Source organism: Prevotella sp. oral taxon 317 str. F0108, from assembly GCF_000162415.1.
Taxonomy (GTDB): Bacteria; Bacteroidota; Bacteroidia; order Bacteroidales; family Bacteroidaceae; genus Prevotella; species Prevotella conceptionensis.
The window spans coordinates 20,742-61,199 of sequence record NZ_GG740076.1 but is presented as its reverse complement, the minus strand read 5'-3'; the positions used below and the strand labels follow the sequence as shown (position 1 = coordinate 61,199).

At 47.0% G+C, this 40,458-nt stretch carries 23 protein-coding genes, 1 tRNA gene and 1 pseudogene; 8 read left to right on the top strand and 17 right to left on the bottom strand.

Going from position 1 to position 40,458, the window contains the following annotated elements:
- The first annotated feature begins 20 nt into the window (after window positions 1-20).
- Both HMPREF0670_RS12815 and HMPREF0670_RS12810 read left to right on the top strand, forming a co-directional pair.
- Window positions 21-2,066, top strand: coding sequence for an AAA family ATPase (locus HMPREF0670_RS12815; protein WP_009231578.1), 2,046 nt, complete (start codon window positions 21-23; stop codon window positions 2,064-2,066).
- Window positions 2,051-3,727: an ATP-dependent helicase gene (locus HMPREF0670_RS12810; protein ID WP_009231577.1), complete on the top strand. Its 1,677-nt coding sequence runs from the start codon at window positions 2,051-2,053 to the stop codon at window positions 3,725-3,727. Before HMPREF0670_RS12815 ends, HMPREF0670_RS12810 begins: the two co-directional genes overlap by 16 nt.
- A 199-nt stretch (window positions 3,728-3,926) precedes the next feature.
- Here HMPREF0670_RS12810 and cas9 read toward each other — a convergent pair whose 3' ends face one another.
- From cas9 to HMPREF0670_RS12770, 7 genes are all read right to left on the bottom strand, one after another.
- A complete protein-coding gene (cas9, locus tag HMPREF0670_RS12805) occupies window positions 3,927-5,708 on the bottom strand; it encodes a type II CRISPR RNA-guided endonuclease Cas9 (RefSeq protein WP_009231576.1) in 1,782 nt (593 codons plus the stop codon).
- Between the two features lie 1,534 nt (window positions 5,709-7,242).
- Entirely contained in the window at window positions 7,243-10,083 is a 2,841-nt protein-coding gene (locus HMPREF0670_RS12800; RefSeq protein WP_044078308.1) for a M16 family metallopeptidase, read from the bottom strand.
- Window positions 10,084-10,600: 517 nt separating this feature from the next.
- Window positions 10,601-11,698 carry a hypothetical protein gene (locus HMPREF0670_RS12790; protein WP_232213930.1) on the bottom strand — a complete coding sequence of 366 codons (1,098 nt, stop codon included), beginning with the start codon at window positions 11,696-11,698 and terminating at the stop codon, window positions 10,601-10,603.
- Between the two features lie 73 nt (window positions 11,699-11,771).
- Window positions 11,772-13,457 (bottom strand): PKD-like family lipoprotein, encoded by a 1,686-nt coding sequence (locus HMPREF0670_RS12785; protein WP_009231573.1) that lies wholly within the window; start codon window positions 13,455-13,457, stop codon window positions 11,772-11,774.
- 24 nt (window positions 13,458-13,481) lie between these two features.
- Window positions 13,482-14,240, bottom strand: a complete 759-nt coding sequence (locus tag HMPREF0670_RS12780) for a DUF4843 domain-containing protein (RefSeq protein ID WP_009231572.1) — start codon at window positions 14,238-14,240, stop codon at window positions 13,482-13,484.
- A gap of 17 nt (window positions 14,241-14,257) precedes the next feature.
- A complete protein-coding gene (locus HMPREF0670_RS12775; protein ID WP_044078305.1) occupies window positions 14,258-15,880 on the bottom strand; it encodes a RagB/SusD family nutrient uptake outer membrane protein in 1,623 nt (540 codons plus the stop codon).
- Between the two features lie 29 nt (window positions 15,881-15,909).
- Window positions 15,910-19,002, bottom strand: a complete 3,093-nt coding sequence (locus tag HMPREF0670_RS12770; RefSeq protein ID WP_009231570.1) for a SusC/RagA family TonB-linked outer membrane protein — start codon at window positions 19,000-19,002, stop codon at window positions 15,910-15,912.
- A 945-nt stretch (window positions 19,003-19,947) separates the two neighbouring features.
- On the opposite strand from HMPREF0670_RS12770, the gene HMPREF0670_RS12765 reads away from it, so the two are divergent.
- The 3 genes from HMPREF0670_RS12765 to HMPREF0670_RS12745 all read left to right on the top strand — a co-directional run bounded on the left by HMPREF0670_RS12765 (window position 19,948) and on the right by HMPREF0670_RS12745 (window position 25,313).
- Complete coding sequence (locus tag HMPREF0670_RS12765; RefSeq protein ID WP_044078304.1) at window positions 19,948-21,531, top strand: tetratricopeptide repeat protein; 1,584 nt, start codon at window positions 19,948-19,950, stop codon at window positions 21,529-21,531.
- 254 nt (window positions 21,532-21,785) lie between these two features.
- Window positions 21,786-22,304: a HEAT repeat domain-containing protein gene (locus HMPREF0670_RS12760; protein ID WP_198009311.1), complete on the top strand. Its 519-nt coding sequence runs from the start codon at window positions 21,786-21,788 to the stop codon at window positions 22,302-22,304.
- A 1,773-nt stretch (window positions 22,305-24,077) separates the two neighbouring features.
- A complete protein-coding gene (locus HMPREF0670_RS12745; protein WP_083786877.1) occupies window positions 24,078-25,313 on the top strand; it encodes a TlpA disulfide reductase family protein in 1,236 nt (411 codons plus the stop codon).
- 127 nt (window positions 25,314-25,440) lie between these two features.
- On the opposite strand, the gene HMPREF0670_RS12740 is transcribed toward HMPREF0670_RS12745, so the two are convergent.
- From HMPREF0670_RS12740 to HMPREF0670_RS12725, 4 genes are all read right to left on the bottom strand, one after another.
- A complete protein-coding gene (locus HMPREF0670_RS12740; RefSeq protein ID WP_009231565.1) occupies window positions 25,441-25,998 on the bottom strand; it encodes a four helix bundle suffix domain-containing protein in 558 nt (185 codons plus the stop codon).
- A 110-nt stretch (window positions 25,999-26,108) separates the two neighbouring features.
- On the bottom strand, window positions 26,109-27,161 hold the full coding sequence (locus tag HMPREF0670_RS12735; RefSeq protein WP_044078300.1) for an endonuclease/exonuclease/phosphatase family protein: 1,053 nt from the start codon (window positions 27,159-27,161) through the stop codon (window positions 26,109-26,111).
- A gap of 299 nt (window positions 27,162-27,460) precedes the next feature.
- Window positions 27,461-29,560 carry an FAD-dependent oxidoreductase gene (locus HMPREF0670_RS12730; RefSeq protein WP_009231563.1) on the bottom strand — a complete coding sequence of 700 codons (2,100 nt, stop codon included), beginning with the start codon at window positions 29,558-29,560 and terminating at the stop codon, window positions 27,461-27,463.
- A gap of 487 nt (window positions 29,561-30,047) precedes the next feature.
- Window positions 30,048-30,365 (bottom strand): heavy metal-binding domain-containing protein, encoded by a 318-nt coding sequence (locus tag HMPREF0670_RS12725; protein ID WP_009231561.1) that lies wholly within the window; start codon window positions 30,363-30,365, stop codon window positions 30,048-30,050.
- A 619-nt stretch (window positions 30,366-30,984) separates the two neighbouring features.
- On the opposite strand from HMPREF0670_RS12725, the gene HMPREF0670_RS12720 reads away from it, so the two are divergent.
- Window positions 30,985-31,398 carry an Hsp20/alpha crystallin family protein gene (locus HMPREF0670_RS12720; protein ID WP_044078336.1) on the top strand — a complete coding sequence of 138 codons (414 nt, stop codon included), beginning with the start codon at window positions 30,985-30,987 and terminating at the stop codon, window positions 31,396-31,398.
- A gap of 935 nt (window positions 31,399-32,333) precedes the next feature.
- Here the strand turns inward: HMPREF0670_RS12720 and HMPREF0670_RS12715 are convergent.
- From HMPREF0670_RS12715 to HMPREF0670_RS12695, 5 genes are all read right to left on the bottom strand, one after another.
- Window positions 32,334-32,630, bottom strand: a complete 297-nt coding sequence (locus HMPREF0670_RS12715; protein WP_019187652.1) for a hypothetical protein — start codon at window positions 32,628-32,630, stop codon at window positions 32,334-32,336.
- 972 nt (window positions 32,631-33,602) lie between these two features.
- A complete protein-coding gene (locus HMPREF0670_RS12710) occupies window positions 33,603-34,862 on the bottom strand; it encodes a serpin family protein (RefSeq protein WP_009231559.1) in 1,260 nt (419 codons plus the stop codon).
- A 250-nt stretch (window positions 34,863-35,112) separates the two neighbouring features.
- Window positions 35,113-35,910, bottom strand: coding sequence for a CPBP family intramembrane glutamic endopeptidase (locus HMPREF0670_RS12705; RefSeq protein WP_009231558.1), 798 nt, complete (start codon window positions 35,908-35,910; stop codon window positions 35,113-35,115).
- 109 nt (window positions 35,911-36,019) lie between these two features.
- Complete coding sequence (locus HMPREF0670_RS12700) at window positions 36,020-36,934, bottom strand: bifunctional riboflavin kinase/FAD synthetase (protein WP_009231557.1); 915 nt, start codon at window positions 36,932-36,934, stop codon at window positions 36,020-36,022.
- A gap of 4 nt (window positions 36,935-36,938) precedes the next feature.
- Window positions 36,939-39,560: a calcium-translocating P-type ATPase, PMCA-type gene (locus HMPREF0670_RS12695; RefSeq protein WP_009231556.1), complete on the bottom strand. Its 2,622-nt coding sequence runs from the start codon at window positions 39,558-39,560 to the stop codon at window positions 36,939-36,941.
- Between the two features lie 177 nt (window positions 39,561-39,737).
- Between HMPREF0670_RS12695 and HMPREF0670_RS12690 the strand changes: the two genes are divergently transcribed.
- Both HMPREF0670_RS12690 and HMPREF0670_RS15880 read left to right on the top strand, forming a co-directional pair.
- Window positions 39,738-39,811: transfer RNA gene (locus tag HMPREF0670_RS12690), tRNA-Ile, on the top strand.
- On the top strand, window positions 39,804-40,022 hold the full coding sequence (locus HMPREF0670_RS15880; protein WP_083786875.1) for a hypothetical protein: 219 nt from the start codon (window positions 39,804-39,806) through the stop codon (window positions 40,020-40,022). The genes HMPREF0670_RS12690 and HMPREF0670_RS15880 overlap by 8 nt, the downstream gene beginning before the upstream one ends.
- A 294-nt stretch (window positions 40,023-40,316) precedes the next feature.
- Here the strand turns inward: HMPREF0670_RS15880 and HMPREF0670_RS17200 are convergent.
- Window positions 40,317-40,458: pseudogene (locus tag HMPREF0670_RS17200) on the bottom strand (IS5/IS1182 family transposase); the annotation flags it as partial.

Sequence of the window (40,458 nt, the reverse complement as noted above, 5' to 3'; positions counted from 1 at the left end):
TAGTATAGACGAAATATAGTATGTATATCAAGGAGATTAATATATTAAACTTCCGAAGCTTTAAGGAAGCTTTAATACCCTTTCATGAAGGAGTGAATGTTATAATAGGTCATAATAACACCGGTAAAAGTAACCTGCTCCGTGCGATGGGGTTAGTGCTTAGCTATAGTAATGGTCATAGATTAGGTACCAGTGACTTATTTTATGAGACAGATGTGGCAGAGCTTCAACGGCAGTCACCACGGATCCAAATAACTCTTGTCTTACGTAGAAGTGCAGATGAAAACTTAGATTCAGCAGATATGGCGCTGTTTGCCAATATGATGACAGACCCAGCATTAAGCGAAGAGGCTGAATTAAGATACGAGTTTAAACTGGATGATAGCCAAGAGAAAAACTATAAGGCAGATGTTGCTAACGCAATTACAGCCAAAGAAATATGGAAGATTATAGAGCAAGACTACATCAGACTCTATAAAAGTAGTCGCTCGGGAGGTAATCAGGCTGCTGGTATCAACATCAATGAGACGTTGGGGCAGATTGACTTCCAGTTCCTTGATGCTATTCGCGATGTCAGTCATGACCTATATGCAGGTTATAATCCGCTCCTTAGGGATGTGCTGAATTTCTTTATTGATTACTCAGTTAAGAATGATGTCACAAAGACAGAGAATGAGATAAAGGAACAATTAAAAGCCTTAAGAGATGATTTCGTCCAACAGTCTAGGCCATTGATGCAAACTTTACAAGATAGGTTACAGGATGGGAAAAACGTATTTCTGAAGTACGCACTTGATACAGGCGCAACATTTAATGGAGCCGAACCAGATTTTGATGGAACGGTGACAGAGAATGAGATGTTCTCTGTATTGAGAATGTTTATCAAATACGCTGTTGGTATAGAAGTGCCAGCTACATATAATGGGCTAGGGTATAACAATCTTATATATATGTCGCTTTTGCTTGCAAAGATGCAGGCAGACGGAAGCATTGCCTACATGAAACGCAATGCCAAAGTACTCTCATTCCTTGCTGTAGAGGAATGTGAAGCACATTTGCATCCTGCCATGCAGTACAAGTTCCTAAAGTTTCTGCAGGACAATAATTTGAATGGGCATGTACGTCAGATATTCATGACCTCACATTCTACCCAAATTGCCTCGGCGGTAAAGCTGGATGACTTAATTTGCTTAACCTCACCTGCGTTGGGACAGATCAATGTTGGCTATCCACGTGCCATATATAAAGAAGAGAGCTCTAATGATATGGTATCCAAGCAATATGTTCAAAGATTTTTGGATGCAACTAAAGCGGATATGTTCTTTGCCAACAGATTGATTTTTGTCGAGGGCATTGCAGAGGAGTTGCTGCTCCCAGTCTTTGCCAGGTATTTGAATAAGAACCTTACAGATGAGCATGTGCTAGTGGTGAATATGGGAGGTCGCTATTTCAACCACTTTCTAAAGTTATTTGATACGAAAAATCCATATACCATCAACAAGAAAATTGTCTGCTTGACTGATATTGACCCCTGTCGAAAAAAGAAAGGAGATGACAAAAATTATGAAGTTTGTTACCCATATGAGTACAATATAGATACAGACAACTACGACTATAAGCATCATGCTGATACAGAAGTAGATCAATATGTAGTCCATCCTAACATTAGGTTCTACAGGCAAGATGTAACGTATGGAAAAACGCTGGAGTATGACCTAATGCGTGAGAATCCCAATTGTGAACTGTTATTGACTGACTCTGTGTCCAATCGGGACGAGATAAAAGCAATGATGGCAGAACTGGATGTGAACAAGATGATGGGTAAAATGCGAAACAGTGAGGCTAATACACGTATAAAGTCATCAATAGACCAATCGGGGTGGGAGGATGAAGAAAAGAGAAAAGCCTTACTTGCATCGCGTTATTTGAACTCCGTTTCAAAAGGCAGTAATGCGCTGGAACTAAACGTGACGCTTATGGATAACCTAGAGAAACCAGAAGCAGAAAGAAAAGAGTTTCATGTTCCCCAATATATTATTGATGCATTAAAATGGCTACTATCATAAAATCAGAACAAACTATACCTATAGACGAACCATTTAAGGTGACTGCTGGGCCTGGTGCAGGAAAGACACATTGGCTGATAAACCATATCAAGAAAGTGGTGTCAAATAGTCACAAACTTGATGTGGTGAGAAAGGTAGCTTGTATCACTTATACCAACGTGGGTATCGATACGATCACTTCACGTTTGAATATGGGGAATGACGTGGTTGAGGTATATACCATCCATAGTTTCTTGTATGCAAATGTGATAAAACCCTATATTCATCTAATTGCTGAGGACTTCGGGCTGAAGTTAGATAAACTTGTGGTTATAGATGACTCTAATTTTAAGTCAGAAGGAATAGCTGCACTAGTTCTAAAAAAAGTTGGCAAATCATGGTTAGATACCAAAATCTACCTGAAAGGATTGGAGAGGGCAATGTGGCGTTATGAAAACCATGAGTACAAACATTACAAACCTGATCACCCACAGGTTTATAAGATAAAAAGTGGTAAACGATATGTGGGCAATGACTGGTATATGGGGTTCAAAAGATGGCTATGGAGTGGAGGGTATATGTCTTTTGATGACATTTTGTATTTTTCTCATATTCTGCTTTCGAGATACCCCAACATATACACATTGATAAAGGCTAGATACCCATATATTTTCGTGGATGAATTTCAAGATACAATACCTTTTGTGATTGACTTACTAGCCAAGTTAGGCAATGAGGGGGTAATTGTGGGAGTGGTTGGCGATAAAGCACAATCAATCTATGATTTTCTAGGTGCTACAGTGCAGCAATTTGACAGCTTTACTGTTCCAGAAATGCAGGAGTATGAAATACGAGGGAATAGGCGTAGCACGAAGCAGATAATAGACTTGCTGAATATTGTCAGGACTGATTTTTCGCAAGACTGGCTGAATGGATCAGAAGGAATGATGCCAGAATTGCTTGTCGGTGATATGCTTAACTGTTACCAACAGTGTATAGAAAAGAGTGGAACTGACGAAATACAATCGCTTGCCTTTCAAAACATACTTGCCAATTCCATGCGTAAAAAGAACGGGGTGCGGGAGGTAGAGAATATATTAGGGATGGATTTTGATAGCAATGCAGAGCGTCAGAAGGTGATAAAGGCGTTGATAAAGGCCGTGGAATATACAAGAATGAATGACTTGCGAAATGCTTGGCATCAGTTAGATATCATCGATCGCGATAGGACTCAAACCATCGTGGTTCTAAGATACTTGCTGGATGGCTATAAAGACTACAAAGACGGAAGTCTGATGGATTTCTACAATTTTCTGGTAAATGATTTACATGTCAAAATGACCAAGATAAAAGGCACGGCAATCAGGGATTTCTATCAGAACCACACGTACGCAGATGCTGCCCTTGGAGTGAAGTATGGTGATTCAAATAACAAGCATAAAACCATCCATAAGTCAAAAGGAGAGGAGTATGATAACGTGTTTGTTGTTCTGAAAGAGGAAAAAGACTTAGAGTTCCTGTTGTCACCAAACCTAAATGACAACAACTCACATCGGGTATATTATGTGGCTGCCAGTCGTGCAATAAATCGCTTGTTTATCTGTGTACCGACATTGAGTGCAGAAAAACGTATCCAACTGGAAGGCATGCCAATAAACATACTTCTCCCCAATAATAGCTAATTGGGGTCGGTGCAGATTTGATTTGAAGGCTTAAAGTTGCACCACACTCTAGTTATTTCCACTATAGGCAGTTACGACAATGCCGTCCTGCTTAGCTAGCAGGACTTCGGGTAGGATCTGATGAGTCCATACATATATAGAAGCGAATGAACTCTCTTATACCAAAGGCTACACCCAAGATTCATAACCTTGGGTGTAGTTAGGATAACATGCCATCGCGCAGAAGCAGGTTAACCACGCTGCGCAATATGTGCAACGAGCGCATGGCCATAGGGTTGCGGATGGCGTTGGTGCGGGGACTGCCCAACTGAAACACGCCCATCTTGTTAAGCTTTGCATCGGGATAGGCCTCTATCATCGAGGGATGGTAAAGTGCATCGGCTGCACCAGGGCGCAGGTCGACCACATCTTGGAGGTGACTTTTAATGCAGAAGTCTATCGTACCCTCAATGCCACGGTCATCGGGGTTATAGTTCTCGATTACCTCCAGCAGCCCCGAAAGAATCTGCTCGCGTTTGTCGGCATCATCCCAAACAGCCGCTGTAACGATGTCGGGTATCTTGGCCAAGAGTACGGCGTGGGCGTAGATGAAGCCTTGGCGCAAGAAAGGCAGGATGTTGCGAATGGCCTTAAGACTTAACGCGGCAAAGCCATGCGGAAGTTTGGCATTGGCAAACTTCGTGGCACGAGCCTCATCGAGTTGTAACTTGTCGGTGGCGAAAGCCTTTAACTTGTCTTTCGACGAGAATGAATAAAGCACATTCCATACATCATCCGCCATTTCGTCGATGGTCTTTGTGCCGTTCTTCTTTCCAACAGCCGTGTATGTCTCGGCAATGCCTGCCTTCCAATCGCTGCCGAAGATGTCTATCAGCTGCGCTGTTACAGGACATCCCGACACACCTTGGTGCATGCGGTAGTTAAACCTGAATGGTTTTTCGCCTGCATCCTTATACCAGGCGTAGTTGTTTTTGCCTGCCAATGCCTTTGCAATGTCCTCGAAATCGAAGTTGGGCTTAGACTTTCTGAAAAACAGCGGCCACACCTTTTCACGTTCTTCCGCGTTTAGCGGTCGTAATGAAACGTCTTTAGGGGTTTTTATCTTAATGTTGTTGAGAATGCAGAGCATCCTGAACGCTTCGTAATCGGGGTGCGATTCGGCACAGCGGGGTTTCTTAGGTTCGAATGTACATTTGCCTACACCCTTGCGTTGCGACTTTAACGGGCGTTGGAAATACAAGGCTCTTTGCAGCTTTTCAACCCATTGGGCATCCAGTTCTTGCTTTTCGCAGATGGCCAAGAACTCCTTTATATAATGTTCTTCCCTGTCGGTATATCGGCTCCTTAGCCTGACGGTGTTGCCATGTTGCTTGTAGAGTTGATAGAAATACTCGCCTAGAAAGGTGCAACCAGCCTTTTCCATCTCTACAGAAAGCTGGGCTATACCCGATTTTACCTTGCCCGACTCGGCGGAATCGGACGTGGTGTCGAGCCTGTTGCTAAGAAATCCACGGCGTTGCGCCAAATGATAAAATGCCCGACCCAGAAGAAAACGCTGACTTTGATCGGTAAGATCGAGTTTTTGCGTTAGGCAACGATAGCGGCAATAGTAAGGGTTGTTCTCTTCGGCACTGCCCGAACGCTGCCAAAGCATAAAGTCATCGGTGAGCGGATATGTTTTCTTGGCTTTCCATTGGCTAAGCTGTTGGTCGGAAAGATAAGGGCATAGGTCGAGACTTACCAACACTTTCAGGGTATCTATCTTACGCAGACGCCGCCTGGCATACTGCACGCGCAATGACTTGTATTTGGATTTTACGGCCGCTTTTGAGGGTACTGGTTGCCCATCTACATTTACGCCTTCGGTGAAGATAACATCGCCACGTCTTACCAACGTGTAATTTCCCTTAGCATCTCTATCTACCACAGCCCAAGCAAGGCTGTTTGTACCCGTATCAAGGCCCAATATTCGTGTATTCATAATCGTTAGTTATGGTGTTGTTTGTTTCTTGTTATTTACTATCCCATTAGGATCTAGGTGTAAAATTACATTAATTATTTGGTAGGGCAAAATGTTTTTGTTAATTTTGCAGCAATAAGATATATTCTACATCTTATCACAATAAGGCTATATGCCGAAGGGCTCAGTCCCTATTGCCCCTCTTCGGAGGGGCTTATTTGTTTTAAGAGGTGACGGAAAGGTGGGAAAGGTGAAAGGGTGAAAAGGTGAAAGGGTGAAAAGGTGAAAGGGTGAAAAAATGGCTTCGCCCTTTAAAGGTGAAAGGGTGAAAAGGTGAAAAAATGACTTCGCCCTTTAAGGGTGAAAAGATGGAAAGGTGGAAAGATGGAAGGGTGGAAAGAAGGGAAAGGTGAAAAGGTGAAAAGGTGAAAAAATGGCTTCGCCCTTTAAAGGTGAAAAGATGGGAAAGGTGAAAAGGTGAAAAGATGGAAGATTGAAAGGGTGCTGGACAATGAACAGTTTGGGCTTAACACAAATGGGGCATTAGCATATTCGCCCTCATTTTCCCCAAAAAGGGAACACTGAATATACGCAAATTGTTAGCTCGCCGCTTACATTCGCGGCACCAAAGGAAGATTATCGTAACACCTTGCTTTTCAACCTTTATGGCCAAACAGAGTTGCTTTTGGAAAATTGTTGTTAGTAACTAGCAGGATGCGCATAGCATGGCATCAGCATACCCTTAGCGGGGGCAAAGGAACACTTTGGTCTGCTTACGGTGTATCTATGGCTTTCCTAATCCTATTCTGTTTGACGACAATGGCCGATTGGGGTTTAACTAAAACAAACCCAAATAAAAAGTCCCTATGCCAGGAAGACCATTGAACGGGCAATTGCCAACCCTTAACTTAGACAATCGTTGCATTCAACGCCCTTTACCCACCATAGGGATAAATTAGCAAACGCCCATTTGTGCTTTGCGTATGGTCGAGATATTGGCTGCTCTCCCGTGTTTGTTGCATGGCAGACACCGCAAGGAAAGACCGAAAAAGAATTAATGGAGCAAAGAAGTGTAAGAGAATTCTGCCCAAAAAGGGACATGAAGACCAACTATTTCTCCGCAACTTCTCTGATAAACCTATTCGTCTACGAACCAGTTTGTTTCTCCATTAATTCATCAAACCATTAAAATCACAAACATTTTATCATCACTCTATGATTTCTTGGCGTTTATCCGCGCTTAAAGATGAATGGGGTTACGAGGTGAAGAGTTGACAAGTTAACCAGTTGACAAGTTAACGGGTTGCCAAGCATTTGGTTTAGCTTGCTAGTGGGGCTAGTCTATCTAGCTGTACTAGGAGTTCTAGTTATTCTAGGCATGCTAGTTATACTGGGTTTTCTAGTTGTACTAGGCATGCTAGCATTTTAGGCCTGCCAGCTTTCTAGTTAAACTAGCCCCAACTATACTCGTCCATCGGTGGGCGAAGCCATTTTTTCACCCTTTCACCCTTTCAACTTTTCACCCTTAAACACCTTTTCACCTTTAAACGTCTTTCTACTCTTGCGGCAGCATTTCCACGGTGATGCGGTTGCCGCTTTGCAAGATTTGTTTCATCAGCGTACACAGCTTTTCGGGTGTTTGTTGCTTAATCATGTCGCGATAACGGGTGTGCATATTGATGCCGTGGCGGCGATACATGTTGATAACGCCACTCCAATAAGCGTTGGTTTTCTCGGCACTAGCCACATTTTTAAGCATATACTCTTTCACCTTGTCGAGCATGGCAGCATCGCAAGTGCGCGTCATGTTCTCGGCCTCGCGATAGATGATGGCCATAGCCGTGTCGCGTTTCTCTGGTTTCACAGGACAAGTAACCAATACGGAGTAGTCGTGGTAGTCGCCTTCGATGGTTGCTCCGCCTTCTGCCGACACCGAATAGGCTGCCGATGCGTCTTCGCGGATTGTCTTGATGTAAACCATAGAGAGAATTTGACCAATCATGTTCATACGTACGGCATTCTCCACCGAATAAGGTACGTCGGTGGTGTGCCACATAACGCAAGCCATTGCTTTGGGTGTTTCCATCTTACGACGGAACACATTCTCTATCTTACCTTTGGCAAACGAACTGGTGAGATGACCTTTAACCACCTTTCCCTTAGTGGGCAGCGAACCGAGATAACGACAGATAAGCTTGCGGAGCTGCGGTTCGTCGAAGTCGCCAATGAAACTAAACGTCCATGCAGCGGCATTGTTTGTGCGTTCGCGTGCTATTTGCAGTATGCGGTCGTAGTTGATGTCGGGCAGGTCGGTTTCCAACACGGGGCGAAGACGTGGGTTATGGCCGTAGACCGTGGCCACGAGCGAGTCGTTGAAAGCAATGTCGTGGTTGAGGGCGCGGTTTTTAAGTGCCGTGCGCCACGAGTCCATCAGGGTGGCAAACGCTTGTTCGTCTTTGGTGATGCCACCCGACAGATACAGGTGGGCCAGCTGCAACATCGTTTCGACATCGCGCTTAGACGAACCACCCGACATGCCCATATACTTATCGCCAATGGAAAGGCCGGCACTTGCAATCTTGCCAGCAAGAATTTTGGGTAACTCCATACTGCGGAATCCACTTAAGCCACTAATGGACACAATGTCGTTGAATACGGCCAAGTTGGTGTAGTCTTTCGGACCATAAAGCGACTTGCCGCCATGTGCGCTTGCGGCAAAGTTCACTTGGTCTTTCTTAAAGTCGGTTTTCTTCAAGATAACGGTTACGCCATTGGCCAGTTTCAACTCGGTATAACCCAGTTCGGCATTCTTTTTCTCCTTGACAATCTTGCCGGGACGGGGTAACTTGGTCATCAATGGAACCTCCTTCACCGTATCAACGTAGGGTTCTACCTTGGTTTGGCGTGCGGCGTGCACTGCTTGCAACAAGGATTCGGGCGTAGGATACACGTTGCCTTCCTTTTCGTTGTTGAAGTTGATGATAACCATATTGCGGTCGGTCTCGGGCAACAGCTGCGGCAGAATGGCGTTGATGTCGGTTAACGGGATGTTGGGCACCAACTGTTTCATTATCTCGTAATAGTCTTCGAAGGCGGGAATGGGTTCTTGCGAGAGGAAATGACCTTTGTAATCGTCGGCAAACGAGGCGTTGCCACGCTTGTCGCGACCATTGTACGCCTTTTCCAATGCACTGAGCAAGTTGGCCTTGGCGCGATCGTACTCGCTTTGGGTGAAACCAAACTTGGCGGCGCGAAGGGCCTCAACCAGTGCGGCTTGCAATGCGGCGGCAGTACCAGCCATGTCGCGCGGCGTTGCACTAATGGTGAAGGCTCCCTTTGTTTTGGCGAAGATGAAGTTGCCATCGGCAGCCGATGCACCCAAATAAGGACAGTTGGTAGAGTTTTGTGCGGCCTCGGCATAGCGGTCGTTGAGCATGCCTAGGGCCATGTTCTTGGCATAGTTGGCCAAGAGATAGTCTACGTTGCGTTTGAGCGAGTCGGGCCAGGCCTCGTGTTTGAACGATACTTCTACCGAGCTGTTGGCCTGTTCCTTATCCTTATCCACAACGATGATGGGTTCTTCGTTGTCGGGTACGGGCACATCCACCACTTTCGCTTGGTTGTCGGGGTTCTTCAATGGGCCGAAAAGCTTTTTAATCATGGCCTCGGTGTGGGCTACGTCGATGTCGCCCACCACAATAATGCCCTGATTTGATGGATGATACCACTTTTCGTAGTAGTCGCGTAGCTCTTTGGGCTTGAAGTTGTCCACCACACTCATCAGTCCGATGGGGAAACGCGCGCCGTACTTCGTTCCAGAATAGAGTTTAGGCAGGTTGCGTTCGAGCATACGCGATGTGGCTCCGGTGCGTTCGCGCCACTCTTCGTGTATCACTCCGCGCTCTTTGTCAATCTCAGTTGGGTCGAGTGTGAGCGCATTTGCCCAGTCGCTGAGTATCAGCAAGCACGAGTCGAGTGCCGTCTGGCGCGTGGTAGGCACGTTGGATATGTTGTAAACGGTTTGGTCGATGGAGGTGTAGGCATTGAGGTCGCCGCCAAACTTCACGCCAAGCGTTTCCAAGTAACGGATAAGTTCGTTGCCTGGGAAATGCTTTGTTCCGTTAAAACACATGTGTTCAAGGAAGTGGGCCAGTCCGCGTTGGCTCTCTTCTTCTTGTATCGAGCCCACCTTCTGTGCGATATAGAAGTCGGCGCGATGTTCTGGCCAGTTGTTATGGCGTATGTAATAGGTCAGCCCGTTGGGCAGTTTGCCTATCCTTACGGCGGTGTCCACGGGGATGGGTGGGGCCTGGTTAACGCCTTGTCCACGCAAGTTAGTGGGGACAAGCAGGGCTAAGAGTGCCCAGCCCCGCAGGATTGTTTTTAGGTTACTCATTCTTGTTTCAATAAATCGGTTACTTGTTAGCGATGTTAAGTCATCGGTTTACCCTCGACAAACGTAGCACGGCAGGCCCGCCCCAGCTGCATCTCGTTCGGCATCCGCAAGGTTATGGGGGCGAAAGTGTTAGGAAATGCCCCTAGGTTATGTATAGTTTGGATAGCGCGAGATGCCGAGATGGAGGAGAAATGCGCCGAGGGCGGTTCGTCCTACCTGCTATTTAGTTTGGGGTTTAAGGCATGTTCTGGATATGCTCTTTTATCGAATAGGGCTGCCGTTATTTACAAAGGCTGGCTCCTGAAATAAACTTTATTGGCATTTTAGAACCGGCTTTAAGCTACCCCGAAATGCCATCTTGCGATTGTTCGTTGCCGCCCATTTATTCCATACCTTGCCTAGGCGGGCACCATTTGCTCACGGCTAGGGGTACACGATTGCCATGAACCACCTAGCAATGAGCAAAGTATGCCAGCTAAAATCAAGGTTCCATCAAGAGCGGTTTATAGATTTCGCGTTATTCTTTTGCGGCAGGCGTAGTGAACTTCACCTTTTTAAGTTCGCCCCACTTGCCGTCTACGTTCTTAGCCATCGAGCAAGCGTAGTAGGTGGTGAGCGGTGTAGCGTTCCATCTTGCCCTGTCCACGCGGTATTGGTTCCAGTAAATGTCTTTGGGATGGTCGGTTTGCAGCATCTTGATAACACCGATGTTGCCCATGTCGGGTTTGTTAAAGGCCTCTTCGGTGATGATGATGTCGCGGTGCAACGATGCTTGGTCGTTGGGCGAGTACACTACATCTTGATAGTAGCCGCCTTTCTTACTACCGCCAAATTCGCCAATCTTTATGTCGACTGTGGCTTCGCCGGGTCCGCCAAGCTTTTTCGTGGTAACGGGAACCTTGGTTATCTCTTGGAAAACGCCATTCTTATCCCATGGCAACACGCAGATTTCGTAATTGGCATCGGGCACCATCTCGCGCCAAGTGTGTTGCTTTTCGGTGGTGTAGTCTTTGCCGCTGAACTGCTTAATCATGTCGTAAGCGTTAGAGAAACCCATCATGGGGCCGTGTTCTTTCACGGTTTGTTCGATGGTTCCACCCTCAAACTGGCATAAGGCGTAGCCAGCCACGTCGGTGTTGGGCGTAAACTTCACCGTAACGCTGTCGGGTCCGATGTTCATTACCTGTGCCAGCACCTGCGCCGAGGCGAAACCTTGTCTGCGAGGAGCGGTAAACTGCGTGCGAGACACCTTGCCGGGCTTGCCGTCCTTGCCATAGCCAAGGGCGATGAGGGTGTATTCTTTCTCCGGAACAACCACCAATCCGTAGTCTACCAGTTTCTTATCTTTGACGTTGTCGGTGTATCGGGGTTTCTTCTGACCCGTGAAATATCCGTCAACAACCTCGTCTTTGATGATGCCGGCAATGTCTGATGTGAACAGCGCAAGACAATACGCTTGGCATTCGGCCGACTTTTTGAGCGTAACAGTTGGCGCGCCACCCTTGTTGGCCACGCTAACGTTAAGGCTTACCTTATCTACACTTTGCGCTTGCACGGCAAACGCGCCAGCCAACAGCATCATCAGTGCGCCGGCACTTCTCTTTAAAACCATCATGTTCTGCATTTTATCTGTTTTTGTTTTGCGGCCACCCCACCACCTTGGGTAAGGGGATGGCCGTGTTGTGTTTTTAATACATGTCTACTGTGGCGCGGATAAGTCCAAGCTGCTTAATGGCAACCACCTTACCACCCACATTTAATTTCTTTCTGAATGAAGGGTTCAACAATTCTTCAGCCTCGTAAACCAAGATGTCGCCATTCTCACAACCAATCACTAAGTCGTGATAATTAGAACCACTTAATAGGTCATCGCGGTTGTAAGTCATACTCGTTATCTTCGATGTTATACCCTTAAGCGGAAGTTTTATTATCTCGTAATCAAATTGGCCAGGCCAGCCCAAACCGCTGCGCTTAATTCCATACACCTCTTTTCCTTCGGAGAAAAGGTCGATATAAGCCTTTGAACTTGAATTCGTAAGGCGTGTTCCTGCTGCGACGAGGAAAACTGTTTCCTTATTAAACAAATGGCCAGTCACCTCGTATGGTCTTGTGTACGAGTTAGGTTCATTTAGTCGTCGTCCACGATTGTCCACGGCGAATGTACCAACCATCGACTTACCACCCGTATTATAGTATATCTGGAACCAGCTATTTGCATTGTTGTCCCAATATTGGTCGCCGTTCATTAACGTTAGATAGTACACTTTTGTGTCGTCGGGCATCTTCATTACGGGTACACCCTTCCATCCGTCCTTGTAGAGCGTGGTCATATAGCTTCGGTAAGAGCCGTATGCACCGTTCTGTAAGCTTGTTGCAATAAGCACACGCTTGTTTTTCTCGTCGTAACAAGGAATGTTCGTTATACCCCAACAGGTATGTCCAAACTGCGTAATCTTATATCCCAGCGAGTCTAGGTAGTAAGGCTCTGTGATGAATTTACCCCCTAGATAGTTCCTGCCAAACTGTCTAGTAAAGACACGTCCGTCTTTTGTTGCCACCCATGAAAAGGCGTACGAGTCTGTTCCACCACCGTCTTGGTCCTTACGCGAACTAACCTTAAAGTCTGCGGGGGTTCCTTCATCGAATTGCGAACTCATATCCCAGACCTTTTGCAAGTTGGCCGAATTGAGCACATACGCATCGCCTTCTTCGGTAATGGCCGTTGCCGACCCAACAAGGCTCACGTTCTTTGCTGCAGAAAGGTCTAATTGTTTGGGCGTACCAGGCAAATCTTGTGAGAAATGGCGGTCGCTCAATACAAAATCGGAAACATATCCGCCCGTCTTAGGGTCACGCGAATAGTCTAGGCGCATTACGTTAACCTTTCCTACATGTGGCTCGTTGGGTGACTTTGCCGAATAGATAAGGAAGTCAGCCTCGTCTATCTGCGCATGGAAATAAAAAGTTGTCTTCACCTTAAAGCTAACGCCTGTGGATTTCTCGATAATGGCAAAGTCGCCGCGCTCATAATCAGAGATGGGCATTTCTTCCAACCCACACCGTTTCATAAACTCTTCGTAAGGAATTTCGGCTTTCAAGTCTGTACAGAAAACTTTCCCATAGTAGCGCCATTCGTAGCGCACTTCCCCACTGCGTTGCAACGAGTCGAGTTTACCCCAATTAAAGCACTTCGTTCCGTCTATCCTTATGGGTCTTCCTTCCCTAACAGAAATCTGTATTGGGCTACTCATGAAATCACGTGTCCACGTTGGAGGTTTGAGAGACTCGTATTCATAGTTTCCCTCGTCGCTGAAACAAGCTCCCAATAAAAGGGGAACGCTCAGCCATATCATGAAATGTTTAATCCTTTTCATAACTCTGTTTTTTTAAGTGCAACACTATACATTTACTGTTATCGGCGTTACGCCATCTTCCTCTACGGCTTCCTTTGGATGTTCGGCCAGCCACCTTTTAAAGTTTCTCACTAGCAGGATTGCCTTTGCAGGATTTCTCTTCACCAATTCGCCATCGAAGATTAGCTTGGTGTCTATATGTGTCACAAAGAGTTTGTACTTTTTGCTCGAATAGGTGCCCAAAAGGTTTGTCTCTACTTCATCTTTCCACCATTTTGGTTTAATGGCATCGCGCGTGAGCACCACCAAAGCCCTAATCCTTTCACTTTGTCCCAATTGAAGTGCGCCTTGTGGAACCAATTCCACCATCAGCCTTAACCCATGTGGGAAATCTTTCAAACGGGTTGAGCGATGCATCTTAATGGCAATGGTGTCGTTTCTGTTGGTTGCATTAGGTGCGGCCTCACGTGCACGGAAGGTATAAATGTCCTTTATTTCATACTCCTCTGGCTTGGCAGTGGTTTCTTCTGGCACCACACGCAGCTTGAAGGTTTCATCGTGTGTGAGGTTTCGCCCAGCTATATGCACTTCCAATAGGGCGTCAATGCTGTTAACATCGTCGTTGTAGAAAAAGAACGACGCCATAGTAGAGTCGGCTTTCTCTGTACCAGGAGCTACTGCATCTCGATAGAACTTCTCGAAATAGACGTATCTGTCGTCCCCGAATGTTAGTAGCGCATCTTCCTTACAGCCCACCAACAAGGCCAATATGGTCAAGGGGATAAAATAAAATAATCTTTTCATAAACAAAACGTTAAGGGTTATCTTAATTCCTCAATGGGCAATGGCACCACGCACTCTTCTTTCTTAAAGGGAGCTTTTGTGCCGTCGTCCCGTTTCACTTCAAAGTTCAGCCTTTTGTATAGGTAGAACAATTGGCCTTCGCTAATCCATTCGCGTTGTCCCTCGCGCACCAGGTCTTTCAAGAAACCGTCCAACGATGCCTGCGTAGGCAAGTCGCCATTACGTAAGCCTCTGTTTCTACGCATCTCATTAAGGATTTCGTATGCTTTGTCATACTCTTTGTTCCTTGCCAAAGCCTCGGCTATGATGAATCGCATCTCAGATGTGCGCAATATCGGGAAGATGTTCAACGTGCGTTTGCGTTCGTCAGTATCTCTTGTCTTGACATACCATTTGGTGGAAAGCAAGATGTTGTAAGAGTTTATGGGTTTGTAGAGCAACCTTAAACAGCGTATGTCGTCTTTCGATTCATCCACTCCACCTGCTGTCTTAAAGATGTCTTGCCCATCTACATCTACAGCACAGAAACTATATTGTGCCGGCGACTTCTTCTCACGAGGGAAACTAGCCTCTATTCCCGAAAGTTTCGCCTCGGCTTCGTTGTCCCTGTAAATTCCAAGTAAGAGGTTGCCAACCATGCGGACATCTCTCATTTGTTCAGGGTCTTGTGCATAGGCAAACCCATTAAAGTCCTCATTTTTGAAAGGGCTATAACTGGTTCCGCCTTTAGCATCAGTGCACTTGGCATCAAGTACTTCTTGTGCAAGTATCTTTGCCTTCTCGTAGAACGAGGCGTCGTAGGCTGCTTTATACTGGTAAGCCCTTGCCAAGAGTCCTGTTATGGCCCAATAGGAGAAGCGGTAGCCACGACCTAAGAAAAACTCGTCAAGGTCTTCAGTCTTTCCATAGCCTTCCATTCCATACTCAAGATTATTATAAAAGCGAGCTTTCCCCGAAGCATTAGCACTCATGCCCAAGGGTGAAAAGTCGTAAAGTTTCACTAGTTCGCGTGCGTCTTCCAAATCTTTGATCACCATGTCCAAAGACACCTTTACGGGAACATGCGCACCTAGAACCTCAGGGAAGGTGGTGATGTAGGGTATGTAAGCCTGTCCATCGTCGTTAACAGGTGCGGGAGCAAAGAGCCTGAGCATGTCAAAATGCAGCAATGCCCTTATGGCCAAAGCCTCACCATATATCACTTTGCGTTCCATCTCCCCTTGCCTAAACTTCGAATCACTTGCTTTCGACACGTTGTCGATAAGGTCATTGGCGGCGGCTATTCTGTTATAGGCCGTCATCCACATACTATTAAGCACTGGTTGCAAGGCCACATTCTTAAACTCGCGTTTACCAGCAGCAATGAAGATGGTGCTGCTCTGCTCGTCTTCTCGGAGGTCGTTGCGGTATTGGTTAGAGAAAAAGTCGATAACGCCGTATTGCAGTTGTAATCCATACAGCTCATCCACTGCCAATCCTTTATAAATGCCATTGAGCGACGACCTATATCCATCCGACCCTGTGTAGAGTTCGGTCGATGTAGACTTACCGTCTACAGGCACAGTGAGCCAATCGTTGCAACTGCCAAACACAAGGCTTAGCATTGCCGATGTAATCAGAAAATATATCGAACGTTTCATACGCTTTGTCTTTTAATATTGATACGTTGTTAGTAACTGGCGCGCAAGCCGATACTATAGGTGTGCGCGTATGGGTAAGAGAGTCCGCGTTCTACCCTCACCGTGCTCCATCTGGCCAAATCCGAGGCGTTGAATGTTAACGATAAGGCATTCAGCTTTAACTTCGAGGTGATAGCCTTGGGAAAATCATAACCCAACGTTAAGCTATTAAAATAAACGTAGTTGTCGTTTTGGATAAAACGCGATGTGGCATTAGTCACAGCATTCTGTCTGATTCCGTAGAAAGCTGATACATCACCCACCTTACGCCATCGCTCGGTAAGGATGCGGCGGTCTACATTCTCATCCTTTATCTTGGCATTTTCCACTTTCGAAACAAGCGTATGGTTATATGCCTGCCCACCATAGGCGTACTTAAACGAGGTGTTTAGGTAAAACCCCTTGTAGGCCACATTCACACCGAACGATCCTTGCACATCGGGATTAAGGTCGCCACAAACCTGCATATCGTCTTGATTCCACTCCTTGGTTATTGTCCCATCCTTCTTGCGGAACAGTTCCACACCTGTTGCGGGATCTATTCCCAACGAAGGAACGGCATAGATGGCCGTGGTGGAAGCGCCTACATAATAGAGTATGGGTGGAAGCGATCCGCCCCTACCGCCATTTTCGGTCTTGTTATTCTCGCGTATGCGCTTGTTATAGTCTTCTATCGAAGAGTTAAGCTTGGTTATGCGGTTCTTGTTCGAAGCTAGGTTTGCGTTAAACACCACAGAGAGATCGCGGTCGCGGTAAACCGTAACGTTGGTTTTCAATTCCACACCTTCGTTCAACACGCCGCCAGCATTGCCGCTATAACTGCTAAATCCAGACGAAGGACGAATCTTTATCTGGTCGATTGTCCTGTCAGTGGCCTTATGATAGTAGGTGGCCTCGAAGAAAAGTCGCCTCTTAAATAGTTCGAAAGAGAAACCCAAGTCTAGTGTCTTGTTCAATTCCCATGTCAAATCCGGGTTACCCATAGTGGCTAAGGTAACTGCGGGCCCTGTGTAATACCACGATTTCGTATCCACATTATAGCTGCTTATCACGTCGAAACGCGAGAATGTTACCTTACCTGTACTTCCATAAGTACCCCTGAAGCGAAGAGAGTTAACCCATGGGAACTTTTTCATGAAGGGATAATTGTGCACATTGACACCCAAACCAATGGAAGCGAATGGTGCAAAACGTTTCTTCGAACTAAATTGCGAGGAACCGTCGAAACGGAAAGAGGCATCTAAAAGGTATATCTCATTATAAGTATAGTTCAAGGCGCCCAGCCAACCCACAGTTCTAATCGTCGTTTTTGAGTCGCCTGCCTTACCATCTTGCTGCGCTGCATAAATGGGCGTGTCTAGTTGTCCTAGGCTAAAACCCTCATAACGACGACCTTTAGTTCTGGCTATCTGCTCTTGCAAGTCTACCGCTCCTGTTAAATTGATGAAATGCTTATCTAATCGTTGGTTAAAATGCACTTCCCCTTTGCTACTCCAACTCAAATCTTCCTGTTCAGAGATGGTCAGCGTACCTTTCCTGTTGGCACTGGATGCCTTAAACCTAGAATCTTTAGGATCTACAAAAGCATTGTTATCCGTGGTTCTCTGGGTTACACTGAACGACCCGCGGAAGTAAAGCGAGGGAGTAAAATACACATTCAGTGCAAAATTGTCGGTAAAGTCGGTAATACCACCTCTACCCGAATAGTTCGCTAGGTTTTGCTGCTGCCAAAGCGGATTAGCCTTCTTCGACATCGGTAAGTTCTTCAACAGTTCTCCGTCTTCTCCATAAATTGCCTCATAGGGCATGTAAGTTGAATAGGTTCCGAAACTTCCGTATGGAGAATCTTCGTATGTAGTACGGTTTATCGTTGCTTGATTTTGTATCTGAAGCCATTCGTGCAAGCGATAATCGAGCGTCATGCCTGCACCCCAACGATTACGATACGAGCCTTTCATTACACCGCCGTTCTTATCATAGTTCAAGTCTATGCCATAACGAATGGAGTTTACACCACCCGAAACATTCAATGAATTACGCCAGTTGGCGGTGTTGCGCAATGGACGCGACAACCAATCGGTGTTAACACCACGGCGCACCTCGTTCAGCTTGTTGTTAAACTCGATGTCTTTCTCCACCTGATCCACCTTGTTGGATGCCGTATAAATACCTGCGTCTTGCTCCACTTGTAGTTTTTCAGCTGCATTAGTCAGGTTATAGTCCGACAGGTCGGGGAAGGTTAGTTCCAGGGTAGTGTTGTAATCGATGCGTATCTCGCCTACTTTCGGGGGAACGGACGTTACCACCACCACGCCGTTTGCCGCGCGCGAGCCGTAGAGTGCCGTGGCTGCCGCGTCTTTGAGGATAGTCATACTTTGGATGCGGTTGATGTCCATGTCGTAGATTTTCTGTACAGGCACCTCGAATCCGTCGAGCATGAAGATGGGCATGTTGGGGTTTCCCAAAAGGTTGGTGCGCCGTTCCAGCGCTTGGCCGTTGGCATCGAACTCCTGGCGTTGGATGTTTGATGCACCGCGGATGTTGATTTCGTTGATGTGGTTGGGGTCCGAACCAAATCCGCCGCGGTCGATAATACGGAAAGAAGGGTCGAAAGCCTCCAAGGCCTTCACGGCATCCTTTACGTTTACCTTTCGCAACTCGTCGCCGGTCACCACCGTGGCCGTACCCGTAAAACTGTTTTTCTTCAGTTTCTGAAACCCCGTAACCACCACCTGGTCCAGCTGGTTGGCATCGTCTTCCAGATAAACTGTTACAAATCGTTTCTTGCCCACGGTAAACTGGCGTGGCTTGAAACCGATAAAACTAACGTGAACCACATTGCCAACCGACAAGCCTGTCATCACGAACTTCCCGTCGGCCGACGTAACCGTGCCCTTGGTTCCGTCTTTAAGTTTCACCGTGGCGCCCACAACGGGTTCGTTCGTGTTGTTGTCGATTACTATGCCTTCAATCGTAATGTTGCCCGTTGAGCCCGGGCCTTGTGCATGCGCCTGGCTCCAACACAGCAACAATGCCATGAGCCAGAACATCACGTTCGCTGGTCTTGATAAGTTTCTACGCATAGGTATTACAATTTTCGAGTTTGTAAATTTGTTATTTAACCCTTTTGTTTCTTGTTTAGTGTTAGTTATTCGATGGTTGATTAAGACGTTCGGGTTTCATCGTTAAGGTTTCTGTTCCGCCGCCGCCTTTTTAGGTCCATATTTAGCCGCCTTTTATGCCTATATATTATATAGGAGTGTTGCGGCGGCCGATAGGTAACGCTGGATTGGTTGCAGCTATCTGAAAAGTGGCGCAAAACAATTTTTCGCAAATATACACCTTTTATTTATACCAACAAAATGGAAAATTCGATGATGTCACTAAGTGTTGCACTGCAACATCCCGATGAACAAAGGGGTTTCGAGGGTTTACAACAAGCTGAAAATGGCTTAATTTGCAACGGAAAAGTCTGATGATATTCCAAATTTCAGAAACGAATTGGCCAATATGCCAGTGCCCGACAACAACAAACATGCGGTTTTAAGAATATAAATCCGCACGCGCCTCATCACAACATGCCGCCGAAATAAGTAGCAACACAATGGGCTTTTGCAACGCCAAGTTGGCAAAGCGGCCCATCCCCTAGCCACCCTTCTCCCCCACAGCCTCATCGCCCCAGCCTGTGTGTGCAGGCGTTACCGGTCTTTGCAGCACATCTATCACACCCATCTGCTACACCCTACTACCATTGTTTTATGCCGCTAAAAAACGTGCAACGCAGCACCTAAGCAACAAAATACGGCCAATTATCTGCATTTAGGAAGAAAAAATGCTGCAATACGAACTATTTTTCATAATTTTGCCAATGAGCCGCCATACATGCCGCACAAGCGAAACCCTCCCTCTGATGGACAAAGATTTCCCATTCAGCTCAGACCGACAAGCTACAACGGAGATTTAACAGAACTGTCAAACAACCTTGCATGCGCCATGAAAGCGGACTGCTATCAACGAAATCACAAACAATGATGTGCGCCCAGAAACAACACTCCATTTTCGCGCTGCTTGCCCTAACCTTGCTGACGTGCGCCTGCCATAACCGCACACTTTCAAGATTGGAGCAGATAGACTCGTTGTTAAGCCAAGACAACGTGGAGAAGGCCTACACGCTTGTGCAGGCCATACCCATACACGAGATGGAAAACAGCGATGAAATGGCCTATTTTACGCTGCTTAAAACCGAAGCTACCTACCGAAACATGATTTCAATCGACAACGACTCGATAGACATCTCCGTGTTTTATTACGAACAACACGGACCCAAAGAACAGCTGGCGCGCGCATACTACTACAAGGCCTGCATCCTTTTCTTCAACCGCAACAACGTTACTGCCGCCATAAAACTGCTGAAAAGAGCCGAAAACACCGCCAAAGGGCATGGCGGATTGGCCTTGATGCACAAAATCTTCTCTACCCTAAGCTACATCAACCTCTGCACCAAAAACTACAACACGGCACTGAATTATGCCGAAAAGGCGCGCGGCATGGCTACACGAGCCAACAACGACCTATGGATGGCGTACAGCCTCTCCTATATCGCCAATGCGTATAGCGGACTGGACATGCCCGACAGCAACCTGAACTACCTGCTTAAAGCGCTTAAGCTGTACAAACACCTCGACACCGAAAGCCAAACCGTGCTGCTGGCCAACATCAGCGACGTGTACAGCCAGAAGGGAGACACGGTGAAATCGGCCAAATTCATACTTCGCGCACTAAAAGAGCGACCCGACAGCTACACTTACACCATTCTTACCGACCTATATATCCGGCAAGGACAATATCAAAAGGCATTCGACTTGCTGCAAAAAGCCCTGGCAAGCGACGACGTGTACACACGCGAGAAAGCCCTTTACAACCTTTTCAAGCTGAAACAGAAAATGGGCGACTACGTGGGAGCTGCCAACACGGCCGACTCGCTGCTCATTTTCAAAGAGAAACAACAAAAGGAATGGCAGGCCAACAACGTCTACGAAATACAAAACAGATTCGACATCGAGGCCAGCGAGCGCGAAATACGCTCGTATCGCATTTATATCACTTGCTTGGCCTTGGTGCTGGTGCTGTCGGTCATCACCTTGGTGCTGTACCATAAGTATAAGGTGGCCAGAGCCAAGCGCAGTATCTTGGAGAAACGACTGCTCATTAGCGAATACAGCGACCGCATCGACCAATTTAAAGTGTCGCAAACCGAGGCCAATAAAGAACTGAACTCGCTCAGACAAAGGGTGAACAACCTTAAAGATAAAGAACTGAAAGTGCTGAGCAACGGCAAGCTGCTGTACGAAAGCATACTGCAAAACCATTCCACCGTACATTGGAGCACGAACGATTTCGCCGATTTCATCGAGTATTTTAAGTTTGCCGACCCAACATTCATGCTTTCGTTAGACAACACTTACAACAACCTTTCTACCCGTCAATACCTCTTCCTCATCGTAACGGGTAAGTTGGGAAAAAGCGAAACCGATGCGGGCGACATCCTGGGAATTAGTCCAGGTAGCGTGCGCTCTATCAAGAGCCGCATCAAAACAAAAAAGAAATCATAACCCAAGCGCACGTTGGTTTTACAAACAGGCACAGGCCTTTAAGAGGAGAATTTGCGCTTTTTACAGAAGAACGAAAAAACATATATGCAGTAGCCTTGTCCTTTTCAGCAGTTATTTTCTGTATTTAAGGGCTCAGCCTTTTCCACATCGGGTATCTTTCTCTGCGCAGATGCAGGCTTTGGTGCTGAACAAATACATGAATGGATCCATATAGAAGTGTTTGAAATAGGTCCAACACCACACAAACTAGCTGGGTGAAATGGGGCTATGTCGCATTTACAAGTAATTTTGCCGAAGGGAGAGAAAACCAAAATAACTTCAAAGGAGAAAAAGAAAAAGCGGAGGATTGTTATATGATCGACAACATAAAAGAATATATAAAGTTAGCAGACAGCAACAACTTAGAAGATAATAATAGAACCAAAATGGAACAATTATCTTCCGAAGTAATCTCTGAGATAATTCATAACTATCCCGAGAGGAAAGCGTGGCTCGTTCATAACAAGCACATACCCATTGACGTGCTAAGACTTCTTTGCACAGACAGCAACGCGGATGTTCGGTTTACGGTTGCTATGAAAAACAAAAATGACAGATATATATTTGAGACTTTGATGAAAGACCCTGATTTCTCAATTCGAATGGCTGTTGTAAGAAACAAGAAAATCCCAATGGATTTATTAAGAAGAATGGCAGATGATAAGAGCGACAAAATAGCCACAGAGGCAATGAGGATTTTAAAACTAAGGAATAGAAACCGTCTCGGCTTTTAATATTCCTATAAACTGAAAGAAATTTGTCGTCTTTGTGATGCCAATACAAGATAAGCACGCCTCCCATATACGAAGTGCAGCACTTATCAACTCCTTAGCTTATAAATTCCTTGGCTTGTAAACTCACGAAAGCCAAACTACTCCCGAAGAAATCAACTCATCAACTCAAAAGCTCAAAAAATCAAAACTAATCAACTCAACAACTCATCAACTCATCAACTCACGAACTCAACAACCCATCAACTCATCAACTCATCAACTCACAAACTCATCAACTCAAAAACTCATCAACTCATCAACTCAAAAACTCATCAACTCAAAAACACATCAACTCAAAAACTCATCAACTCACAAACTTATCAACTTAGAATCTTAAATTCTTATTTTTATTTTACAATCTCGTTCTAATTTCCACGCTGTTCTAGCGAAAAAACAGGCTCTAAAGTAGTTAAATTGATACCATTTCGAGTCTTTCACCCCTCTTACCCTGTCCATTTTTAAGAACAAAACCTGCATTTTGCACCATTTAGCCTTTCTAGTTTGGGTGGCAACCCACGATTTTTCAAGTCCGATTACGCCCCTTTAGCCCCTAAAATTCCACTTTTCAACGGCAATTTTGCCCCTTTCAGTCATGTTTTTCATGGGTCTAAAAGGTTTTATTTATACCATTGCTGTGGATATTTATGCTTTTCGCCTTGCATTTAGTGCCGTTTCACACCGCATTTAGCACCATTTCACCTTGCGTTTTGCACCATTTCACCTTGTATTTTGCATCAAAACGCACTGCGTTTTGCACCATATTGCACTGCGTTTTGCACCAAAATGCACCGCACTTTGCACCAAATAGCAAAAAAACGGCTCAAATGGCAGGCCTTTGAAATAAATATTCATTTTACCGCATTCACGGATTAGCCCCTTTCTTCATCAAAAACAACTTTCGCGAGAATCGTTTTTTTGGGGCAAGGTGAACGATTGGTCGATAAAAAGGGCACTTATTATGTTAAAAATCATGCTGAAAATAAGACAAAACAACTTTATGCACACACGCACGGTCAACAGCACAGAAAAAGCATGCGCTTACTACTGCCAGCATCAACAGCCCCGAAATAACGACTATAATAAACACGTAATCAACCAACAATGCAACAAAAACGCCTTAATTAATCTTTTTTAACCTTCAATTTATATTACATTAAGAATTATTTTTGTAACTTTACAGCGGCAAAACAGTTGACAGGGTCGTACCCTCAAAACCTTCCGAGGCCTTTGCGCAAGCAAAAACATAAGGCAGACGGCAGGCCATAGGTAGGAAAGGCTCCATACTACATCTACAAAGTGCCAAGCGAAGGCACAACACAAGCCGATGCCGAAAGCCTACAAGCAACAGCGCACGGCCAACAAAAACCACTTGCACACTTACCAACCGTTATACCTGAACGGCACAAAATTATATATTATACATGTGCAAGAAAAGGATAAAAAGAATAAAAAACGTACAAAACAAAACCATGAAAAAGCTCAAGCCCATAACAACATGCGCAACATTGGCCGCATCTGCCGCCAAAGGTTACACACGTGTGCCTTGCCCTATCCTCAACAAGGGTTAGGTTGTCGTCAGAAAGGGCGATGAAATGGGACGATTTTAAGCCTCTCATAAATTCGCAGCAACAGAAAGCACTACCACTGCATTGCTAAACACACCTAAGCAAATACTACAAGGACAACGAAAGCAACAGTGAGACAAAAGATATAACCATAAAAAAATTAAATACCATGAACATCAGATACGCTTTAAGTCTATTGCTTATAGCCATAATAGGCGCAAGCACAAAAGTAGCGGCACAGCTGCCCACACCCACACTCATACCAGAGAAGGAAACCTGCATCATACGCGGACAGATAACGTCGTTGGTGGCAGCAGGTGCCAAAGCAAAAGTAAAGAATGTGTCGCTATGCGTAGACTATGGCGACGGCAACCTGGTGCAAGTGGCCTCGACCGTCACCAATAAAGGCCGCTTCCGCTTTAACCGCGACATAACGCCCACACATCCGTCCATGCTCTATTACATAACGGGGCTTGGAAAGGAAGGCATACCCTTTTGGGTAGAACCGGGCGAAGTGAACATCGTGGTGCCAACAGCCAGTCAGGGGGCCAATGCCAAGGTGTCGGGACCAACAACCAACACGCTGTACCAAGCATATTTCGCTCTTGCGAATCAGCGCGACCGCGATTATAACGACTCGGTGGCAGCTCTGCAACGCAGCAAGGGAAACGACTTTATGGCAACTAATGCGGGCAGAGATGCACGACAGGCCTTGCGGGCAGCAGTTGAAAAGCAATGGACCGCCAACCGCAAGCAATTTGTGCTGGAACATAAGGACCTGCCACTGGCGCCGCTACTTGTACAACGCGACTTGTTGCCGATACTTAATAAGGAAAGTGTAGACCAATTGATGCAAGCCTTTTCGCCCAAGCTGGGCAAGCATCCCTATACGCGTTCGCTAAGCAATAACATTAAGGCGCTGAACTTGGGCCAAGGAAAAGAAGTGCCCGACATACGCCTGCCGCTAGAAGATGGGCATGCGATACAACTCTACGACTTGCGCGGCAAGCATGTGCTGCTAACGTTCTGGGCATCGTGGGCTCCGGGCTGCCTTGACGAGATGCAAAACATTAAACGCATATACGACGAAACGCGCAACGCCGCCGATAAGTTTGTTATGGTGAACCTTTCTATCGACAAGGACAAGGAGACTTGGAAACGTTCTGTTAAATCCTTGGGCATTAACCGCGACGGATGGTTGCAAGCCTACGACTCGCAAAACGAGGTGTCGCCTGCTGCCAAGCTGTTCGGCATCCGCGACATACCTAAGTGCATCCTTATTTCGCCCGATGGCAAGGCTATTTCGTTCACGCTGATGGGTATTGAGCTGTTTGCAAGGGTAAAACAAATTCTGGCTGGCGACTTGTACTACCTGCGAGATGAGAATGCAGAAGTAGGGAAATAAGGGGATGGTTTTGTCGGACTAGCCAGACTGGTCGGACTGGTCAGACAAATCAGACAAGTCGGACTGGTCGGACAGGTCGGACTAGTCAGACAAGTCCGACTGGTCCGACATTCCCCATCATCCCCCTTCATCCCCCATTCTCTTTCCTCCACTTCAACCTAGCTTTTGTCATTTGTTCCCTTACTCCACCATTCTGTAAAAACTGCTTTTGTTGCTTGTCAATCAAATGTCGGAGCATATAGGTTGCTTGGTTGATAAGTGTTATACAGAGATTAGCCAACTCCTCATCGGTCAACTTTGGCAGAAGTTTAGTGTACTCATACCCGATGCGGTCACTGCTTGCATAGTGCCTCATCCGTTCAAATCGCGGATGTTCAGGTGTCCATTGCACCTTTCCCCGCACGCGAAGGTAGTCTTCATAATCAACAAGCAGTTCCTCTAAGCTAGCCTTTGCCACATTAGTTAGCTTTATTTCTGTTTCTGCCGAAGTAGTTGCCGCCTCACTTCCTTCGGCAATATTCTGCTTGCCCGACCGCGCAGCCTGAACCATTTGGTCAGTTGTGCGGTCGCGCGAACTGAGAAAATGCGACACAAAATAGTAAGTGACATCATATATTATCGTTGCCACTTGATAAACTCGAAGCTTACGATAACCTCCTTTTTGCTGCAAAAACGGTTGTATCATGGCAGTAGAATAGATATAATTAGGCTACGGCAGGCCTTGCTTGCGCTTTGGGAGCCAAAGCACAAGCAAGAATACGCCCTACCGCTAACCATTAAGCGCCAATGGGCAGCTTATTTCACGATAAACTTAACCAACAAACCGCGGTGATCTGTGGGCCATGTGCCGCCTTTGGGCAATAAAATGGGGTCGTCCCATTTATCTTGGGCGGGTTGCGAACGGCAGACACAGACGTTTGGCCCAAATATCTGGGCTTTGTCCACTTCCATACCACGCCCTTTATAATATATAAGGTCTATGCGTTCGCGTTCGTCGGCCTTTGGTGCCCAAGTAAGTTTCGACATCTCTGCCGCGATGTTAAAACACGGGTAGGTAAAGCCCGGATGCGTTACGGGATTGGGGTATAACACGCGGTAACTATCCTTAAAACCCGCGCGTTGTAGCATCGTCGACACGGTCCAAGGTATGGCCATCCCGTTGTGATCGTATAGATTGGCCGTGGCATGTATCCAATCAAGGTGTGAAGGCTCGTTGAAATCGCCACCAAATACCACGCAACGCCCAGCTACAATGTCGTGGCCAGCCTCGTTAAGGAAAATCTGTACCGCGTTGTCGCGCCACGACAAGTCGTTCAGGCGCAACACCTCGTCGATGCTTTCGGGCTTAGTTGTTTCTTTAAACGTATTGCCGTCATAGCCACGAACGTTGTAATAGGCGCAATCCAAATAGTCAAGGTGCCCTGCGTACACGGCCACCTCAACGCCTTGGACCTTTGCCACCAGCTTATATATACTGCCGTGGTCGCGGTTTTCGGGGAAGATGGGCCGCCAATCGATAATGGGGTGCTTGCTAAGCAACCCCGAATCCTTACTACGGAAAGAATAATAGGTTAGCCCTTTTTCTTTCAAAGCCTGACAAAGACGATGGGTAAAGTCAACGTCGTTGTAGTTGCGCACCTCGCTAAGCGTAACGAAGTCGGGCTGCAAGTTTTGCAATTCGCCGACAATGGCCTCGAAACCGCCAGGTATTAGCGTTCCTTCTTGCCAAATGTTCCATTGCAGAACAGTGAACTGAACTGCCCGCTTTGCTACGCCTTGCGCATTTTTTTGTGCTGTTGCCGTGCAGACAAAGGCGGCCAACAGCATGATAATAACTAGTTTTTTCATTGCATTATGTAATTAATGTTGAGTTGCTATTATAACTTAAAGGTGAAAGGGTGAAAAGGTGAAAGGGTGAAAAGGTGAAAAGGTGAAAAGGTGAAAAGATGGCTGCGCCACAAGTCTTGTTAACTCGTTAACTTGTCAACTCATCAACTTGTCAACTGACTTTTATAAGTTCACTGGCATTAGCCATATTTTCACTTTCTCGCCCGTTCATCCTTCTGCTTTTTAGCTGGTTGTTTAGCATCAAACTCGCCAGACACCACACTTCTTTCCCTGTGGAGAGGGGTTGAGGCGGTGAGCCTTTATTCATCTTGTTCTTGGTCTACATGTCTGCTTTCAAGTCGCGGTGGCTGTTCAAGCACCCATCCTTCGTTATAGTTTTGGTTGTTGGGCAAGTTGGCATCCCCCACTCCGCGCTCCATTAACGCTTGCAACTGGGGCAAGAAATGGGTGTAAACCTGCCGTGGATAAGCCTTATTAGCATGACAAACTGCCGCGGCCATTCCTACAACTTCGCCCATCATGCCCGTTGTTCGCATAACGCGCACCGAACCAAGAGCCACGTGCGTAACACTGATGTTGCGCCCGGCCATGAACAAGTTGCTAATATTACGCGAGTAAAGACAGCGGTAAGGTACGGCGTAAGGATAGATAACGCGCTGCCGCGATATGGCTTTGAAAGGACCAGTGGCGAAGTTTCGGGCGTTCAGCGTGTCGGGATAGTGCAGGTCAATGCTCCAAGTGGTGGTGAAGGTAGCATCTTCGTGGGGCATGTTCTTCACGATGTCTTGTTCGCTAAGCACGTAATCACCCAACAATCGGCGCGACTCGCGCTTGCCTGCCACGTATGCCAGCCAATCCAGTTGTTGGCGTTCGTAGCGTCGGCGGTCTTTACTACGGTTCTTAATAAAGCTCCAATTAGCGTAAACCACCAACATACCATAGTCGCGTACACGTTCCAAATTATCTACAATGCGACTGTTCAGTCCCGTTTCCCATGTCCATTCGCCCCTCAAACGTTTTTCGGCCGTCTGCTCGTTAAAGCTAATGCCGTATTCAAAGAGGGGAAACGATGTTGGTTTGTCTTTCTTCTTAGCATACCATTGCATAGAAACCCCCATAGTCATATCGTCTGCTTGCTGCGGTGCAAGCTCTTCTCCAAAGGCCGATTGCGGCTCGCGACCGATGGAATACATCGCCCCAGCCAGCACGCCCAGCGTGGCATCGCCCGTGCAGTCGGCAAAGAGCGGTGCCTCAAAACGTAGTTCTTCGCCCGTAAGTACGTTCATCGCAATGACAGCAGCAATGGCGTTGTCGCGGTTAATGAGAACGTTGCCTTTGGATTTTCCTGTTCCGTTTGCTGCCAACAACTGGCTCTCTACCCCATTTTTTGCACTACTTGCAGTTACATTTAGGTCTGAATCAGAGGCGGAAGATGCTTTGGGGATAGCTCCATGCGGTATTGCCGATGGTTGTAAAGCAGGCAAAAGCTTGGTCATGGGTATGTGTTGACCCTGCATTTGGACACCGCAGACGTGATGATTGAGGAAAAGCGAGACGTTGGATTCGCCCTTTACGAACTTCAATTTGCGGTCGTCGGCATAGTTCTCGGCAGGCATGGCGTTTCCTTCTTGCGTGGGGCCGAACTCTTTTTGCAGGTCGCCCAACCGCGGATACTTGCCTGTGTTGATGCGCCCACCAAGATATACGCGCACTTCCGAGCTGTTATTGCCGCCCAACACGGGACGATTTTGTACCAAAGCCACCTTCAAGCCCAGTCTTGCGGCGGCCACGGCAGCACTCATTCCGGCCACTCCACCACCCACAACAACTAGATCGAACACCCCTGCCGAACGCACGTGTTGGCCTCTTCGCAACATCTTGTCGCGGTATCTTTTTAGTGTTTCGTAGCCTTCGGGCGGCGGAACGGGCGATGTGTTAAGGCAAATGGCATCGCACCGACCATCAAAGCCCATAAGATCGCATAGTGCCAGCGTTGCCGTTCCTTGTTTAAGGTTCATCGTTCCCGCCTTTTGCCATTGCCAGCGGTTGCCAGTTTGACCAACGATTACAGGCAGGCGTTTGCCGTTGATGGCCACTTTAAACCCGCCAGGACCCGCTGCGGAGTGCCACGGCGCGGTCCAATTGTAGGTTCGAACATACACGTTGTAGGTTGCCGCGGTATCTATTCGCACCTTCGTAAGCGCATCTTTAACGGGCGTTCCCAGTCCGTGGGCGATGAGGTAAGGCGACCCCATCCCCTCAATCATTTGTTGATCTACCAGCCATCCGCCCTTTTCTTGGAAGCTTTCGGCCTCAATCCAAATGTTAGCGGCTGTAAGGGGCTTAGCCAACCACGCTGCGATGAGCAGTGCAAGGGCAAGAAATGGTGTCGTTCTCATGCTTGAAGAGTTTATGATGTGGAGAGCTTGTGAGTTTATGAGGTGGTAAGTTGATGGGGTTTTGAGTTCATGGGGTGGTGCGGTTATGAGGTTATGAGGTGGTAAGTTGGTGAGGTTTTGAGTTCGTGAGTTGGTAAGTTGATGAGCCTTTTAAGGTGGTAAGTTCATGAAACCATTAGTTTTTCAAGTGGTGAAAAGTCTAATTTATTAGTTTGTTAGCTGGAAAGCAAACAGGCAAACTACTTCTCTCGCCAGCCTTAAACCCTATCAACTCGCGAACCCATCAGTTCAAAAGACCATCAGCTCATCAGCTCATAACCTCATCAGCCCATAGATTCACGAAGTTATAATCTCAAAAAATCATGAATTCACCAACACGAAAGGCTCACAACTAATGAGCCAACGGGCCAATAATCTTACCAACTTTTCAACTCGCCATCTCATGAACTCATGAACTTATAAGCTTAAAAAACCATAAACTCATAACCTAGATAACCACGGCCGTTCCGCTAACAGCCACCATGAGCATGGAGCCGTTCTGACCAATGGTTTCATAATCGATGTCTACACCTACAATCGCGTTGGCACCCATTTCTTCGGCGCGCCGTTGCATTTCGGCTAGCGAAGTGTCTTTCGCTTCACGCAAAACTCTCTCGTACGAGCCGCTGCGTCCGCCGATAATGTCGCGGATACCAGCCATGAAGTCTTTAAAAAGGTTGGCGCCGATAATGGTTTCGCCAGTCACTACGCCCTTATACGCTTGTATGGGGCGACCTTCGATAGTGGGGGTTGTGCTTATTAACATACGTCTTATATATAATAATGTGTTCATTGCGACACTCACAAGCATGCTTGGGCGCGATTTCATGCTTTCGGTTTGCCTGCTTGTTACCTCACGACAGAGGTGATAGGCAAAGTCTTGTTTTTAGTTATCGTGTACAAAGATAAGGATATTTTTCGAGTTAAGGGTAAGTAAGTGCGTGAAATAGTGGACAGGTGGACGAGTGAACAGGTTGACTAGCGTACAAGTTAACGAGTGAAAAAGTGGACGAGTGAACAAGTGGACAGGCGGACAAGCGAACAAGTGGACGAATGGACAAGTAGACGTGAGGACGGGTTGACGGGCTTACAAGCCACCGAGCTAACAGGCTTAGACGTTGGCAGGGTGTGCAACCAACAAGGATTTCTGCCATCCACTTCAAAAGCTGTGGGTTTTGTTCCATCGCCTCCTAGCCCTCGTAAGAAGTTTCAATCCCACAGTTTTGCCAGTTTGTCATACGCGTATGCCGTTTTGTCACACCGCTTGCATTGGTACAGAACTTGTATATAATTAGGTGAAAGCCAAGGCGAAAGCCGAGGCAAAGAAATGAACAATAAACAAAAAACAACTTATAAATATAGGAGATATGATTATGTTACCAGTAATGAAAAGGAATTCTTGGTTGCCCGAAGTGTTCGACGACTTTTTGAACAGCAACCTTATGCCACGCGCTAACGCCACGGCTCCTGCCATCAACGTATTGGAGAACGACAAACAATATACCGTTGAGCTTGCCGCTCCTGGATTGAAGAAGGACGATTTCAGCGTAAACGTGAACGAGGACGGCAACCTCTCCATCAAGATGGAGCAAAAAAGCGAGTCGACCGACCAGAACGAAAAGACACATTACTTGCGCCGCGAGTTCAGCTACTCGAAGTATGAGCAGACCCTGCTCTTGCCAGAAGACGTAAACCGCGAGGCTATCGCTGCCCGTGTGAACGATGGCGTGCTGACGGTTGACCTACCCAAGGTGCAGAAAGAAGAGCAAAAGCAGTTCCGTTCGATACAAATCGACTAAGGCTGCGCCTCGGCATCAAGCGTTTTCGCTAGCCAATGGTTAACAAGTAAAAGGGCATGGCGCTTTGTTAAACTGCAAACCCATGCCCTCGTTAACTCAAAGCTTTGTTAACTCGCAAAACCCGTCAACACGTTAAGGAGCAAAATTATTACGCCACTTAACTTGCGGGTACGTACACTTGTTAACAAGCATCCTCTTGGCGAACTCGTTTACGTTTCGACATGTTAACCTGCGAACTCGTTAACCTGTCGACAAAAAACAGAACACTCATAATTTTAGTTTGATTGATATTTAGTTTTTATTTGGTAGATTTAGTTTTCCACAGGTCCGACGACAGCGATGCCGTTGGACCTTTTTCTATGCAAAACACGTAGAACAGACCAGCAAATTCGCCATACAGACAAGCCGACATAACGGCAAGGAACGCATTTTGGTAGAGAAATAAGCCCAATTTGTAAAGAAGTTTTCAGCTAATTTAAAAAAGTCCAACTAAAATTTGGTACTTTCAGTTATAATGTGTATTTTTGTAAATAGAATTATAAACTTCATATTTGGCGTTACACCGCGCACCATTTTCTCACTTCTTCTATCCTAAGGCAAGCTGAGGAATGGCTGCAAAAATGGTTAATTGCCCATTCATAAAAATCTTTTTCACTACAAGAAACGTCCCGTATATTGCGTGAGCAACATACGGGACAATGTTTATTGGGGAGCGTTGAGTTGGTGGTGGTCTCATAACAAACAGCCCGTTTGGGATGGTCACCAACCTGCAAGAACAGACATGCAAGAACAAGTTCCGGTGTCAACAACGCTATCAGAACATGTCCAAGAAACGCCCTTCGGCATTTACACCTTGCTCACAAGGGCGCAATTAGTTATCAAATTCTTGTGTGTTTAGACTGTAAAGCCTTAAAACCACTCAACAACTTGGTTGATTATATGCTCACTACAATCTCGTTTATGTATCTAAGGAGCATTATCAGTCCTCCAACACCCATCATCAGCGCTGCTGTTTTCTTATACCATTTCTTCACAACTTCCCTCCTTTGTGGGGCAATAGCGCGTTTAACTACGAACCACAACAAATACATCAGCATGCCAATCTTGGTGAAAAGCATGCAATAAAAGCCATACTGGCAACTAGATATGTTTACACATAGCGCACAGAGAAACATCTCTTCTGGCTCGAGATCAAAATATTTAAGCGTACTGTCAAAACTGTTACTCATCATTTTCGGTCTTTTGAGGTTTCTTATTTTAGAGAGGTCAGCCTAATTTCTTCCTTTCTTGTCAGGACTGGGCACACAACACTGATTTTCATTTGGCGTAACGTGGCAAGCCAGGCAGCACTCTTGCACGCATGGATAGAACACGCGATGTCTCCAGCACTCATTAAAGTCCGCAGTCTATTGGCAATTGTTCACACTATCCAACAAGCCCCTTTCAGATGCGTAGCATGCAAAACAGAACGCCAAGCGCCGCTCGTGTTGCACTGTGTCGTTCTACATCTAAAAACGAAGTCACTTTTTGCGGCATACCGTTTTGAGTAAGAACAAAAAGAATTAAGCCTGTTTTTAGGTTTTTACTTTGAGAATATACTTTTCCATATAAGAAAGTTTTAAATTGTTAGGTTCTGCAAATATACGCATTTAAAATAATACAAACAAGAAATTGTCGACCTTTTGAGCGTGCCATTTTATCTCTCTGAACACTCTCGTAGGTTTGTAGTGAAACAGAGTTGAATTTAGATAATTTAGTTGAAGTCTTGATAAAAATGGCAGCAACACAATCACATTGAAAGTTCGTTCGCCTTTCGCCACCTACACCCTTGCGTTAATTGGGATGCGGAATGTTGCTCCGTAGAAATAACTATCAGCAGGTTACCTTGCCGACAAGGTTGGAAAGCGCATGTCAAAGCAAGCTTTGTCTGACTATAACAGGAGAAGGAACAGACATGCTAACAAACTGACAAGTAGACAAGAAGATAGGTCGAGAAGGCACAGGCTGACGAGGCTTTCAGGCTAACAAGTTGACGGGTTGGCATGCTAACAAGTGGACTAGTAGGCCTATTGCCCCAACACAACTTGCCTATTGGAATGGTGTTGACTCACCATATCACTAGCAAGAAAGGCGCAATTCCTATCCCAAGCCCACAAAAACAAGCTCCTCATGCGGCCTAACCCCTCCTCAAGCCACCATTTATCTCAACGTTTGCCACCACAATATTGCCCGATGAAACAGACATTGCCAAAGCCATCGGAGATATAATAAAGGAAAGGGCGATTGGCGGTGAAGTGAAGTTCGCGCGGTTGTAATATATCACTTAGCGCCCCTAACTCAGTGGCAGTAGACGATATGGCCGTCGACCCCTGCTCGTCTAGGCTAAATTGGGTTTGTTGTACAATGTCGTTAACCCACAAAGCCCCAGAACTCATTTTGCTCAAGTGGGCTGTTTGAGAGAACGTTTGTTTGATACCAACCTTCGCAAGTAAGGGTTTAAGGGCAACAGAAGTGTTTAAGCGCATGCGTGGAATACGTACATGAACTTCGTCGAACGTCACCAGACTATTGTTTATCTCCTGTAACATGCGTGCATCTAGCTGCTTAACCAAGTTTATTAAGGGTTGTCCCTCAACGGGGAGCAACATCGTTATGTTGAATTGTCCTCTGTAAGGCATGCGTAAGGCTATGAAATGCTCGTCGTACCTTCCTTTAAACGTATCGTCATTAAGATGCCTTGACATCATCCACACACTATCTATGCTCCCATCTTCGCAATAAAAGGGGGCTTTACGTGTAGATTCTTCATCGAAACATTGTGCCCATCCGCCCTGAAAGACAATCGTGTTGGCAAGGCAGGCCTGCGCATTGGCCGATAGTTTCAAGGGCAATTGCTTTACCTTTCCTTCTGTTTGTTCGCTTATCCATTGGTCAGCCTGCTGTTGAAGTTGATTTACAGAAGTCGCCGAGATGGCATCGGCGAAATAATTGCTTGCCAAGACTTCTTTGAACGACCCCTTAACAACATCTTCTCCAATGGTAGCAAGTAGGTTGGCTGTATGCATATAGTCGTCGGTTTGTTGCCCCTTTATACGATATTTTTTGCGCTGTGCCACAAGAAAGGTTCGGCAAAGCTCATTCACGCGCTGCAAATCGCCTTCCCCATAGCCCAAGGCCTTACAAATTTCTGCTAGTGTTTCGCCATCGGTTCCGTTGTTTAGCATGTTCAAACTATAAACAACGCCCATAGGCGAAATAACCATACTACTATCGGGGTGGGCCTGCGCCATGACCTGGAAGAGACGAATACCAAATTCATTGCTGCCATCTACCAGTTTTCTTTGGCTCTCATCTAGAAAGAAACTCACTTCCGCTTTCTCCGCAACGTCTTTCAAACGCTCGCGACGAGGTGCTGCACAGGCCACGCATAGTGCCAGTAGGCATGTGAATAAGGTTGTTTTCATGATGATATGGCATTTAAGTTGTTAGCTATTTAGGATTAAAGGCGGTGCGGACTTTTAAGGTTGACCGCTTTGGGGAGAAGCTTTTTCTGCTTTCGCCAAGCGCATAGTTGAGAGCTGCACTTGGCGAAAGCAGAGGTTTGTAAAGGGCCATTGGCGGCTTGGGGCGGTGCCTAAACATGCGGTGGGGCATTGTTTAAGCGACACGACAAGCGGCGTATGCCCTTCGTTTTTTAGGCCTGTCCGATGGCGTTTACCCACCCGCAGTCATCCGTTTGTTAAGCTGAAACAGCGACGGCAGCAGCACAAGCAGCGAGCAGAACAAGCCCATGTACATCAGTTTGTTGTCGCCGTGGAACAAGTCGATAAGTTGTCCGTCGTTCATCTCTGGCATCAGCTTGTACATAGTGTAAGCCACCGTGTTGTTAACCCAATGCAAGGCCACCCCAAGCACGATGCTGTGGGTGCGACAGTACATCCACCCCAATAGCAAGCCCATGACAAAGGCGTTGGCAAACTGGGCCACATTGCCGTGCACGGCACCGAAAAGCAGGGCCGAAACAACGATGGGTATCCAAGGCAAACGATAGTTGAAGTAAGCCATCAGACTGCGCAAGATGGCTCCGCGAAACACCAACTCTTCGGCCACAGGGGCTAAAATGCCCAATGCGAGATAGCCCCAACTGCTGCCCATGATGCTCTCGAAAAGATGTTTAACATCTTCGCTCATGGTGATATTCATCTGCTCGTACAGCCATTGCAGGGGAAGTATGGCGCCCAAACCCGCAAGGATGGCCCAAACTAACGCACCCCACGGCTTTTGTTGAAGGTAATAGCGCGATATGGGCGCCCACTTGCACCACACAAAGAGGGCGATAAGGATGACACTGCTCACTACACTGCTCAGCGTTAGGGCTTTGGCACTGGCAGATGGTGGGTGTTTTATCGAGTCGTCGAGGTAGAGTGCCACGAGCGAAACCACAAACTGCACGGCGATGAATGCCACAAGGTAGCCTAGCACGTTGAGAATAAGCCTGTTGTTCTTTTCCATATATTGTGTTTGTTTTAATCTATCAATGTTTGTCTACCAGCCGTTTAAATGGCATAAAAGCCTCATCCTTGCCTTGTTTCCTTTTGACAAGGGGCAGACGTAAAGCCCATCACACGTTTTGAACGAGCCTTCTTGCCACCTCTTCATCTTCTTTCATCTTCGCTTTCAGCTGGTCTATCGTGTCGAATTTCACTTCGGCACGAATGCGGTCCACGAATGCGATGCGCATGTTTTGGCCGTAGATGTCGGCCGAGAAGTCGAGGATGTTGGTTTCGATGGTTACGCCCTTGCCGTTGAAAGTGGGGCGATTGCCGATATTGGTCATGCCCATCAGTGGGTGTTCGTGGCCTTCAACCTCCACCCATGTGGCGTAAACACCGTTTTGAGGAAGCAGTTTCTGAGGGTTTTCTACCAGCAGGTTGGCCGTGGGAAAGCCCATTTTGCGCCCCTCTTGAAAACCTGGCACCACCTTTCCACCTAGCGAATAGGCATAGCCCAACAGCGCATTGGCCTGCTTTACACGCCCTTCGAGCAGATGAGTGCGTATGGCCGACGAGCTGACGTGCACCCCATCGGGTTCAAATTGCGGTGCCTCTACCACCTGGATGCCCAACATTTCTCCATATCGGCAATAGTCTTCGAAACCTTCTTCGCGGTTATGGCCAAACTTATTGTCGTAGCCGATAACCAGTTGCCCCACGTTGAGCCGTTCTTTCAGCACCCGCTGCATAAACTCGCGCGCCGTAAGCGTGGCCATGTTCTGGTCGAAATTCAGCACCATCGTATGGTCAATGCCCGTTTCGCACAGCAGTTTCTGTTTCTCTTCGGGCGTTGAAAGCAGCTTAGGAACAAACGATGTTTGCACCACTTGGCGCGGATGTGTGCCGAAGGTAACAACCATCGAGGGCATGCCTTGCCCCTGAGCCAACTGCCGAACATGACTTATCAGGTAGCGATGGCCTAGATGCACGCCATCGAAAAAGCCGATGGTGGCCACGCAAGGAGGGGTGTTGTATGTGTGCATGGCGTTAGGCGGGGTTGGTTGATGGAGCTTTGGGTTTCAGTCTGCGCCACACTTCGCCCACCCACATCACAACAGACGTTGCGCCGATGATAGCCGCCCACTCTGTGAACGACAGCGGAACGGTGCGGAACATACGACCGCCGAAGGTAACAATGAGCCATTGTCCGGCCAAGATGAGCAGCAGAACGAGCAGCAATCCGCGGTCGGCATAAAGGCGACGGAAGGTACTATGGTGCGAGTTAAGTGTCTTAGCGTTGAACAAGTTCCAGAATTGCAGCATCACAAACGCCGTGAAGAAGATGGTTAGCTGGTGCGTATCAAGCTGCCCTCCGCTTTCGTTGCGGAAGTAAACCAGCAGGGCAAAGAGCATGGCGAAGAACATCAAGCCGCAGAAAACGATGCCGCGAGCCATTGACGGAGAAATGATTGGCGCGGTTTGCTTGCGCGGACGCTCGTTCATCACTTCGCGCGTGGGTGGCAACGAGGCCAAAGCCATAGCCGCAAAGGTGTCCATAATAAGGTTTACCCAAAGTATCTGCGTAACGGTTAACGGCATTTGGGTGCCGATAATGGCGCCGCCCAGCACCAAAAGCAGGGCGGTGAGGTTTACCACTAGCTGGAAAAAGAGGAAACGGCGTATGTTGTTGTACAGCGAACGACCCCACATCACGGCGCGTTCGATGGAGCGGAAGGAGTCGTCGAGCAGGGTCATATCCGATGCCTCTTTGGCTACATTGGTGCCACTACCTAGCGAAAGCCCCACGTGGGCGTGGTTCAGTGCAGGGGCATCGTTGGTTCCGTCGCCCGTAACGGCCACCACCTCACCACGTTGTTGCAGCAGGTTAACCAGTCGTTGCTTGTCGGTGGGACGTGCACGCGACATCACTCGCAGCACTCTCACCCGTTCGTAGGCCGACTCGTCGCTCAGCGCGGCAAAGTCGGGACCTGTTATTTGCGCCTCGATGGGCGTATCTTTGTGCCATATTCCTATCTGTCGGGCAATCTCGATGGCCGTTGCAGCGGTGTCGCCGGTAACAATTTTCACCTCGATACCTGCATCAAGACATTCTTTTACGGCTGCGGGCACATCCTGGCGAATTGGGTCGCTAATGGCAGCCACGCCTTGAAGGGTAAGCCCCTGCATGAAATTGGCATCGGCAAAATTTACTTCCACCTCGCCGGGCAATGGTTTATAGGCAAAGACCAAGGTGCGCATGGCCTTGTTTTGGTAGCTTCTCAGCAGGTGGGTTGTGTCGTGTCGCTCCTCGTCTGTTAGCGAACAAAGGCCCATGATGGTTTCGGGCGCACCCTTTACAAAGAGAAACCGCTGACCGTTTAGGCTGGCAACGGTGGCCATATACTTGCGTTCGGTAGAAAAAGGCAGTTGGTTTTCTACCTTGCCGGCGGCACGCAGTTCACGATAATTATGCCCGTTAGACGTTAACCACAGCAGTAGGGCAATCTCGGTTGGGTTTCCTATGCCCGACGTAATGTTGTCTTTGGTTTCCAGATGGGCCGTGGTGTTCAGCGCAATAGCATCTACCAGTGGCGTTTCGGGCGCAAAAACGCGCAGTTCTGCCACCTGCATCTTGTTCTCGGTAAGCGTTCCCGTCTTGTCGGTACATATCACGGTAACGGCCCCCATCGTTTCGCAAGCGTGCAATTTGCGCACAAGGTTGTTGCTTTTAAGCATTCGGCGCATGTTCAATGCAAGGCTCAACGTAACGGCCATAGGCAATCCTTCGGGCACCGTCATCACCAATAGCGTTACGGCCATCATGAAATAGCGCAACACAATCTCGGCCATGCGCATGTAGTCTTGACCTTGCCAAAGGGGATTGGTAAACACATCGTGGGCAAGGAACACGGCGAAAGCGGTGACGGCCACGGCAGACCCCACCTTGCTGATGAGCTTGGCCAAGTGGTCGAGCTGCTGATTGAGGGGCGTTTTCACGGCTGTCAGTTCGGTGGCCTTGCATGCCACCTTGCCAATCTCCGTGTTATCGCCAATGGCTGTGACCCTTGCCAGGCCGCTACCATTCATCACCATCGTAGAGCGCAGCACCACATTGGTGGGGTAAGTGGCCTCTTCTTCGGCCACTTCGGGCGTTGCATGCTTGTTGATGATGGGTTCGCCGGTGAGCGAAGACTCGTCGATCTGCAAGTCAGACGATTGCAGCAACAATCCGTCGGCAGGTATTTCGTCGCCCACTTCAATCACCATCAGGTCGCCAGGCACCACGTCTTTGCGCGCCACGGTGGTGGTTTGTCCGTTTCGGCGCACCTTTACGGGCTGCTCTTCGCCAAGGGTTGTGAGCACGTCGAACTTCTTTGCGGCGTCTCTTTCAAAGTAAAAGCCGATGGTGGTGGCTAGGATGATGGCCAAGAATATGCCTATGGTTTCGAGAAACTCGCCGTTGATGAACGAGAAAACGAGCGAAACGGCAACGGCCACAAGCAGGATTTGGATGATGGGGTCGCGGTACTTGTCTATGTAAAGTGCCCAAAGCGATGCTCGTTTCGGGGGTGTTAGCACGTTATATCCGTGTTGCTCACGGCTTTTCGCAACCTGTTCGTCGGTCAATCCGTTGTTGTCGAACTTCTCTGATGTCGTTTCTATACTCATTGATACGTCTATATAGTTGTGTATGGGGCACATTTCCCCAAGTATGCAAAGATACATAAAAGTGCTTGAACTTGATGTTGCCCACCTCTTTTTTACTTCTTTTTTTCTTAATTGTTTGGATATTTGGTGTAAAACTACTACCTTTGCACTTGCAAACAACCCCTATGTGGGTGGTTCGGGCTTTTAGCTCAGTTGGTTAGAGCAACAGACTCATAATCTGGAGGTCCTAGGTTCAAGCCCTAGATGGCCCACGAAGAACTCATAAATAAAGTTGAAGATTTACATTTAAATGGAAGAGGAACTGCCGTGAGGCAGCTCCTCTTTTTCGTTGAGGAGCAAGGGGAAACAAGTATGAGCCGCAAAGTGGGCTATGGTTACTTAGCTGTGAGCGGTGGCATAAGGTTAGACGAGGAGCAATTGTTAGAAACCATAACAAGTGCATTAAACCTTCCAATAGTTTAAATTGAAGTTTAATGTTAATTTATTTGCCCTCTCTTTCTATTTGACTTTGTATTTGATACCCCTTGGCGGAATAAAATCAAACCAACAAATACAGACAAAAGTAGCACATATCGCTGTTTTTAGCAACTTAGTAGCTATAATCCCATAAGTTTAAATCATCACATGACAACCTTTAAGTATGCCCTAAATTAATTCCGCCAACGGGTTAGAAATATTTGGTTAGGAATATTTTTCTGAATAGAATAAGATAAAAATGTATAGAGCCTAAGCTTAGGATGAAAATATATGTAGAAGTCATCTAGACTTTTCCCTCTTTCTTATCTTTTTCAGAAAAATCAGTATAAATGCGATATAGTTCCATCCCTCCCAACTGGTTTGTGTGGTATCGAACCTGTTGAGCACGCTCCTGTATGAGTCCATCCACGTATTAGTCCTT

Coding starts and splice junctions, on each gene's coding strand:
- HMPREF0670_RS12720 (WP_044078336.1), top strand. CDS start 30,985: ATGAAAAGGAATTCTTGGTTGCCCGAAGTGTTCGACGACTTTTTGAAC.
- HMPREF0670_RS12735 (WP_044078300.1), bottom strand. CDS start 27,161: ATGAAAAAACTAGTTATTATCATGCTGTTGGCCGCCTTTGTCTGCACG.
- HMPREF0670_RS12815 (WP_009231578.1), top strand. CDS start 21: ATGTATATCAAGGAGATTAATATATTAAACTTCCGAAGCTTTAAGGAA.
- HMPREF0670_RS12715 (WP_019187652.1), bottom strand. CDS start 32,630: ATGATGAGTAACAGTTTTGACAGTACGCTTAAATATTTTGATCTCGAG.
- HMPREF0670_RS12770 (WP_009231570.1), bottom strand. CDS start 19,002: ATGCGTAGAAACTTATCAAGACCAGCGAACGTGATGTTCTGGCTCATG.
- HMPREF0670_RS15880 (WP_083786875.1), top strand. CDS start 39,804: ATGGCCCACGAAGAACTCATAAATAAAGTTGAAGATTTACATTTAAAT.
- HMPREF0670_RS12810 (WP_009231577.1), top strand. CDS start 2,051: ATGGCTACTATCATAAAATCAGAACAAACTATACCTATAGACGAACCA.
- HMPREF0670_RS12800 (WP_044078308.1), bottom strand. CDS start 10,083: ATGAGTAACCTAAAAACAATCCTGCGGGGCTGGGCACTCTTAGCCCTG.
- HMPREF0670_RS12700 (WP_009231557.1), bottom strand. CDS start 36,934: ATGCACACATACAACACCCCTCCTTGCGTGGCCACCATCGGCTTTTTC.
- HMPREF0670_RS12775 (WP_044078305.1), bottom strand. CDS start 15,880: ATGAAACGTTCGATATATTTTCTGATTACATCGGCAATGCTAAGCCTT.
- HMPREF0670_RS12730 (WP_009231563.1), bottom strand. CDS start 29,560: ATGAGAACGACACCATTTCTTGCCCTTGCACTGCTCATCGCAGCGTGG.
- HMPREF0670_RS12695 (WP_009231556.1), bottom strand. CDS start 39,560: ATGAGTATAGAAACGACATCAGAGAAGTTCGACAACAACGGATTGACC.
- HMPREF0670_RS12740 (WP_009231565.1), bottom strand. CDS start 25,998: ATGATACAACCGTTTTTGCAGCAAAAAGGAGGTTATCGTAAGCTTCGA.
- HMPREF0670_RS12785 (WP_009231573.1), bottom strand. CDS start 13,457: ATGAAAAGGATTAAACATTTCATGATATGGCTGAGCGTTCCCCTTTTA.
- HMPREF0670_RS12765 (WP_044078304.1), top strand. CDS start 19,948: ATGATGTGCGCCCAGAAACAACACTCCATTTTCGCGCTGCTTGCCCTA.
- cas9 (WP_009231576.1), bottom strand. CDS start 5,708: ATGAATACACGAATATTGGGCCTTGATACGGGTACAAACAGCCTTGCT.
- HMPREF0670_RS12780 (WP_009231572.1), bottom strand. CDS start 14,240: ATGAAAAGATTATTTTATTTTATCCCCTTGACCATATTGGCCTTGTTG.
- HMPREF0670_RS12790 (WP_232213930.1), bottom strand. CDS start 11,698: ATGATGGTTTTAAAGAGAAGTGCCGGCGCACTGATGATGCTGTTGGCT.
- HMPREF0670_RS12710 (WP_009231559.1), bottom strand. CDS start 34,862: ATGAAAACAACCTTATTCACATGCCTACTGGCACTATGCGTGGCCTGT.
- HMPREF0670_RS12705 (WP_009231558.1), bottom strand. CDS start 35,910: ATGGAAAAGAACAACAGGCTTATTCTCAACGTGCTAGGCTACCTTGTG.
- HMPREF0670_RS12745 (WP_083786877.1), top strand. CDS start 24,078: ATGAACATCAGATACGCTTTAAGTCTATTGCTTATAGCCATAATAGGC.
- HMPREF0670_RS12725 (WP_009231561.1), bottom strand. CDS start 30,365: ATGTTAATAAGCACAACCCCCACTATCGAAGGTCGCCCCATACAAGCG.